Annotated in this window: 39 protein-coding genes and 7 pseudogenes (1 of these 46 running past the window's edge); 16 read left to right on the top strand and 30 right to left on the bottom strand. The window is 70.7% G+C overall.

The features are described 5' to 3' along the window. Window positions 1-832 carry the 3' portion of an erythromycin esterase family protein gene (locus tag ACWGN5_RS10765; RefSeq protein ID WP_453513372.1) on the top strand. Its footprint begins 329 nt before the window's first position, so only the last 832 of its 1161 coding nucleotides appear in the window; the start codon falls outside the window, past its left edge; the stop codon is at window positions 830-832. A gap of 109 nt (window positions 833-941) precedes the next feature. Here the strand turns inward: ACWGN5_RS10765 and ACWGN5_RS10760 are convergent, their stop codons facing one another. The 10 genes and pseudogenes from ACWGN5_RS10760 to ACWGN5_RS10715 all read right to left on the bottom strand — a co-directional run. After that, window positions 942-1382, bottom strand: coding sequence for an Lrp/AsnC family transcriptional regulator (locus ACWGN5_RS10760; RefSeq protein WP_453513370.1), 441 nt, complete (start codon window positions 1380-1382; stop codon window positions 942-944). A 126-nt stretch (window positions 1383-1508) separates the two neighbouring features. Next, the gene (locus tag ACWGN5_RS10755) at window positions 1509-4481 is read right to left on the bottom strand and encodes an aminotransferase (protein ID WP_453513369.1); all 2973 of its coding nucleotides are present in this window, start codon (window positions 4479-4481) and stop codon (window positions 1509-1511) included. Window positions 4482-4865: 384 nt separating this feature from the next. Further along, on the bottom strand, window positions 4866-5519 hold the full coding sequence (locus ACWGN5_RS10750) for a CoA transferase subunit B (protein ID WP_453513367.1): 654 nt from the start codon (window positions 5517-5519) through the stop codon (window positions 4866-4868). Further along, complete coding sequence (locus ACWGN5_RS10745; RefSeq protein ID WP_453513366.1) at window positions 5519-6295, bottom strand: CoA transferase subunit A; 777 nt, start codon at window positions 6293-6295, stop codon at window positions 5519-5521. The genes ACWGN5_RS10750 and ACWGN5_RS10745 overlap by 1 nt, the downstream gene beginning before the upstream one ends. Before the next feature lie 174 nt (window positions 6296-6469). Beyond that, entirely contained in the window at window positions 6470-7969 is a 1500-nt protein-coding gene (locus tag ACWGN5_RS10740; protein ID WP_453513364.1) for an extracellular catalytic domain type 1 short-chain-length polyhydroxyalkanoate depolymerase, read from the bottom strand. 321 nt (window positions 7970-8290) lie between these two features. After that, window positions 8291-10828 (bottom strand): class IV lanthionine synthetase LanL, encoded by a 2538-nt coding sequence (gene lanL, locus ACWGN5_RS10735; protein WP_453513361.1) that lies wholly within the window; start codon window positions 10826-10828, stop codon window positions 8291-8293. A 2-nt stretch (window positions 10829-10830) separates the two neighbouring features. Then, window positions 10831-11013 (bottom strand): SflA family class IV lanthipeptide, encoded by a 183-nt coding sequence (locus ACWGN5_RS10730; protein ID WP_453513360.1) that lies wholly within the window; start codon window positions 11011-11013, stop codon window positions 10831-10833. Window positions 11014-11577: 564 nt separating this feature from the next. Further along, complete coding sequence (locus ACWGN5_RS10725) at window positions 11578-11922, bottom strand: SCO0607 family lipoprotein (protein WP_453513358.1); 345 nt, start codon at window positions 11920-11922, stop codon at window positions 11578-11580. Between the two features lie 169 nt (window positions 11923-12091). Continuing rightward, the gene (locus tag ACWGN5_RS10720) at window positions 12092-12427 is read right to left on the bottom strand and encodes a hypothetical protein (protein ID WP_453513357.1); all 336 of its coding nucleotides are present in this window, start codon (window positions 12425-12427) and stop codon (window positions 12092-12094) included. Between the two features lie 392 nt (window positions 12428-12819). Beyond that, window positions 12820-12925 (bottom strand): annotated as a pseudogene (locus ACWGN5_RS10715) (AraC family transcriptional regulator); the annotation flags it as partial. Here ACWGN5_RS10715 and ACWGN5_RS10710 point away from each other — a divergent pair. After that, a pseudogene (locus tag ACWGN5_RS10710) lies at window positions 12925-13092 on the top strand (cupin domain-containing protein); the annotation flags it as partial. The pseudogenes ACWGN5_RS10715 and ACWGN5_RS10710 overlap by 1 nt on opposite strands. A 201-nt stretch (window positions 13093-13293) precedes the next feature. Here the strand turns inward: ACWGN5_RS10710 and ACWGN5_RS10705 are convergent. From ACWGN5_RS10705 to ACWGN5_RS10690, 4 genes are all read right to left on the bottom strand, one after another. Continuing rightward, window positions 13294-14400, bottom strand: a complete 1107-nt coding sequence (locus ACWGN5_RS10705) for a ricin-type beta-trefoil lectin domain protein (protein ID WP_453513355.1) — start codon at window positions 14398-14400, stop codon at window positions 13294-13296. A gap of 26 nt (window positions 14401-14426) precedes the next feature. After that, entirely contained in the window at window positions 14427-16073 is a 1647-nt protein-coding gene (locus tag ACWGN5_RS10700) for a glycoside hydrolase family 27 protein (RefSeq protein WP_453513352.1), read from the bottom strand. Window positions 16074-16169: 96 nt separating this feature from the next. Then, on the bottom strand, window positions 16170-17597 hold the full coding sequence (locus ACWGN5_RS10695; protein WP_453513350.1) for a non-reducing end alpha-L-arabinofuranosidase family hydrolase: 1428 nt from the start codon (window positions 17595-17597) through the stop codon (window positions 16170-16172). Between the two features lie 395 nt (window positions 17598-17992). Then, the gene (locus ACWGN5_RS10690) at window positions 17993-18391 is read right to left on the bottom strand and encodes a LysR substrate-binding domain-containing protein (RefSeq protein ID WP_453513347.1); all 399 of its coding nucleotides are present in this window, start codon (window positions 18389-18391) and stop codon (window positions 17993-17995) included. A gap of 150 nt (window positions 18392-18541) precedes the next feature. Between ACWGN5_RS10690 and ACWGN5_RS10685 the strand changes: the two are divergent. Both ACWGN5_RS10685 and ACWGN5_RS10680 read left to right on the top strand, forming a co-directional pair. Continuing rightward, window positions 18542-19732, top strand: a pseudogene (locus tag ACWGN5_RS10685) (acetoacetate--CoA ligase); the annotation flags it as partial. A 10-nt stretch (window positions 19733-19742) separates the two neighbouring features. Beyond that, window positions 19743-19943: a DoxX family protein gene (locus ACWGN5_RS10680; RefSeq protein ID WP_453513344.1), complete on the top strand. Its 201-nt coding sequence runs from the start codon at window positions 19743-19745 to the stop codon at window positions 19941-19943. A gap of 167 nt (window positions 19944-20110) precedes the next feature. Here the strand turns inward: ACWGN5_RS10680 and ACWGN5_RS10675 are convergent, their stop codons facing one another. Genes ACWGN5_RS10675 through ACWGN5_RS10665 form a run of 3 tightly spaced genes read right to left on the bottom strand, consistent with a single transcriptional unit; the run spans window position 20111 to window position 27481 of the window. Beyond that, window positions 20111-21232: a hypothetical protein gene (locus ACWGN5_RS10675; protein ID WP_453513343.1), complete on the bottom strand. Its 1122-nt coding sequence runs from the start codon at window positions 21230-21232 to the stop codon at window positions 20111-20113. Window positions 21233-21275: 43 nt separating this feature from the next. Continuing rightward, window positions 21276-21857 carry a hypothetical protein gene (locus ACWGN5_RS10670; protein WP_453513340.1) on the bottom strand — a complete coding sequence of 194 codons (582 nt, stop codon included), beginning with the start codon at window positions 21855-21857 and terminating at the stop codon, window positions 21276-21278. Then, window positions 21857-27481 carry a golvesin C-terminal-like domain-containing protein gene (locus ACWGN5_RS10665; protein ID WP_453513339.1) on the bottom strand — a complete coding sequence of 1875 codons (5625 nt, stop codon included), beginning with the start codon at window positions 27479-27481 and terminating at the stop codon, window positions 21857-21859. Before ACWGN5_RS10665 ends, ACWGN5_RS10670 begins: the two co-directional genes overlap by 1 nt. A 295-nt stretch (window positions 27482-27776) precedes the next feature. Here ACWGN5_RS10665 and dmpG point away from each other — a divergent pair. Beyond that, window positions 27777-28807: pseudogene (gene dmpG, locus ACWGN5_RS10660) on the top strand (4-hydroxy-2-oxovalerate aldolase). Between the two features lie 1126 nt (window positions 28808-29933). After that, the gene (locus ACWGN5_RS10655; protein ID WP_453513337.1) at window positions 29934-31733 is read left to right on the top strand and encodes an ATP-binding SpoIIE family protein phosphatase; all 1800 of its coding nucleotides are present in this window, start codon (window positions 29934-29936) and stop codon (window positions 31731-31733) included. Between the two features lie 117 nt (window positions 31734-31850). On the opposite strand, the gene ACWGN5_RS10650 is transcribed toward ACWGN5_RS10655, so the two are convergent. After that, the gene (locus tag ACWGN5_RS10650; protein ID WP_453513334.1) at window positions 31851-32192 is read right to left on the bottom strand and encodes a YkvA family protein; all 342 of its coding nucleotides are present in this window, start codon (window positions 32190-32192) and stop codon (window positions 31851-31853) included. Window positions 32193-32690: 498 nt separating this feature from the next. Here ACWGN5_RS10650 and ACWGN5_RS10645 point away from each other — a divergent pair, with 498 nt between their 5' ends. The 3 genes and pseudogenes from ACWGN5_RS10645 to ACWGN5_RS10635 all read left to right on the top strand — a co-directional run. Beyond that, a complete protein-coding gene (locus tag ACWGN5_RS10645) occupies window positions 32691-33923 on the top strand; it encodes a PP2C family protein-serine/threonine phosphatase (protein WP_453513332.1) in 1233 nt (410 codons plus the stop codon). A gap of 288 nt (window positions 33924-34211) precedes the next feature. Then, a pseudogene (locus ACWGN5_RS10640) lies at window positions 34212-34394 on the top strand (hypothetical protein); the annotation flags it as partial. A 92-nt stretch (window positions 34395-34486) separates the two neighbouring features. After that, a pseudogene (locus ACWGN5_RS10635) lies at window positions 34487-34663 on the top strand (IS481 family transposase); the annotation flags it as partial. A gap of 365 nt (window positions 34664-35028) precedes the next feature. Here ACWGN5_RS10635 and ACWGN5_RS10630 read toward each other — a convergent pair. The 5 genes from ACWGN5_RS10630 to ACWGN5_RS10610 all read right to left on the bottom strand — a co-directional run bounded on the left by ACWGN5_RS10630 (window position 35029) and on the right by ACWGN5_RS10610 (window position 39784). Then, window positions 35029-36213: a lanthionine synthetase C family protein gene (locus ACWGN5_RS10630; RefSeq protein ID WP_453513330.1), complete on the bottom strand. Its 1185-nt coding sequence runs from the start codon at window positions 36211-36213 to the stop codon at window positions 35029-35031. A 4-nt stretch (window positions 36214-36217) separates the two neighbouring features. Continuing rightward, window positions 36218-37789 carry a class III lanthionine synthetase LanKC N-terminal domain-containing protein gene (locus tag ACWGN5_RS10625; RefSeq protein WP_453513329.1) on the bottom strand — a complete coding sequence of 524 codons (1572 nt, stop codon included), beginning with the start codon at window positions 37787-37789 and terminating at the stop codon, window positions 36218-36220. 59 nt (window positions 37790-37848) lie between these two features. Next, complete coding sequence (locus ACWGN5_RS10620; RefSeq protein WP_453513326.1) at window positions 37849-38070, bottom strand: hypothetical protein; 222 nt, start codon at window positions 38068-38070, stop codon at window positions 37849-37851. Window positions 38071-38472: 402 nt separating this feature from the next. Beyond that, on the bottom strand, window positions 38473-39078 hold the full coding sequence (locus ACWGN5_RS10615; RefSeq protein WP_453513325.1) for a dihydrofolate reductase family protein: 606 nt from the start codon (window positions 39076-39078) through the stop codon (window positions 38473-38475). A 382-nt stretch (window positions 39079-39460) separates the two neighbouring features. Then, window positions 39461-39784, bottom strand: a complete 324-nt coding sequence (locus ACWGN5_RS10610) for a glutamate-cysteine ligase family protein (protein WP_453513324.1) — start codon at window positions 39782-39784, stop codon at window positions 39461-39463. Window positions 39785-40341: 557 nt separating this feature from the next. Here ACWGN5_RS10610 and ACWGN5_RS10605 point away from each other — a divergent pair. After that, complete coding sequence (locus ACWGN5_RS10605; RefSeq protein WP_453513322.1) at window positions 40342-41067, top strand: peptidylprolyl isomerase; 726 nt, start codon at window positions 40342-40344, stop codon at window positions 41065-41067. A 1049-nt stretch (window positions 41068-42116) separates the two neighbouring features. Here ACWGN5_RS10605 and ACWGN5_RS10600 read toward each other — a convergent pair. From ACWGN5_RS10600 to ACWGN5_RS10575, 6 genes and pseudogenes are all read right to left on the bottom strand, one after another. Beyond that, window positions 42117-43136, bottom strand: coding sequence for an MASE1 domain-containing protein (locus ACWGN5_RS10600; protein ID WP_453513320.1), 1020 nt, complete (start codon window positions 43134-43136; stop codon window positions 42117-42119). A gap of 116 nt (window positions 43137-43252) precedes the next feature. After that, on the bottom strand, window positions 43253-44095 hold the full coding sequence (locus tag ACWGN5_RS10595; RefSeq protein ID WP_453513318.1) for a PP2C family protein-serine/threonine phosphatase: 843 nt from the start codon (window positions 44093-44095) through the stop codon (window positions 43253-43255). A 1043-nt stretch (window positions 44096-45138) separates the two neighbouring features. After that, window positions 45139-45330, bottom strand: a pseudogene (locus ACWGN5_RS10590) (MFS transporter); the annotation flags it as partial. Window positions 45331-45334: 4 nt separating this feature from the next. Then, window positions 45335-46867, bottom strand: a complete 1533-nt coding sequence (locus tag ACWGN5_RS10585; RefSeq protein ID WP_453513316.1) for an acyl-CoA synthetase — start codon at window positions 46865-46867, stop codon at window positions 45335-45337. A 124-nt stretch (window positions 46868-46991) separates the two neighbouring features. Continuing rightward, window positions 46992-48605, bottom strand: a complete 1614-nt coding sequence (locus ACWGN5_RS10580; protein ID WP_453513314.1) for a sodium/solute symporter — start codon at window positions 48603-48605, stop codon at window positions 46992-46994. After that, complete coding sequence (locus ACWGN5_RS10575; RefSeq protein WP_453513312.1) at window positions 48602-48979, bottom strand: hypothetical protein; 378 nt, start codon at window positions 48977-48979, stop codon at window positions 48602-48604. Before ACWGN5_RS10575 ends, ACWGN5_RS10580 begins: the two co-directional genes overlap by 4 nt. Before the next feature lie 465 nt (window positions 48980-49444). Between ACWGN5_RS10575 and ACWGN5_RS10570 the strand changes: the two genes are divergently transcribed. The 5 genes from ACWGN5_RS10570 to ACWGN5_RS10550 are packed head-to-tail and all read left to right on the top strand — an operon-like array spanning window position 49445 to window position 54581. Further along, entirely contained in the window at window positions 49445-50293 is an 849-nt protein-coding gene (locus ACWGN5_RS10570; RefSeq protein ID WP_453513310.1) for an ABC transporter ATP-binding protein, read from the top strand. Beyond that, a complete protein-coding gene (locus ACWGN5_RS10565) occupies window positions 50290-51276 on the top strand; it encodes an ABC transporter ATP-binding protein (RefSeq protein ID WP_453513382.1) in 987 nt (328 codons plus the stop codon). Before ACWGN5_RS10570 ends, ACWGN5_RS10565 begins: the two co-directional genes overlap by 4 nt. Continuing rightward, complete coding sequence (locus ACWGN5_RS10560) at window positions 51273-52160, top strand: branched-chain amino acid ABC transporter permease (protein WP_453513307.1); 888 nt, start codon at window positions 51273-51275, stop codon at window positions 52158-52160. Before ACWGN5_RS10565 ends, ACWGN5_RS10560 begins: the two co-directional genes overlap by 4 nt. Before the next feature lie 34 nt (window positions 52161-52194). Continuing rightward, on the top strand, window positions 52195-53322 hold the full coding sequence (locus ACWGN5_RS10555) for a branched-chain amino acid ABC transporter permease (RefSeq protein WP_453513379.1): 1128 nt from the start codon (window positions 52195-52197) through the stop codon (window positions 53320-53322). Between the two features lie 5 nt (window positions 53323-53327). Then, entirely contained in the window at window positions 53328-54581 is a 1254-nt protein-coding gene (locus tag ACWGN5_RS10550; protein ID WP_453513377.1) for an ABC transporter substrate-binding protein, read from the top strand. A gap of 295 nt (window positions 54582-54876) precedes the next feature. Here ACWGN5_RS10550 and ACWGN5_RS10545 read toward each other — a convergent pair whose 3' ends face one another. After that, window positions 54877-55554, bottom strand: coding sequence for an esterase/lipase family protein (locus tag ACWGN5_RS10545; protein ID WP_453513305.1), 678 nt, complete (start codon window positions 55552-55554; stop codon window positions 54877-54879). Between the two features lie 650 nt (window positions 55555-56204). Between ACWGN5_RS10545 and ACWGN5_RS10540 the strand changes: the two genes are divergently transcribed. Next, window positions 56205-57407, top strand: coding sequence for a PucR family transcriptional regulator (locus ACWGN5_RS10540; protein WP_453513303.1), 1203 nt, complete (start codon window positions 56205-56207; stop codon window positions 57405-57407). The last annotated feature ends 264 nt before the right edge of the window (window positions 57408-57671 follow it).

Raw genomic sequence — 57671 nt, 5'->3', positions numbered from 1 at the left:
GAAGCTCGGCGACCCCCTCTTCGAGCGCGTGCTGTCGTCCGTACGCGAGACCCGGCCGGAGGCGCTGCCCCGGCTCACCGAGCTGTACAGCCGGCTGCGTCCCTTCGACGACGTGTTCTCCTACCTGCGCAAGCCGGTCGCCGAGCGCCGGGAGAACGCCGCACGCGCCCAGGAGGCGTTCGACCTGGTCGCCGGGCACCAGAGAACCGACGGCGACGACTACGCCTGGACCGTGCAGCACGCCCGGAACATCGCGCAGACCTTCGCCTTCGCCACCGTCGACCTCGCCGACCCGGCCTCGGTCACCGCCGCCGAGCGCCTGCGCGACCAGGCCATGGCCGACAACGTGCTGTGGTGGCAACGCCACACCGGCCACAAGATGCTGCTGTCGGCCCACAACGGCCACGTCGGATACCTGTCCACCCATCCGGACACCTACCCGCGGACCCAGGGTGCGGTACTGCGCGACCGCCTGGGCCGCGACTACACCGCGATCGGCTTCAGCTTCGCCGCCGGCTCCTTCCTCACCAAGGACACCTCCCTCGACGGGGACTGGAAGCCGGTCACCGTCCCCGCCGCGCGCCCCGGCATGAACGAGCACACCCTGGACCGCGTCCGGTACCGGGACTTCTACCTCGACCTGCGGACCGCACCCGCCCCGGCCCGCGCCTGGCTCGACCGCGCCCGCCCGGTCTACGACGCCGGCTCGACCTTCACCCCGAACCCCCTGCCCACCCTGGCCCTCGGCCGGGCCTACGACATCCTCATCCACCGACACCGGGTCCGCGCGGCCGACAAGCTCGAATCGCCACCGTACGAACCGGCCGGCTGAACACGCCGGACTCGACCTCGTCGGTGACTTCCTCGCCGGCGGAGCGCCGCGTTCTGTGGTGGGCATCGCCGAGGCGCGCTTCGGCCGCCGTCCTCAGGTCTCGGCGTTGTCAGTCGACGTGCCAGAGAAAGCGGTGGGTGTGAATCGCGAAGTAGGGGAAGCTCTCCACCGACGTGACGCCCTCGACGGCGCGTACGACGTCGTTGACGAAGTCGAGGAGGTCGCGGGGCTGGCCGCACACCACCTCGGCGAACAGGTCGAAGCTCCCCGCGGTCAGAACCGTGTACACGACTTCCTCGTGCCGGGACAGCTCGTCGGCGACCGCCCGGGGGTCGCCGTCGACGTGCACGCCCAGGAGGGCCATGGTCTGCTGCCCCTGGGTCATCGGATCGGTCACGCCGACGACCTGGACGGTCTTGCTGTCGATCAGCCGCTGCAGCCGGAGCCGCGCGGCCGAAGGCGAGAGCCCCACCTTCGGCCCGAGGTCGGAGTAGGGGATGCGGCCGTCGACCTGCAGCTCCCGCAGGATCGCCTGGTCGATCTCGTCCATGGAGCACCTCTCTTTGCATGAACGGCGAGCCGCACACTTGATTCGAGCACAATGACGCATTCACGCGCTCGAATCAAAGACGGGTGGCATGTGCGGCAGGGGCCCGGGACGCGCTGCTGGGCGGTGTCACCGCGTCCGGCCGTGGCCGAGCTGATCGAGGGCCACGTCGAGCATGTCGGCGAAGAAGTCCGCCGCGGCGCTGTCGATGCACAACGGGGGCTTGATCTTGAGGATGTTGAGGTGGTCTCCCGTGGGCTGGACGACCACGCCGAGGTCGAGCATGCGGTCGCAGAGCTCCGCCGTCTCCTCCACGGCGGGTTCCAGGGTGGTCCGGTCCCGGACGAGTTCGAGGCCGAGGTAGAGGCCCGAGCCGTGGACGGCGCCGACGATGCCGTAGCGGTCGGCCAGCGCTTCGAGCCGGCGCTTCAGATGACCGCCCACGCGCACCGCGTTGCCCTGGAGGTCCTCGTCGCGCAGGGTGTCCAGGACGGTGAGGCCCACGACGCTGGAGACCGGGCTGCCGCCGGTCGAGGAGAAGAAGTAGCCCTGGTCGCGGTACCGGTCGGCGACCGCCTTGGACGTGATGACGGCGCCGAGCGGGTGTCCGTTGCCCATGGCTTTCGCGACGCAGACGATGTCGGGGACGACCTGCTGCTGCTCGAAGCCCCAGAACCACTGGCCCAGGCGGCCGTACCCGACCTGGACCTCGTCGGCGACGGCCAGGCCGCCGTGACGTCGCACCGCCGCGTACACCTCGGCGAGATAGCCGTCGGGCAGGGCGACTCCTCCGGCGTTGCCGTAGAAGGTCTCGCCGATGAACGCCCCCGCCGGGCGGCCGGAGGCGGCCAGCTCGTCGATCACCGCGACGGCCTCGGGCCCGTAGCGGACGGCGTCCTTCCCACGGTGTCGGCCGCGATAGGAGTTGGGCGAGTCCACCGTGTGGACCCAGCTCGGACGGGTGGCCAGGGCGTTCGGGTTGTCCTGGAGCGAGGTGGACACCGCGTCGGAGGCGTACGTCCAGCCGTGGTACGCCTCGCGCAGGGCGACCACGTCGTGCAGCCCGGTCGCGCCCATGGCGAGCCGGAGACCCAGATCCACCGCCTCGGAACCGGAGTTGACGAGGAACACGGTGTCCAGGGGATCGGGGAGGAGGGCGGCGAGGCGTTCGGTGAACTCCACCACCGAGGCGTAGTGGAAGCGCGAGTTGGTGTTGAGCCTGCGCAGCTGCCGGGAGACCGCCTCCTCGACGCGGGGGTGGGCGTGGCCGAGCGGCGTGACGTTGTTGACGATGTCGAGGTACGAACGGCCGTCGGTGGACAGCAGGTGGTGGCGCCAACCGCGTTCCATACGGGGCGGGTTGGCGTAGTAGTGCCCCTGCACGGTCGCGAACACGGCGTCGCGCCGGCCGAGCAGGTCCTCCTCATGCGTATGGTCGGTGGCCGGGAGTCCCAGGAGCGGGGCGGGGTCGGCGGTCAGTGCGAGCCAGCCGGGGGCGTACTCGGGGCGGACCAGGGGAGGAACGGCCGGGCCGTCGGCGTCGCGCAGCGCGACGCGGAGCACGGCGCCGGCGGGGAGGGAAGCGAGGTCCTCACCGGCCCGGACCGAGGCACCGGACGAGACCGGGGGAGTGACCGTACGGGGGAAGGCCAGCGTCAGTACCCGTCGGCCGTACGCCATCTCCACCAGGCCCGGCGTCGCGGCGAGGACCCGCCCGGCGGCAGGGGCCTGCACCGGCGTGTCCCGGCCGAGCCGCAGGTCGATGCCGGTGGGCACCGTGGCCGCGGAGACGGCCGACAGCGCCGGCGTGCGCGTGAGTCTCGCACGGGCGTAGTGGGTGGCGGCCGCGACCGCCCCGCCGACCAGTGAGGCTGCCGTCAGCCGGTCCTCGGTGTCCGGTTCGAGCCAGGCGCCCCGGTCCAGGCTGTCCGCGTCGATGGACAGGTCACAGCGGACGATGACTCCGTCGGCCGCGAGGCCTCGCAAGAGGGGGAACTCGGGTACGTCGGCCCCCGCGGGTGCCTCGGCCAGTCCGATCGCGTCCCTGACGAGATGGGTCATCACGGGCAGCGGGACCTGGGTGGCCTGCTCGAACACGCGCCATTCGCGATCAAGCGCGGCGGTGACGTAGGCGTTGTCCGCGTCGACGGCGGCCTGGTGCCGGCCGCTGGCGACCAGACCGGCCGCGCGCAGTACCACCAGCGGCCACAACGCCTCCGCCTCCGCCGGAGAGAGCGGCCGCATCGCGTGGAAGGCGCGGACGGCGGGCAGCACGTGGTGCGGCTCGACCCCGTCGTGGTGGAGCACGGACGACAGACACACCGCCAGCTCGCCGATCGCCCAGCTCGTGGTCAGGTCACCGAAGTCGATGACGCCGTCGGGCACGGGCACGCGGGCATCGGGGCAGCGGATCAGGTTGTCGTCGGTGAGGTCCAGGTGCACGGCCTGCGACGGCAGTTCGGCGGCGACCTCCTGGACCCGGGCCCAGGCCTCGGCGGTCGCGGCCTGCACGGCGGCGCGCTCTTCGGGCCCGCCGATGTGCTCGGCGAGCCCGGCGATGACGCGGTCGGCGTGGCGCGGGTCCCACTGCAGGACGCGGTCGAGGCCCGGGTGCCGGAAATCGCGCAGGGCGGTGCTGACCTTCGCGGCGACCGTACCCATGGCCGCCACGGTGCTCGGGGACAGGTGCCGGGGTCCCGACAGCGCGCCACCGGGCAGGTAGCGCAGCAGCCGCGCCACGGCCGGCCCGCTCTTGGTGTCCACCGTCGTACGGCGGGGGGAGCCGTCGGGGCGGCGCAGGACGGTGGCGACGCGGAGTTCCGGGTGGGCCGACGCGATGAGGTCGGCCGCGGTGTCCTGAGCCTCGATCTCCAGGACGCCGAACGCGGGGTTGGCGATCTTCAGGATCGCCAGGGGCGTTCCGTCCTCGGCGTGGACCAGGAAGTTGGCGTCCTGCTGGCTGCCCAGCGCCTCCGCACGGGCCGTGACGCCGAGGAGCTCGGCGGCGACGCGTGCCGCCTCGGCCGGTGTCACGCGCGGTGCGGGAAGTGCGTCCTCGGCGAAGAAGTCGATCGTGCGGTGCGCGTCGTGCGGCAGTGGCATACGGGGTTCCTCGGCTGATCGGGGCGTCGTGGGTGGCGAGGCGACTTCTCGAACAGTGCCCCGTCCGACTGTTTCAAGCACCATGGCGCATCTTCGCGCGCGAATCAAGTGTCGCTACGCGTGAATCACGCGTCACGTCGGTCGTGGAGTCAGCGCGGCTGGGGGCCGGTGGGACGCGTCGGCGCCGGAAAGAGAACCGCCCCGACCGCGAGGCAGGGCAACCTCGGACAGGACGCGGTCGGGGCGGAGCGGGTGGGACCTGTGGGCGGTGGGCGGTGGGAGGCGGGGGAGGGCGGATCCCCGTGGGTGGGTGCCGGTGGTACGGCGTCGCGGCGAGTCCGCCGGTCCGGTGGCTGTCCAGGAACACCGGGCCGGCGGAAGACCTCAAGCCGCCGAGCTGATCGTCTGCGGTATGCGCAGCGGTGCCGCGGTGGCCGCGACGACGTCCTCGGCGGTGACGCCGGGTGCGAGTTCGACGAGCGCGAAGCCGTCCGGGGTGATGTCGACGACGGCGAGGTCGGTGATGACGCGGTGGACGACGGACCGGCCGGTGAGCGGGAGGGTGCAGGTGTCGACGAGTTTGGGGGTGCCGTCCTTGGCGGTGTGTTCCATGAGGACGATGACCCGCGCGGCGCCGTGGACGAGGTCCATCGCGCCGCCCATCCCCTTGACCATCTTGCCGGGGATCATCCAGTTGGCGAGGTCGCCGGAGGTCGAGACCTGCATCGCGCCGAGGATCGCTGTGTCGATGTGGCCGCCGCGGATCATCCCGAACGAGAGGGCGGAGTCGAAGAAGGAGGCGCCCGGCAGGGTGGTGACCGTCTCCTTGCCGGCGTTGATGAGGTCGGCGTCGAGTTCGTCCTCGGTCGGGTACGGGCCCACCCCGAGGATGCCGTTCTCGGACTGGAGGACGACCTCGACGCCGGGCGGGAGGTGGTTGGGGATGAGGGTGGGGAGTCCGATGCCGAGGTTCACGTAGGAGCCGTCGGTGAGCTCCAGGGCGGCGCGAGCCGCCATCTGGGCGCGGGTGAGGGTCATCAGGCCTGGTCCTCCTGTCGGACGGTGCGGCGTTCGATGCGTCGTTCGGCGGCGGGGTCGCCGGGGATGGTCCGGATGACGCGCTGGACGTAGATGCCGGGGAGGTGGATCTCGTCGGGGTCGAGTTCGCCGGGTTCGACGAGGTGGTCGACCTCGGCGATCGTGGTCCGTCCGGCCATGGCGGCCAAGGGGTTGAAATTGCGGGCGGAGGAGCGGAAGACGAGGTTGCCGTGACGGTCGCCGATGGTGGCACGGACGAGTGCGTAGTCGGTGGTGATGCCGTGCTCCAGCAGGTGCGGGCGGCCGTCGAAGTCCCTCGTCTCCTTGGCCGGTGAGGCCACGGCGACCGTGCCGTCGGCCGCGTACTTCCAGGGCAGTCCGCCTTCGCCGACCTGGGTGCCGGTTCCGGCGGGGGTGTAGAAGGCGGGAATGCCCGCGCCGCCGGCCCGGAGCCGTTCGGCGAGGGTTCCCTGCGGGACGAGTTCGACCTCGAGTTCTCCGGCGAGGTACTGGCGGGCGAACTCCTTGTTCTCGCCCACGTAGGAGCTCGTCATGCGGGAGATCTGTCCGGCGGCGAGGAGGAGTCCGAGGCCCCAGTCGTCGACGCCGCAGTTGTTGGAGACGATTCTGAGATCGCGTGTGTGGCGTTGCCACAGGGCGTCGATGAGTGTGCCGGGTATGCCGCACAGTCCGAAGCCGCCGACCGCGAGCGAGGCTCCGTCGGGGATGTCGGCCACCGCCTCGGCGGCGCCGGCGACTGTCTTGTCCAGACCCATACGGACCCTTTCTCTCGGGCCACCGGTTCCGCCTTCGCTGGCCGGAACCGGTGGCCGATACAACCGGATGGGCAGCGAGCCTAGGCAGGCCGCAGGGGCGCGACCATGGCTGTCGTCCACACATCAGCCCTGGTGGAGGTGGTGGTGACCACCTCCCCACGAGCCTTGCGAGCGTCAGGCCGCGCAGCCGGAATCCGCCACGACGTAGTAGCCGGGCGCGGTCTGCTTCAGGGTGTGTGTCGTGAACGTGTTCCACAGCCCCATGGCCTGACCCGAACCCGTGGCGTAGGCGTAGCCGCCGCTCTGGTAGGCGCGGCCGGCGGCCACGTGGTCGTAGTTGCTGGCCGTGTGGCAGGTGGGCGTGTAGCCGGTGGTCGTCGCGCTCACCGGGGTGGAGACGGCCCCCACCGTTCCGGCCGCGTCCACGGCGGCCACCGTGTACGTGTACGTGGAGCCGGTCGCCAGGCCCGTGTCGGTGTAGGAGGCCGACGCCGTGGTGCCCACCTTCGTACCGCCGCGGTAGACGTTGTAGGAGGCCGCGCCGGACACCGCGCCCCAGCTCAGCGTCACGGTCGTGTCGGTGGTCCCCGTGAGCGTCAGCCCCGTGGGCGCCGGCAGACCGCCCGGGGTCTGGCCACCGCCGTCACCCGCGCCGTCGAGGCCCCAGAAGAGGGCGGTGTGGTAGCTGGAGCAGATCGTGTCGAGGTAGTACGTGCCGGCGGTGCCGCACTGCTCCGGGCCGCTGCCGGGGTCGACCGCGAGGCCGTGGGCCATGCCGGAGATGGAGTACAGCTGGACGGCGGGCTTGCCCGAGGCGTCGTCGTACTCGGTCAGCGTGGTGCCCCCGCTGAGGCTCTTGGTGCGGGAGGGCGTCTGGCCGATGCCCCACACGTCCGTCCACTGGTCGAGGAGTTCCGTGGCGTTGGCCGGTTTGACGGTGGTGTCCGCGGTGCCCTGCCAGATCGCCACGCGCGGCCAGGAGGTGGTGCCGGCGGGCGCGGCCGACCGTACGAGATCACCCCACTGGGCGGGCGTCTTGTTCGGCGGGGAGTACATGCAGGTGTACGCCGCGCTGAGCGCGGTCGCGCAGTACGCGGGCAGTCCGGAGTCGATGGAGCCGCCGGCGAAGACGTCGGGGTAGGCGGCGAGCAGGTTCGCGGTCATGCCGGCGCCGGCGGACAGGCCGGTGATGTACACCCGCCGTGTGTCACTGCCGTACAGGGAGACGGCCTTGTCGACCATCTGCTTGATCGACAGCGCCTCGCCCTGGCCGCGCGTGCTGTCGCCCTTCTCGAACCAGTTGAAGCAGGAGTTGGAGTTGTTCGCGCTGGTGGTCTGTGGGAAGACGAGCGCGAAGTCGTAGGAGTCGGCGAACTTCGGCCAGCCGGAGTTCGCGTAGTAGTCGCTCGCGCTCTGCGTGCAGCCGTGCAGCGCGACGACGAGCGGTGCGCCGGCGGGCAGGCCGTCCGGTACGTACGTGTGCATGGTCAGGTTGCCGGGGTTGGAGCCGAAGCCCGTGACCTGGGTCAGGCCGGCGGCGGACGCCTGCGGGCCGACGGCCACCAGACTTCCGGTCAGGGCGAGGGCGCCCGCGGCGGCGGTCAGCCAGCGGCGGACGCCGCCGATGACGCGGCGGCCCTTCGGGGTGCGGAGCGGGGGATGCGACTGTCCCATGGCTGATGCCTTCCGGGTGGGGGGAAACAAGGAGGGGACACCGTGGCGACTGCGGCTCGCGCCTTCGGTGTGGCGTGAATCATGCGGCTTCGGCATCGGCACCGACATGGGCGGGACACCCAGGCTTCACACGGAGGCAGTGTGACGGGCGTCCATGGCCCGGCCCGCGAACGGACGAGTAGGGCAGGGGAGTTCGCGCACCAGGACTCCGTACGGTCGCGCGGCGGGATGGTGCCCGGATCCACCGGGTGTCCGCTGACGGTGGGCGCCGTATACATGTCCAAGGGCGGCGGGGGCGACCGCGCCGGCCGGTGGCAGCGGTCAGGCGACGAGGCCGAGCCGCGGGCCGCCCCGGTCGTGCAGTCGTCTGAAGAAGGCCAGCACGCCCGCGGAGCCGCCGGCCCAGGTGGCGCTCGACCGGGCGAGACCGGTGTCCGGAAACACGGGCCGGGACCAGGTGCCGCCGCTGCGGCTCAGGATGAGCAGGGCGACGGTCTCGGCCGCGTCCCAGAACTCCTCGGACGCGGACGCCTCTGCGACGTCCACCATCAGGTCGCCCACTCCGGCCAGTCCGCAGCACTGCGTGACCAGCGGCATCCGCGGTGCCAGTGCGGCGCAGGCGCGCGCGGCTTGCTGGGCGAGGTCGAGGTACCCGGGCTCCTCGAGGTGTTCGGCGGCCCGGACGAGTACGGTTCCGATGCCGGCCAGGCCCCGGCACCACGAGCCGTAGCGGCGTGTCGCCCCCGGCTCGGCGGCCGCTGCGATGATGTCCGGTGTCACGGCGGCCAGGCGTGCGGCGGCCTTCTCGGAGCGGCTGACCGCGTCAGGGTCCCCGGTCGCGTCGCTGTACTCGAGCAGGAAGCAGGTGATGCCTGCCTCGCCGTGCGCGATGCCCTCGTGGAGTGCGGCGCTGCCGGCCGTGTCCGGGCCCGTCGGGGTCAGTCGGGCGGTGCCCGACGCCAGCATCCGGTCGCAGTCGGCGGCGATGGCGAGGTGTCGGTCCGCGGTGTGTCGGTGACCGGACCGGAGGGCGTGGCGGGCGAGCAGCAGCCGGCCGAGGCCGATTCCGGCGGCGCCCGCGATCAGGTCCGCCTCCGGGGGCCCGCCGTCCGGTGCGTGCTCCGGCAGGACGGGGTACCCGGACCGCGGCGCCGCGTCCGTCCCCGTCCCGGCCTCCGCGAGGAAGAGTTCGACGCCGGTTCGCCCCGTGTAGAAGCCGGGTGGCAGGTTCCTGGACTGTTCCGCCGTCCACCGCGCCAACGCGGCGACGGCAGAACGCACGTGGGGCCGGTGCGCATGGTGGAGGAGTTCCAGTCCGATTCCCGAGCTGCCGCCGTAGACGTCGATCGAGGTCGGGACGTTCAGCTGTGCGGCCTGTACCGGGTCCACGATCGCCTGCGCTTCACCGACGCAGAACGAGGTCGTGTGCTCGATGATCTCCTCCAGCAGGTCGCTGTCGATCCGGGGGCGCGCGGGCCGGGGTGAGGTGACGGCCGTGCCGCTGCGCAGGCGGTCGGCGGCGGTGGTCCGTACGGCCGGGTCGAAGCTCAGGAGGCCGGTGATCGACGACCGGATCTCCCGGTGGGCGCGCCCGGGCAGCGCCGATGCCAGGCAGGCCAGGGTCCGGTCCCGGTTGACCCCGTGGTCGGTGTCGACGATCACCGGGTCCATGCCGGTGGCGGCGAAGAAGAAGGTCGCACCGAGGGCGTAGTAGTCGTCGGCGGGGGCGGCCGGTCCGGTCGCGCGCAGAACCGGCTCGCTGTATCCGGGGGTGGCTCCGCCCGGGCCGGCGCCGTCCCACTCGCTGATCCCGAAGTCGATCACGTGGCAGTGGCCCGGGCCCGAGTCGTCGAGCACGACGTTGTCGGGCTTGAGATCGCGGACGACCACGTCCCTGCCGTGGATCGCGTCCAGGACGCGCAGGAGCCGGGAGGCGAGGTCGGACAGGGCGCGCGCCGGCCGGGTGTCGTCGTCCCGGTAGGGGCCGTTCCGCAGAACCTCCCTGCGCAGGTCCCGGTCGCCGCAGCTGCTCATCACCAGGTATTCGTCCGACTGGTGAGCGAAGTAGTCCAGTGCGCGGGGCACGCCCGCGATGCCGTCGAGCGCGGTGAGGACCGTGCGCTCGTTGCGCAGCCGGTGGCGGGCGTCCGTACCGGACTCGTCCTCGCCCACGAAGGCCCTCGCCTGTTTGACCACCACCGGTCGTCCGAGAGTGCGGTCGAGCGCGCGGTAGACGTTGCCCCGGGGCGCACGCGCGATGCCGGCGGTGACCGTGTAGCGTCCGCCGCCGAAGCCGGCCGCGGACGGCTCGTCACCGTCTCCGGAGTCGCGTGCGAAGGGGTCCTCGGCCCAGGGCGGGCACCTGTAGCGGCCGACGGCCAGGCCGTCGAAGATGCGGCCGTCCGGTCCGGTCATGATGGATTCGAGCCGCCCGCTCCGGCCGGTCCGGTAGTCACCCGTGAAGGGGCCGTAGCGGTAGTAGACGGGGGCCTTCGGGTCGACCCGCCGATCGCTGACGACCCGAGGGCCCTCCCGGTCACGCAGTACGGCGGCGAGTTCGCGGCCGACCGCGACCACGGTGTCGGCCAGGGGGTAGACGGTGATCGCCTTGCCGACGGCTCCGGCGCTCACCACCCCGGAGTTGAGGCGGCGCAGCGTCTCGGGGTCGCGGGCGAACTTCGCATGGCAGACGTGTCGGGACAGCACCGGCAGGACGAGCCTGGTGACGGCGTCGAGGTCTCCGGGACGGGCCGATACGTGCAGTTTCCAGCCGTGTTCCATCACCGGCATCCGCGGATCGTTCAGATACGACCATGTGCCGTCGGACCAACCGCTGCGGCCGGTGATGGAAACGGCCACCGCTACGAGTTCAGGTCACAGGCGAAGCGCGTGGTGGCGGTCACCCAGGGGTCGGAGAGACACGCCGAGTATTCGCGGTCGCTGCGGTCGTCGTCCTCGAACACGATCGCCTCGTCGTCGATCTCCAGCGGACCCGCGTCGCGAAATCCGTCGGTTTCCAGAAGATCCGGCACGGCTAAGGGCATGTGACGCCTCCATGGTGTGTCGTGCGCTGAGGAGCAGGTAATGGCCGACGTGGGTCGGTGGACCCGCCGGGCCAGGGACTCGCTGAACCAAGGTAGGGAGGGGTGGACTCGCTGACAAGGGGTCAGGTGGGACTGCTCTAGAGAACTGCCGCCTCGGCGCCGACCCCGGCGAAGGCTGCAGAACTCACCCTCGCCCAGCCCCGGGCAGCCCTCAGACGCAGCGGACGCACCTGAGCCTTCGGCACCGGGACCGAACGGCTGATGGCCGGGGGTGGGCCCTTGGCGTCGGGGGCGCGCGAGACGAGAGCGAGGCACTGATGCTCGGGATCCAGCCCCATGTGTCGTCATCGGGCGGCACGAGTGAAGCGCCGTGTCCTGGAGCGTGAGCACTCGTGAGCGCAAGGCCGGCGTCTCCGTCCAGCGGGTCGACTGCGCCCTGACGACCGACAGCCTTGTGCCGACCTCGCTCCCTGGCGCGACCCGGGGTCCCGACCGGACGCCGTCTCCGCGTACAACGACGAATTCCCCAGGTCGGGAAGCCGGTCGGAGTTCGGGCTGTCCGTGTCAGCCCGCGTCCGGGGCGTCGATGATGTTGCCGTCCTTGTCGACCGTGTGCGTGTTCCAGTACACGTCCCACTTGTCGTCGACCTGCTGGGGCACCTTGCCCTCCGGGTAGCGCACGAATCCCGCGGGGGGCTCTTGCTTGTCCGGAACGCAGGCGGAGCCGGTATCGCCCACGGACATGACGGGGTACTCGCCGCTGCTACAGATGTCCTCCTTGTACTCGAGGCCGGCGCATCCGGTGAGGGCCACGAATGCGGCCGCGCTCGCGAGAGCGGCAGCGGCCAGACGCGACGTCTTGGGTCGGGCGGCGGTGGCGGCGCGGTTCGTCCTGCGGGGCACGTGCATGATCGTCTCCAGTCGTTCGGTCTGCCCCACTCTCGTCGCCGGGAAGCCGCCAAGCCCTGAGTACGTGTACTCATAGGCGCCCGCATGGATGCTCAACCTGCCGCAGCCGTCCGCAGGACCGGCGCGCGCGAGCTCTACCAGGTGCTCCGCGAGGCCCTCTTTCTACTGCTCAGTGGGCAGGGTTCACGAAGTGCAGGGCCTCACGGGCCAGTGCGTCCCAGCCGAGCTCGGAGTCGGGGTCCAGGCTGAACCACTCGCGCATGAGCCGACCGTGCCCCGGGTCGAAGCGCTCGCCGTGACCGGCGTCCACCAGCTCGTCGACCCGGGCCCGCGGGAGCTTCACCACCAGGCGGCCCTGCGCGAGCATCGCGAAGATCTTCCCGCCCACCTTGAGGGCAGCAGCGCCGAACTTCCCCTCCCGTCCAGGCTCGTCGCCAGGGACGGTTACCCCGTCCACCTCCGCGAACTGCGCGACCAGCTGCTCGTACCGCTTTTCGGGGGACACTGCCCGCCGTCGCTGCATCGGCTCCTCGACTCATGCCGGCCGGTGCGGGGTCTCCTGCCGACCTCGGTCATCACGGTGACAGTCAGCCTACTGTTGTGCCAGGTCAGACCGGTGCCGGACACACAAGGTCAGCATGGTGGTCCACCGTCCGGACGCAGAGGGGCTCCGGTGGGACGGTCAGCGAGACGGCACGGGGCTCCCGGACCGAGATCGCTTCAGCCCGACGGGTGCCGCTCCGGTGCTGCCCTCCTGGCGCGGCCGGAGCCGACCTTGTAGGTGCGGTGGGCCCGGGGCGTCCTTGACGTGCCAGACGGCGTGTTCCCGGCCCGCTCGGGATCGACGTCGTTGCAGTCGGGCGCGGGCCCATCGTGCCCCTGTGAGGCAATTGCCACGTGCGCCCGTCTGACGGCATCGAGTACGGCGGGGCACCGCGATGTCGGGGCGGTTGGGGACGAACAAGGTGTCCGCCGCGTCGGCCGTTTCCAGACCGGCGACTCCCGGTCCTCCTCACACAGAGGGCGGTCTTCACCGTCCCCCGAGGCGCGGAACACAAGCCGCACTCCCTGTCCGGCGCCGCAATCCTCATGGTCGAGCCCACCGGGACACTGACCGTGGGTGATCGCCACGACGAGGTCCCGGACCAGATGGACTCAACGACCGGACATCCCCCGACGCCTGAACCGACAAGCACGCGCGACGAATGGATGACCAGTGACCGCTTCGGCGAGATCAACGGCTGCGAAACCATAACGCGCGCGAACCTGCGGTCACCGTCCACCCACCGCGCTTCACCGCCCCACCGACGTTCTCCCGGGATCTGAGCCCAGAACGGGGTTCGGATCCCGGGAGCGGCGGTCATCCGGCGGTCATCCGGCGGTCAGTGGGGTCCACTTCTGGTTGGAGCCGCCGTGGCAGTCCCACAGCTGGAGCTGCGTGCCGTCGGCGGTGGAGGAGCCCGGGACGTCGAGGCAGCGGCCGGAGGCGGGGTTGCGGTAGCCGCCGTTGTAGGGCTGCCACATCTGGTTGGCGCCTCCGTGGCAGGCCCAGATCTGCACCTTGGTGCCGTTGGTGGTGCCCCAGCCGGCGGCGTCGAGGCACTTGCCCAGGGAGCGCAGGGTGCCGTCGGTGTAGGCGGACCAGATCTGGTTGGCGCCGCTGCCGCAGCTCCATGTCTGGACGGCGGTCCCGTCGGCGGTGCCGGCGCCGCTGACGTCCAGGCACTTGCCGGCGATGCCGGACTGTACGCGCGCGGGGGCGGGGGCGGGGTTCCTCAGCCAGCCGGCGCTGTCCGCGGCCTGGACGCCGCGGTGGAAGGCGTCGGCCATCTTCCGGTAGCCCGCGTCGTTGGGATGCAGGGGGTCGGCCAGGTCGGCCGTGGTCAGGCTGCTCATGTCGACGAACGCGACGTGTTTGCCCGCGGCCTGTGCGTCGCTGACGATGTGCCGCGTGGCCTGGTTGTACGTGCCCCGGAACCGCTCCTCAGAGCTGCTCGTGGACACGACCAGGGAGGCGACGAGGACGGTTGCGTCGGGGACGTCGGCGGTGATCTGGTTGACCAGCGACTTCAGCCGGGCGATGGCGGTGTCGACCTCGGAGGCCCCTTGGAGGTCGTTGGTGCCGATGTGGAGCGTCACTACGTTGGGCCGGTAGCGGGTCAGCGCGGCGTCGGCGAGTGCGGCGATCTGGTCGATGCGGTATCCGGAGTGGCCTTCGTTGTCGGGGTCGGACATCGAACCGGCCCGTCCCGTGCCCACGAAGTCCACCGGGTGGCCGTCCGCCGCGAGCCCGTCCCACAGCGGCGCCCGGTAGCCGTTGCCCGTACCGCTTCCCACGCCCCAGGTGATCGAGTCGCCCAACGGCATGACCCGCAAGGGCGTGTCGGAGGCGGCGGACGCGGGGGCCGCCCCTGCCGCTGTCACCGCGAGCGCGGCCGCGAGGAGCGCGACCAGGGGGCGGATCCAGGACCTTCTCATGGGGTTCCCTTTCTCGGGGTGGCGCGTCACGGGAGCGTGGTCCACTTCTGGTTGCTCTGGCCGTTGCAGGTCCAGAGGACGACGGGGGTTCCGTTGGCGGTGCCGGCCCCGTTCGCGTCGAGGCACAAACCGGCGTGGACGTTGCGCATCGACCCGTCGGCTTGCGTGGTCCATTTCTGGTTGTTCTGGCCGTTGCAGGGCCAGATGATGACCGGCGTGCCGTTGGTGGTGCCCTGGCCGGAGGCGTCCAGGCACTTGTCGCCGTAGACGCGGATCTCGCCTCCCGCCCACGTGGTCCAGAGTTGGTTGGCGGCGCTGTGGCAGTCCCAGATCAGCGCCTGCGTCCCAGCCGCGGTGGAGGCGCGGTCCACGTCCAGGCAGCGGCCTGATCCGGTACCGCGCAGGCGTGCGGTGGTGGCGGCGATCGGGCTGCCGCCGCTCACCCGGAAGACGGCGACGCCGTGCGCGGGGACGCTCGCCGATATCTGCCCGGACGTGCTCGACGTACCGCCGGTCCACAGGTCGGTCAGGGTGAACTGCCCGCCGGACAGGCCGACTTGCGTGGCCGTGGTGGTGACGGTCGCGGTGCTCCCGCCCCTGTTGAACAGGCCCACGGCGACCGAGCCGTCGGCCAGGGGCTTGGCGAACACCTCGGTGCTGCCGTCGTCGCGCACCCTGCGTCCGCCCGCGCCCAGCCGGTCCTGGTTCACCGCGAGGAGACGCGGGTTGCGCAGGATGGCGCTCACGTCGGCGGACATCGTACGGATGTCGTTGCCGGCCATGAGCGGGGCGCCCATCAGCGACCACAGGGCGAAGTGGGTGCGGGACTCGGTCAGTGACAGGCCGGGGCGGCCGACGACCAGCATGTCGGGGTCGTTCCAGTGTCCGGGGCCGGACTGCGCCGCCAGCGGCGCGGTGATGTCCAGGACGTTGCCCACGCCCATCGGGTAGCTGTTGGTGTTGTCGTTCTGCCAGATGTCGAGCAGGTCCTCGGTCGTCCGCCACAGGTCGGCGACCTCGCCCCAGTCGAACTTGTCGCCGGTGGGGGCGTGGAAGCTGTTGGGGTTGATGCTGTACACGATCGGCCGGCCGGTGGCGCGCAGGGCGTCGCGCATGAGGGTGAACCGATCGACCTGCTCGCCGAGCGTGCCACTGCCGGAACACCAGTCGTACTTGAGGTAGTCCACGCCCCATGAGGCGAACGTGGCGGCGTCCTGGGCCTCGTGCCCCTTGCTGCCGGTGGAGCCTGGGTACGTCCCCACGCCCTGCGCGCACGTGCGCTCGTTGGGCGCCTGGTAGATGCCGAACTTCAGGCCCTTGCCGTGGATGTAGTCCCCGAGCGCCTTCATGCCGCTGGGGAACGTGGTCGGGTTGGCCCGGAGGTTGCCCGCCGCGTCGCGCTGCGGGTCGAACCAGCAGTCGTCGACGACGACGTACTGGTAACCGGCGTCCTTCATACCCGAGGACACCATCGTGTCGGCGGCCTGGCGGACCTGCGCCTCGGTGATCCCGCATCCGAAGCTGTTCCAGCTGTTCCAGCCCATCGGTGGGGTGAGCGCCGGGCTGCCCGGCGCGGCCTCGGCGGTCGTGCGGGCGGAGGCGGTGACGCAGGCGGTGAGCGTCAGCGCGGTGGCCGCGAGGAGATGCCATAACCGTCGGTGCGGGGGAGCCATCAGGATTCCTTCCTGGCCCGCGCAGCGCAAGCCGCTGCGTGGGCCGGATCGGTGGGGGAGGAAGCGGGGCACTGTGCTGCTGACCAGGCGCGCGCGTCAGCGCTGCAGGGTGAGCAGGCCCGGCCGGTTCGGCAGTCGCTGGTAAGGGATGCCCTGCGGTGTGGCGGGGTCGTAGCCCTGGTAGAGGAACTGCAGGTTGCAGGGGTCGACGGTCATGGTCTGGTCGGGGTTGACGCGGACCAGGTCACCGTGGCTGATGTCGTTGGTCCAGGAGGCACCGCTGTTGGCCTTGCCTGCGAAGGGGTTGCTCTCGGTGCCGGCCTGGACGGTCCACGGGCCGTTCAGGCTTGAGGCGGTGAACGAGCGGAAGTAGCGGTGCTCATTCGCCCCGCGAGCCTCGACGATCATGAGGTACTGGTTCTGGCCCTGGAGCTTGTAGACCTCCGGCCCTTCGAACAGGTTCTTCGCCGTGTCGCTCATGACGGTCGTGTACGACGAGCCGAAGGTGCCCGGGAAGTTCCCGATCGGCATGGTCGACTTGTAGATCTTGCCGTTGTCATCGGCGAAGAACAGGTGCATGTTCCGGTCGTCGGCGATCAGGGTCGGGTCGATGGGGCCGGACTCGGGGAGGCTGCCGGTGAACAGCGGCTGCGGGGCGGACCAGCCGTTGGGATCGGTGGGATCGCTGGACGTGCGGTAGCTGAAGGGCCAGGCGGTACCCCACCCGTTCGAGGCCAGTACCCAGATGTTCTTGGGCGCGAAGTAGAACAGTTTGGGCGCCACCGCCGATCCCTGGTTCATCCCGGTCTGAGTGGCCGTCGCCATGTCCGACCAGTTCGTGAAGGGACGGAACGCCATCGTGCCCCACGACGAACCGTCGGAGGTGGTCGCGTAGACCAGGTTCTGGCCGTTGTACGGCACGGTGGTGAAGTCCTTCAGCGCGACCCACCCGTGCGCCGGCTGCGCCAGCGGACCTGTCGAGGTCCAGCGGTACGTCGACGGAAGAGCACACGTGTTGCCCGGCTCGGACAGGCCGGTCCACTTCTGGTTGTCGCCGCCGTTGCAGTCCCACAGCTGCACCGCGGTGCCGTTGGCCGTGCCGCCGCCCGACACGTCCAGGCACAGCCCGGACTCCACGGCGACGATCGTGCCGTCGGCGTTGACCCGCCACTGCTGGTTCGTACCGCCGTTGCAGCTCCAGATCACCGGCCGTGTCCCGGCCGTGGTGGCGTGGCCCGGAACATCCAGGCACTTGTCGCCGTACACGGTCAGCCGGTTGTCGTCCGTCGACGTCCACCGCTGGTTGGTTCCGCCGTGGCAGTCCCAGATCTGCAGGTTCGTGCCGTCGGCCTGGCCGGCGCCCGGCACATCGAGACACCGGCCGGAACCGACACCGCGTAAGGCGCCGCTGGTGGCGGCGTGGGCCGGGCCGGCGACGAGCATCGCCGCCAACGCGACCAGGGTCGCGAGCACGGCGGGGAGCGCCGGAGACCGGTGTCCGCGGTGGAGATGGCGTCTGAGCATGGTGACCTTCCGTTCGAAGCATCCGGCGGGCCCCGACGAGTCGGGGGGTCGATCACTGCAACGAGGGGCCTGATTGTTCGAAATCTCGAACGATGTGCGACAGTTCGACCAGAAAATAGATTTCGGGCTGAGGCTCCGTCAATGTTTCCGACGAGTTTCGTTCCGGCGCGCGCGACCCGAAGAGCGAAATAGCCTGGCCGTCACACACGTTGACCCGCATACGGAGTGGGTGCCGTTGACATGCGCGCCAACCGTGACCGGTAATTCGGCCTGTTCGGTATATCGGTTGTTCGAGGCGCGGGGGCGGTCCGGCCCCCGGGGTTCCGCCAGGCGTTCGCGGTGGTCGGCCACCGCCTGCGAACCGCTGCCTGGAGGCGCAGCGCGTGGCCGCACCGTCAGCCCCGCCGGACCGCCCCCAACTGGGCCCGGTGCAGGTCTGGGGCGGTGAATCGCTGCGCCACCGTGCGCAGGACGCGGGCCATCGCCTGGGCCGGTGGGGTGGCGGGGCGTGCCGCGGCGCGTGCGAGGAGGATGCGGCGGGTGGGGGCCGGGACGTCGGAGGCGAACGGCAGGAGGCGTACGTCACTGCGTCGGCTGGTGAGAGCCAGACGGGGTGCGAGCGCGATGCCGAGACCGGCGGCGACCATGGCCTGCGCCTCTTGGTAGTCGTGCGACGAGTAGGCGATGCGCGGTTCGAATCCCGCCTGGCGGCAGCTTCGGCGCAGGACGTCGGCGACGGGATGGTTGTCGGCGCGGATGATCCACTCCTGGTCGGCGAGATCGCCGAGGCGCACGGAGGGACGCGTGCGCAGGGGGAGTCGGCGGGGACGACCAGCACCGTGGGGTCGTCAAGGAGGTGGGTGACGGCAAGCGCCGGATCGTCGAGGCGGTTCCATTCGTAGTCCCAGAGCAGCCCCTGCTCCACCTCCCCGGCGTGCAGCATCGACCACCCGCTGTGGGTCGTGTTCTCCTCCGGCACCACCGGCCTGCCCAAGGGCATCGTCCACGGCCACGGCGGCGTCCTGCTCGAACACCTCAAGACCCTCGGCCTGCACTCCGACCTCGGCCCCGGCGACCGCCTGCTGTGGTACACCACCACCCACTGGATGATGTGGAACCTGGTCGCCTCCACGCTGCTCACCGGCGCCACCACGTGCACCTATGACGGCAGCCCGGCCCCCTTCGCCACGCTCGACGTCCTGTGGGAGCTGGCCGCGCGCCACCGGGTGACCGTCTTCGGCACCAGCCCCCAGTACCTGCTGGGCATGGCCAAGTACGGCATCGACCCCTCGGCGCACGACCTGTCCTCGATCCGCGTAGTCGGCTGCACCGGCTCCGCCCTGCCGGCCTCCGCCTACCCCTGGGTCCGCCACCACGTCGGCGACCACGTCCTGCTCGCCTCCGTCAGCGGCGGCACGGACGTCGTCTCCGGCTTCGCCGGCAGCGCCCCCACCACACCGGTCTGGGCAGGAGAGCTCTCAGCACCCCACCTCGGCGTGGCCCTGGCCGCGTACGACGCCGAGGGCGTCCCGATCGTGGACCAGGTCGGGGAGCTGGTCGTCACCCGCCCGATGCCGTCCATGCCGCTGTACTTCTGGAACGACCCCGACGGAACCCGCTACCGCGACGCCTACTTCTCCTCCCACCCCGGCGTGTGGCGGCACGGCGACTGGATCACCGTCACCGGACACGGCTCCGTGATCGTCCACGGCCGCTCCGACAGCACCTTGAACCGCAACGGCGTACGCCTGGGCAGCGCCGACATCCACGACGTCGTCGAACGCCTCCCCGAGATCACCGAGGCCCTCGTCATCGGCGCGGAAGAACCCGACGGCGGCTACTGGATGCCGCTGTTCGTGGTCCTCGCAGCCGACGCGACCCTGGACGATCCGCTCCGCGAGAAGATCAAGGAGGCGATCCGGACGGGTGCTTCACCCCGCCACGTCCCCGACGAGATCCTGGAAGTCCCCGGCATCCCGCACACCCGGACCGGCAAGAAGCTCGAAGTCCCCGTCAAGCGCCTCCTTCAGGGTGCCCCGGTCGAGCAGGTCGTCACCCCGGCAGCCGTGGACGCCCCCGACCTCATCGACTACTTCGCCCGCCTGGGCGCCGAACGCCGGGGCCGGTCGACATGACAGCCGCGCAGTGGCTGGAGCCGTCGGGCTCGTACTCGGACTGGCTTCCGGCCCCATCGGGGTGGCCGCCGCCATCGGGCCGGCACTGCTGATGACGGCGGCCGCAGTGGTCCACCTGCGCCACGGCGACCCGCCCGTGCGGACCCTGCCCGCCGCCGTCCTGGCCCTGACGGCGGTGGCGTACGCCGGGGTGGCGATCGGTACCGGCTGACGGCCCGCAGCGTGCGCCGTTTCGCGTGGGGCCCGTCGATGCCTGAGGACTCACGCGTGTGGGAACTTCGTCGGCCGCACCGACTGCGAGATCCGCAAGGCCCGCGAGGACTGGACGGCCGGCGACCGCTTCGGCAGCGCGAGGCGCCTGACGGGCGAAAGCTCAGCTCAGGCGCCTCTTTTCGGTTCGACGACCGAGAGGGTGGCCCGATCCGCCTCGGCGTCGTAAGAGACCATGGCCAGGACCGTGCCGTCCGCGGACCAGGACAGTCCGCGGTCGGCGAGCCGGTGGTCGCGGGGGACCCGGTAGTGGACCGCTCGTGCGCCGTTGACCAGAGGATGGAGGACGACCGAGGCGCCGTTGACCCGGGCGATGTGCGTGCCGCTCGCGAGGTAGGTGCCATCGGGGGAGGCGGCCACCGCTGTCGGTGCCTGCCCGGTGTGCCACACCCCCTTGCCGGACAGGTCTGCGGTCGCGAAGCCGTCGACGCGGTCCTGCGATCCGGCGGCCGTGTAGAGCGTCGTCCCTCCGGGGCTCACCGCGAGGTCCGTGAGGTTGCTGCCGCCCCGGTCCTCGCGGACGCCCGGGACGAGGGCGCCGTCCTTCATCTCGTAGACCCGGATGTTCACCGGGCTGATGTGGGGCTGGCTCGCGACGAGGGTCGCCGACGTCGCTGCCCCGGCCGTCGGCCGGCTCGTCGCGAGGAGCGGGGCCCGCTCGAATCTCTGCGGGTCCGTGGCGAGGTCCTCGGGCGGAACCTGCTGGTCGAGCGTCACCTTCGCGGGCTGTCGCGTGTCGTCCAGCCGGCCGATCGCGCCCGTCCAGGCGTCGCATCCGTAGCCGAACCAGACATCGGTACCGGTGCGGACGAGATGGGTCGGACAGGTGTGGGAACCGGTCGGGTGGCGCGCCTTCTCGGTGAGAGTGGCGGTGTCGAGGGCGACGATGGTGTCGGCGGCGGCGAGCGCCACGTAGAGCGTCGAGCCGTCCTCGCTCAGGACGAGGCCGGAGGCCCCGGGCAGGTGCTCCACGGTCTGCCGCAGCCGGCCGTCGTACCCGTAGACGTCGATCTCGGAGTCGGACGGGCCCGTGCTGACATAGACCTGCCGCTGTCCCTGGTCGACGGCGGCAGCGAAATGGGCTGTCCCGTGAATCGGTCCGCCGACGGCGGCCGGTACCCGGTCCGCCATCCCGCCCGCCCCGCTCGTCGCGCCGGCCGTATCCGTCGCGCCGGCCCCGGCCGCGATGATGCCGATCAGTAGGGCCGCTCGAACAGTTCGTCTTGTCATGCTCCGCCTCCTTCGTGTCAGTTGCCGCGTCACGGTGATCTCCTCACGGCAGTTCCGGCAGCAGTGCCAGCCACGCGCCGACCTCCTCACCGAGCGGTCCGGGCTTCATCCGCGGATGGAGGTCGGCGATCGGTCCGAGGAGGTTCTTCAGCCGTCGCAGCGCGCGGATCTCGGGCATCGAGCGCGCCCGCCAGTCCCGCGCCGAGGACCGCGCCTCGGACAGCGCCATCCCCGCCTCCTCCAGAAAGGTCCGGGCGGCGCGCTGGGGATCGAGGAGCCGGACGCCGGGCGTCAGGTCCCCGGGGCGCAGCCGCAGCAGCAGCGACGTGAGGTTCAGCCGGCGGACGAGGCATTCGTCGTGCGGAACCGCCCCCGATGCCTCGGCCCGGTCCAGGAGAAGGTCGACCGCGATCGCGTAGTCGCGGACGTCCGTTCCGTCGCGCGTCTCGGCGTGCGCGACCGCGCGCCGCGTGAGCGTCCAGATCAGGGCCAGCCAGTCGTTCGTGAGGGAGCTCGGCTCGTGCGGCGATCCGGCGACCGCGATCCGTTCCCCGGATCCGAGCCGCCCGGTCAGTTCCCAGGGTTCGAGATCGTTCAGTTCGCGCATGCCCAGAGCCATGGTCATCAGAATTCCACCCCGAACTTCCGGAACGCCTCTTTGCCGATCTCCAGGCTTTCGATCGACGGCTGGAAGTGACCGCTGTGGTTGGTGATGTCGAGTCCGAAGTACTGGCCGCGCGAACCGGCGATGCTCGCCTCTCCCGCCGCGCGCACCGGCGCCCCTCCGCTGAGGACCGTGTGCGAGATCTCCTGGCCCTGGGCGAACTTCGGCATGGCGACGAGGCGACCATCCTCCAGCACAGCCCATTTCAGCTGCTCGCCGCTCTGGACGAGCTCGTCGAAGCCTTGGGTCCCGGGGGAGACGGGGCGTACACCGAGGCGTTCGGCGGTGGCCAGCTCCTCGTCGAGATTCCCCATCCGGTTGGGGAACAGTTCGCTCCTGCCGCCCCCGCCGCCCGGGCTCCTCGAATCCGACAGCATGCGGTTGAGGTCGGAGCCGAACTCGGACCCGCCGTGCATCACCATGCCGAACCCGATGCCCGCGATACCGACACCGGCGGCCGCGCCGCCCGCACCGGCGGCGCACGACCCCGCCGTCACCGGCGCCCCGACGCCGGTGGCGAGCAGGGGCACGCTCAGGCCGCAGGCCGCCATGCCGCCCGCGATCAACAGGCCGCCACCCACCACGGCGGCGCCGCCCAGCAGGCCCTCCCCGACGTCGGTGGCGAGTTCCAGGGTGTCCAGGGCGATCTCGCCGACGTCCGCCAGGAAGTCGAAGAAGTCGTGTCCGTCGATCTCCACGTTGCTGACGGGGTTGCCGCCCGCGAGGGCGTAGCGGTTCGCCGTCCACGGATCGGTGGTCAGGCGGAGGTCGGACAGGGCTCCGTTGTACATGTCCCGGGAGAGGAACTGGTTCAGCTCCGGACGGTAGTCGCGGAAGCCCATGTCGTACGTCCCGGTGCGCGCGTCCCACCGTTTGGCGTTGTACCGGTGGGCGTTGTACGGCTCCTTGTCGGGTCGTGTCGGGTCCGGGCGGTCGACGCCCGTGAAGGACTTCTCGTCGTTCTGCCCGTAGGCCGTGTAACCGTAGGTGGCCTTCGTGTCGCCGGATTCGTCGGTGAGTGTCTCGACGTCACCGCGCGGTCCGTAGCCGAAGTACGTCGTCTCCTGCTCGGTGCCGCCCTCGGTCCTCGGCTTCGTCTGGGAGAGGCGCTCGCCGCCCGGCCCGTACTCGTAGCGGGTGCGCTTGGTGCCGTCGACCTCCTCCGACAACAGCCGGTCGGTCAGCCCGACGTAGTGGGAGACGGTCGTCTTCCCCCTCGCCTTGGTGGTGACGCGCCGGTCCAGTGGGTCGTAGGTGTACTCCGTCCGGGACGTCTGCAGGCCGACGCCGGTGGGAGCGTAGTGCCGGACCAGCCGGTCGAAGCCGTCGTACGTGTACTTCTCGGTCTCGTGACCGGCCTGCGTCACCCGGCTCAGGCGGCCGAACGGGTCGTAGTGGTACGAGGCCGTGGCGCCGTCCGCGCTCGCCGAGACCAGCCGGTCGCGGTCGTAGCGGAAGGTGGTGGTTCGGCGGTCGATCGTCCGGTGCACCACGTTGCCGCGGGCGTCGTGGCGGTACTCCTCGGTGCGTTCCCCGTCGTCCCCGGTCTTGACGACCTTCTCGATCCGGCTGCGCGGGTCGTAGTCGAACGTCGAGGTGACGTCGCGGTACGCGCCGTGGTCGTCGGCGTCCATGGTGCGTGCGGCGTCGCGGCGGCGATGGCCGTCGGGGGTGTACTCGAGCTCGTGGCGTGCGACGAGCGCGCCGCCGGACTTTTCCTCCTCGATCAGCCGGGGGAGGCCGTCGAGGTGGTACGTGTGCCGCAGCACGTTGCCGTTGTCCTTGACCTGCCGGCCCAGCCGCCCGAGGAGGTCCCAGGCGAAGGTTGTCGTGGTGGTGCTGCCCCCGCCGGGCTCGGGCGTGGTGACGGCGGTGCGGAGCAGGCCTCGTTCGTCATACGCGAACGTCGACTCCTCCGCGTCGTACGTCCGCCGGGTCGGGTTGCCGTTGGGGTCGTAGCGGTACGTGGTGGTGTGGCGAGGCTCCGAATCGCTTGGGGAGGCGTACTCGCCGACGGTCGTGGGGCGGCCCAGTTCGTCGTGGGCGACGGCGTACTTCACGATCCCCGGTCCGGGCCCGGAGTCGTGCATGGCGACGAGGTTGCCGTCCGGGTCGTAGTCGTAGCGGAACGCCTTCCGGTCCTTCTCGACACCGGGGTTGTCACGGACGAGCCGGACGGCGTCGGCCAGCACGGCGTCGTCGGGTGCGTCCGCGAGGGTGACGCGCCGGAGCTTCCCCTCGTCGAAGGCCCAGCGGCCCAGCGATGCCCAGGTCCCCGCAGCCTGCTTCTGGTCCACCGTCACCGTGGCCGTGCCGCCCTGGTGTTCGACGGTGTACGTGGCGCGTGCCGCCGTCGCGCCGACGGGCACATGGGCGAACACCTCGTACGAACCGGCGGTCGGGATGAGGGCGTTCCAGACGAAGGCGGCGTGGCCCGCGCCCGGCTCGTGGCGTACGAAGCGGTTGCCCCAGCCCCCGGTGGCCTGCGGGTCCCAGCCCCCGGTGGCGGTCGTGCGGCCGAGATCGGCGTCGTCGACGAGGACCGTGTCCGACCCGACCGGCGCGCCCTGATCCCGACGGCTCAGGATGCGTCCGTCGGCCGCGTACTGCCAGTGCATCTCCCGGAAGGAGCCGCCGTCCCCGGTGAGCCTGCGGCTCGTCTGGTGGCCCACCGGGTCGTAGTCGTACTCCGTCCGGACCTGCCACGGGTCGGTGCTCGTCCGGACCCAGCCGTTGTCGAAGTGGGTGAAGACGGTCTCCTCGAGGGACGGGCCGCCCTGCGGCGCTGGTGCGCCCGTCCGGACGAGACGGCCGACCGGGTCGTACGCGTAGGTCAGGACGTCCGGGCGGTCGACCCGGGGGTGCGACGGGTCGTAGGGCAGGCGACGCTCCGCCAGACGGCCGAGGGCATCGAACACCGAGACCTCGGCGAGGCTCTCTTTGTCCTCCGCGACGGCCCGGGGCGAGTAGACCTTCGTACGGTTGCCGGCTTCGTCGTAGACGTAGCGGGTCGTGCGGTGCTCGACGGAGCCGTCGGCTGCGCGCCGGTGCGGCACCTTGACCTCGACGGGGGCGCCGAGGGCGTCGAGCGTTGCGACGGTCTCGTTGCCGAGCGCGTCGATGGTGCGTACGACGTGGCCGTCCCGGTCATGGACCTGCCGCCAGGTGGCCCCTGCCGCGTCGGTGACGGCGACGACCCGGCGGGCGAGGTCGTAGGAGGTGCGGGTGGTCGGCGCGTGCGGCTCCTCCAGGGTGTTGGTGCGCGGGTCCCACTGGGCGACGGTGTTGCCGACGCTGTCGTAACGGAAGGTGGTCCGGCCCCCCAGCGCGTCGCGCTGCTCGACGACCTGGTGGAGTTCGTCGTAGGTGATGCGGGTGGTGAAGTCGTCGGGGCCGGGGGTGAGGGCACCCTTCGGCGAGGTGCTGCGGACCAGGTTGCCGACCGGGTCGTACGCGTAGGTGGTGAGCCTTTCGGGATCCTCCGTCCGGTCCTTGGGCTCCCGCGCGGAGACCATGAGGTCCCCGGAGTCGTACTCCAGGGTGGTGACGGCGCCGCTCGCCGAGGTGGAACGGAGCACGTTGTCGTTGCGGTCGTAGACGGGGGGAGGGGTTACTGCGTAACGGCCGGCTTCCCGGTCGACGGGCTGCCGGGTCTCCAGCGGGCGGCCGCGGACGTCGTAGCCGTAGGTGTTCGTGCTCCCGGCCGCGTCCGTGACGGAGAGGACGTTGCCGACCGCGTCGTACCGGAACGATGTGGTGTGGCCGAGGGCGTCGATGATGCGCCGCGGCGAGCCCGTCGGGTCGTGGTCGGCGAACCTGGTGCTGCTGCGGCGTGCGTCCACGCTCTCCAGCAGCCGGCCCGCCGCGTCGTACACGTTGCGCGCGGTGCAGCGGTCCGGTTTCCCGCCCTCCGCGTTGCAGCGCGGGTCGGTAATCCGGACGAGGTTGCCCGCGGCGTCGTGGCCGAACGTCCAGCGCCGGCCCTCCGGAGTCACCTTCTCGACCAGGTCGGCGACATGGCCGCCGAGCGCGGTGCGGTAGCTGAGGCCGGTCGAGGACTTGTCGCCGGCGTTGGCGACGGGATCGGTGATGGTCAGCGGGTAGCCGGTGGCGTGGTCGTACGTCCACGTCGTGCGTGCGCCGTTGGGCTCGCGCTGTTCGACGACGTTGTGGTCGGTGTCCCAGCCGAGCCGAGTGATGCCGCCCTTGGCGTCGCGGGCGCGCAACGGTCGTCCGAATCCGTCCACGGTGTAGGCGGTCGGGTGCCCGGCGGCGTCGGTGACGGTCATGGTTCCGGCAGTGCTCGCCGGGGAGACAGCCCGGCCGTCCTGTTTCGTGGCCTCCCAGGCGAATCGGGACGTGCTGCCGCGTCGGTCGGCGACGCCGCGCACTCGGGCGGGGGCGGCGGACGGTTGCGTGTAGGCGAGCTCCGTGGGATGGCCGAGCGGGTCCGACACCTGCCGCAGGAGGGGCCCGGCGCCGTCTCGATGGGTGAGGTAGGCGAGGGTCAGGGAGCGTTCCGCGCCGGTGCCCGCGGCGTCGGTGACGCGGGCCAGGCGCCCCTGCGCGTCGTAGAGGAACTCGACGCGGCGGCCGGAGACGTCGACGACCGCGCGGAGGCGGCCGACGTGCGGACTCCCATCCGCCACACGGCCCGTGCGTACAGAACGCGCCCCCGCGGGGAGAAAGTCGTACGCGTCGCCGGCCCGAAGGTGATCGAGTGTCAGCACCACGCGTCCGGAGGCGTCCCGGACCTGGTGCAGCGTGCGGTCCCGACCGGTGCCGTACGCGAACCGAAGGGTGTTGCCGTTGCGGTCGACGATCGCGGTGGGCCGTCCGTCCACGGCGTAGAAGAACTGGGTGCGGTCGGGGCGGGTGAACGACCAGGCCCGGGCCCGGTCCTTGCTGCCGGTGGGCTGGAGGTGGAGGTGGACGCCCGGCGGGTGCGCGTAGTCCCAGACGGCCGGATCTTTGCTGCCGTGGCGGTCGAGCCGGAATACGTGTCCGGTACCGTCGCCGTCGACGAGCCGGACCGTCGAGGGCAGAGCCGCCGCGGCGCGTTCGGCCCGTCCGAAGGCCAGCGGAGTGCCGAGCCGGCTCAGACCGGCGGCCGCGACCGACCAACCGGGTCCGGCCGCTGTGCTGCCCCGGGCGTCGAGGCTGTTGTACGTCACCCGGAGGAACGCCGCCGGTCCGAGAGACGGATGGGCGAAGACGTTCCAGCCGAGCACGGCGTTTCCGGTCGCCGCCTCGACCATGAGGGCGGCGCCCGCTCCGACCGGTACCTGGGTGTACTGACGGAACTTCTCCAGGCCGAGCGCGTCCGACGCGCCGGAGCGCGGGGACGGGCCCACGCCGGCGGGCGTTCGCGCAGGCGGGTGGTACGCGGCCTCGCGGTGCGGAACGGGAACGTCGGAGGGAACGAGCCGTCCCCGGTGCTGGCCCGGCTCGGGCTGCCAGCGCTTCGACCACGTCGACCGCATCGGAGAGGCGGAAGCACCGGCGTGGCCGACGCCAGCCTCCGCGACGGGCGCGAGCAGGCTCAGCACGAACGCGACGACGCAGGCGATCCGGAACCGGGACATGGGTGCGCGCTCCTTCGACATACGGACTGGGGTTCGTATGGACGGCAGGAGTGATCACAGTAGGTGATGGATTGTTGCGCTGAGTGACGGCACGCTGAAGGGCTTCCGAGGGGCGGAGGCCGTTCTCTCCCGATGAGAGCGCCTCCTGTCACCCGTCCGATGGTCGTCGCGCCCCCTGTTGACGGCGGGTAGGCCGCGCGAAGCCACCCCTTGGGAGTGACGGACAGCGTATGGTCCGGATCTTGGTGAGGGGCGCGGCGGTGTAGGGGTGCCGACCGGCGCTTGTGCATGGAGGATGGTCCCGTCCCCTCGGACGCCTGGCCGAACCGCTCGGCCACCTCCGGCGCCCCTGCCGCACGCCGTACGCCACCGCTACACCGTCGACCAGGCCCGCACCATCGCCACCGCGCTGGACGCCGCCGGGGCCGCCATCGAGATCGCCCACGGCGACGGCCTGGCCGGCTCCAGCATCACCTACGGCGTCGGCGCCCACACCGACTGGGAGTGGATCGAAGCCGTCTGCGACAGCGTCCACCACGCGCGGTGCCCACCACGCTGCTCCTGCCCGGCATCGGCACCCTGCACGACCTGCGGCAGGCCCGCGCCCTCGGCATCCGCTCCGTCCGCGTCGCCACCCACTGCACCGAGGCCGACATCTCCGCCCAGCACATCGCGGCCGCCCGCGACCTGGGCATGGACGTGGCCGGGTTCCTGATGATGTCCCACATGGCCGAACCCGCCGAACTGGCCCGCCAGGCCCAGCTGATGGAGTCCTACGGAGCCGGATGCGTCTACGTCACCGACTCCGGCGGCCGCCTGGCCATGGACGGCGTCCGTGATCGCGTCCGCGCCTACCGCGACGTCCTCGAACCGGACACCGGGATCGGCATGCACGCCCACCACAACCTCGGCCTGGGCGTCGCCAACTCCGTCGTCGCCGTGGAGAACGGCGTCACCCGCGTCGACGCCTCCCTCGCCGGCCAGGGCGCCGGAGCCGGGAACTGCCCGCTGGAGGCGCTCATGGCAGTCGCCGACCTGATGGGCTGGGAGCACGGCTGCGACCTGTTCCCCCTGATGGACGCCGCCGACGACGTCGTACGCCCCCTGCAGGACCGCGAGGTCCACGTCGACCGCGAGACCCTCACCCTCGGCTACGCGGGCGTGTACTCCAGCTTCCTGCGCCACGCAGAGGCCGCCGCCCGCCGGCACGGCCTCGACACCCGCGCGATCCTCGTCGAGGTCGGCCGGCGCAAGATGGTCGGCGGCCAGGAGGACATGATCACGGACATCGCCCTCGACCTCGCGGCGGCCGGCTCCGCCGGCTGACCGGGAGAGACCGGCGCCGATCACCTGTGGCCGTTCGGTGGAGTCGGCGTCACCGATGCCAGGGACGGACTCGGCAGGACGCCTGTCTTGCGTTGAGCTGGAGAGCGGCGATGTCGGAACCCGACCGAGCTGTTCCTCAGCCGCCGGAGAGCCTGTTCAAGGTCGTTCCTGACTGCCCCGGAAGCCTCTGAAAGCCTGGAGTGCCAGGGTGATGCCATCGTTGGTTTGTACCCTGCAGTCCTTGACAGGCTCGCCGGTCTCGCACGCGACCTGCTCGACCGCACCGGTCCACAGGTCCTGCACCGGTGCTGCGGCCTCGCCAGCGAGGATGGCGACAGCGAACCATGCAGCGACACGGTCCTGGAAGTCAAAGCCTCCAGCTCCGGCACTACCACCCGCGTCCGAGCGTGCTGACGAGTTCTCGTTAACGGGCCACTCCTCGATCTGTTCCCCCGGAGTGTCGACTCTGGCTTCGCCGCCAGGCGATCTACCCAGTGCCGGAGTCGAAGGCCGGCAGATCGATGGACCCAACCGTGGGCAAGTGATCTGAGTCAGAGGTTCGCCGCCTACTGCCGACGAATCTCTGACTCAGATCACCAGCAGCTGGGCGGTGCAGCCGGATTCGCCGCGATCGTGTCGGCGTGCGCGACCGCCGCGGTCCCCGGCGAACTCGCCCCCGGTACGAGCGCCGCCTTCCTGGCCCCCGGGACTCACGACCGGTCGCGGCGCATACGGCCATCGCGATCTCGGCCACCTCGCCGAGATCCTCCTGGCCCGCCCTGCCGGAGGTGCTCAGAAGAACCCGAGCTGCTTCTGCGAGTAGCTGACCAGCAGATTCTTGGTGTGATGGTGGTACGTGAACCGCGCGCCACGTGACCAGGGGAAGAGCAGTCAGGCGGGCCCGGGCCAGGTGCTCGGTCCGGGACCGGCCCGGATCTCGGTCACCGTGAGCCGAAGCCCGAGGACCGGAGGCTACTGTCCAGCGGCTGCGCCTCCACACGGTCGCTGCCTTCCCCTTCTCCTCGCCGTCCCGGACAAGCTCTCGCCCCGGAGCCAGCCGATCGGCCGGAAAAAGGTGCATGCTGGGCACGAGCAACGATCGAGTTCCTGCCTGGAGGTCGAAAGAGTGAACGGCGGCGAGGGGAGACGACGCGTGCCCGGCCGCGCCTCGGCCGGTAAGAGCGCTCCGGCGCACGGCCCGGCCGGTGCCCGCAGGCGGCTCGCCCGGAGCGGCGGCGAGGTCCCCCTCGACCGGCTCACCACACGCGGTCGGCTCGCCTGGTTGAACTCCGCCGGTTCCAGGATCGGCACCACCCTCGACCTGGAACGCACTGCCCAGGAGCTGGCCGAGTTCACCGTGCCACGCTTCGCCGACGGCGCCGCTGTCGACATCCTGGAGAGCGTCCTGCGGGGCGAGGAGGGCGCACGGTGGACGGGTGCGGGCGCCCCGATCATGCGGGCCACCGCGCTGTGCGCCGTCGAGGAGCTGGCGTCCCTCGAGCCGACCCCGGTAGGCGAGACCACTGCTCGCGCCGAGGAGGCGCACGAGACGCTGCTCCACCGCTACTGCCTGCGACAGGGCAGGCCGGTGCTGGTGAGCCGCATGAGGAGAGACGACTTCCTCAAGGTCGCACCGACGGAGAGCGCCGCGGCGAAGATGCGAGCCGCCGGAGTGCACAGCTACCTCGCCGTCCCGCTGATCGCCCGCGGGCTACTGCTCGGCAGCGCGGACTTCGTCCGCGGCCCCGGAGCACCACCGTTCTCCTCCACCGACCTCGCACTGGCGGAACAACTGGCCTCCCAGGCCGCTGTTTACATTGACAACGCCCGGCTGTACGGACGCGAGCGTGAGCACGTCGTCTCGTTGCAACGCGCTTTGCTGCCGCGCGTGACCCCAGTGACGCCCGGGCTGCGCGTACAGGCGGAGTACGCGCCCTCGACGGCCCACCACGGCGTGGGCGGGGACTGGTACGACGTCATGGCCCTGCCCGGCGGACGTACGGCCCTCATGGTGGGCGACGTCATGGGCCACGGGTTGCCCGCGGCCGCCACCATGGGGCGTCTGCGGACGGTGGCGCGCACGCTGATGACCCTGGACATGGCCCCGGAGCGCGTTCTCGCCCGGCTGGACCTCGCCACCCGTGACCTGGAGGACGAGCAGGTCGCCACCTTCCTCTGCGCCGTGTTCGACCCGGCCGACTCCACGTACACGCTGGCCAGTGCCGGACACCTGCCGCCGCTGCTCCTCGACGGACAGGGCTCCGCCGAGTTCGTGGACGTACCGGTCGGCGCTCCGCTCGGTGCGGGAGTCATCCCGTACGACCCGATCCGTCTGAAAGTACCGAGTGGCGGCAAGCTGGTCATGTACACGGACGGTTTCGTCAAGTCCCGCCACACGGACATCGACCACCAGCTGGACTGTCTGCGCTCTGCGGCGCGCGGCCTGGCCCCCGAGGTACTCGAAGGCGGCGGCTTGATCGGGTGCGCTCCTGCCGACGCCGCCCGCTTCGACGAGGCCGTGCTCCTCGTCGCGACGGCCGTCTCGGAAGGCCCGGCCGATGTGCGCGAGTGGCAGTTGCCGCAAGAAGGGCGAGCGGCGTCTGTGGCCCGGAGTCTGGTCACGGACCAGCTTGCCGCATGGGATCTGACCGAGCTCGGCGACGTCTTCGAACTCGTCGTCTCCGAACTCGTCGGCAACGCCCTGCGCTACGGCAACGGCCCAGGCAGACTCCGGCTGCTGCGTGGCGACCGCCTCGTCGTGGAGGTCTCGGACACAGGCCCCGACCTGCCCCAGATCCAGCACGCGGATCTCAGCGACGAGGGCGGCCGAGGCCTCCAGCTCATCAACATGCTGTGCCGCCGATGGGGCTCCTGCCGCACCGTGAACGGCAAGGTGGTCTGGGCGGAACAGAATCTTCCCTCCTGAGTACGGACACCGGGGCCGGCGCGACGAGAGCGACGCCGCTCGTCGGCCACCGGATGCAGCAGCCGCACCGGGTGGCGCACCGCACGATCTGGCGCAGACCTCCACGGGAATCGACCCTCACTGAGGCGGCCGCAGCCTCGCCGGACCGCTGCTCACGTCCTTCGAACCCTCCGGCAGCCCGTCGGGTCCCACCCCGTTGCCGGCGGCAGCCGCGTGCAACACCCGCAGGGCGACCAGGAGCACGCCGATGTCGTCCAAGTAGACCGGGTCCGGGATCAGGTCGATCGGTGAGACCGTGTAGACCACCGACGCCCAGAAAAGGGCCTTGGACTGCAACGGGACACCGGCGTCCAGCAGCAACCTCCGAGTCCGGAAGACGCGGATGAGCAGAACGACCGTGAATCCCGCCACCACGAGCACGAGAACGACGGCCACGATGAGCCAGAGGGGGCTGTCCATACTGCTCTCCTGCCCGGTGACGTCCAGGCCGCGCCGGTCGTCCGCGGCGGTTACAAGGCTACGACGCAGGCCCCGCCGGCCGGTCTCATCGGCCACGGCGGCCGATCTCGGCCGCTGCCGAAGCCGCCCGGTGTCCGGGTCGCAACAGGAGCGTCACGGACGGTGCCATCGAGCCGGGAGCACCCGACTCGAGCGGCAGGACCGGCCAACGTACCTATCTGGCGAATGACCAGGTCAAGAGCACTCTCTGTCCTCTCGCAGAACCCGAGCTTCTTCGGGTAGCACGAGACGAGGAGGCTCCTGGTCCAGTCGAGTGTCGCCGCAGCCGGAGACCGTGCAGGCGGACGCCCGTGACGGCGGGAGGCGAAGACAGGTCGGGGCAACCGCGGATTCCTGATGCACAGCCGGGCTGCGGCTGGATGCTCAGCTGGACGAGATCGGGAAAAGCTGCGGCAACTGGCCACGGCCAAGGACCGGCTGCAGGGCCTGTTGGACGCGGTGCTGGCCTTGAGCAGGGAGGACGATCTGCCGGCGGTGCTGCACCGCGTCGTCGCCACCGCCATGGACCTGACTGGTGCCCGCTACGGGGCGCTGGGCGTCCTGGACGAGTCCGGTCAGGAGCTGGAGCAGTTCATCACCGTCGGCCTGTCCGATTCCGAGCGCGCCGACCTGGCCAGGACCGACTTGCCGCACGGGCGCGGGGTTCTCGGGCACCTGATCCGCAACCCACAGCCGCTGCGGGTCGACGACATCGCCTCGCACCCCGCATCCGTCGGCTTCCCGCCCGGCCACCCGCCGATGCGCACGCTGCTGGGGGTCGCCATCAGCGTGCGGGGCACGATCTACGGCGACCTGTACCTGTCCGAGCGCGGTGACGGGCGACCCTTCGACCACGAGGACGAGGACGTCATCGTCACCCTGGCCGGCGCCGCCGGCATCGCGATCGAGAACATCCGCCTGCTCGAGCAGGTCCGTGGCAGCGCCGAGCACTTTCAACGCCTGCTGCTGCCCACCCTGCCCGACCTGCATCCCTTCACCGGCGCCGCCGCCTACCGCCCCGCCACCGCCCCCGGCCATCTCGGCGGCGACTGGTACGACGCCATCTGGCTGCCCGACAACGCCTGCGCTGTGGTCATCGGCGACGTCGTCGGCCACGACCTGCACGCGGCCGCCGCCATGGCACAGGTCCGCAGCATGCTCCGTGCCCTGCTCTACGACCGGCTCAGGCCGCCCAGCGCCATCCTCCACCAGCTCGACCGCACCCTGCACGCCATCACCGACCTGCCCGTCACCACCGCCTGTCTCGCGCGCATCGAACCCGCGCAGAACGGCTGGATGCTGCAACCCGCGCAGAACGGCTGGATGCTGCACTGGAGCACTGCCGGCCACCTTCCCCCACTCCTGATCACCCCGGACGGGAAGGCGCGGTACCTCCACGCCGAGCCCGGCCTGCCGCTGGCCGTGAGCATGGAACTGCATCGCCCCGACCACACCCATGCCTTGCCGCCAGGAGCCACCGTGGTCTTCTACACCGACGGACCCACCGAGCACCGAGCACGCACTGTCGACGACGACCTGGACCGACTCGCCGAACTCGCCATCGCCTACATCGGCCTGCCCCTGCAGGACTTCGTCGACGCTCTCGCCGACCACCACCCCAGCGACGGCCACGACGACATGGCGATCCTCGCCCTCCGCGCCCCACCGCATTCGGAAGGCACGGGCGTCTGAACGCCGCGGACAGCCCATCACCTTCCGGGGCCTCGCCCAGACCGCTGATGTCTCGCTCGACTTCCTCAACCGGCGCACCGAGATCCGCCGGCGCGTCGAGCAGCCGAGGTCCCAGCAGCGAAACCGCCCGCCACGACCGGCCAGGCAGCCGCCCGACGACTCGCCCAGCGGTCTCGTGCGCACCCTCACCGCCCAGCTTGCTGAACTCAAGCGGCGGCCCCGTGACTAGGTGTACTGATCACGAGCGTTGTCAACGCTGCCTGGTCTTGATCATGGCGAAGACCTCCGGTGTGGTGGAGGTGTCTAGCCTCACCGCACACGGAGGTCTTCGCGTCCCACCGTCATGCCCGGCTGACCATTCACGGCAGGCGGTTGCTGGTCGAACGTGTCCTGTCCGGCCGACCGGTCGCGCACGTGGCCGCGGAGATGGGCATATCCCGTCCCCCGGCTCATAAACGGGTCCGCCGCCGGCGGGCCGAGGGCGACGCGGGCCCGCACGATCGTTCCAGCCGGCCTCACCCACTCCCGCACCGGTTTCCCGTCGCCCTCGAGGCTCGGGTCTGCCCGGCGAGCTGGTCCACGTCGACATCAAGAAGCTCGGCAACATCCCCGCCGGCGGCGGCCGGCGAGCCGTCGGCAGGACCGTCGGCGACCGCAGTCGTCAGGCCACCACGACCGAGCGCAAGAGCCGCATGCCGGTGATCGGCTACAGCTACATCCACTCGGCCGTCGACGATCACTGGGATCCCTGGCTGGCCGCGACCTGATGACCTACGGCGAGACTGATCGGGCCGAGTTCCGCATCACAGCCCCCGGCGCGGTCGCCGCGGCGATGCCGGCTCGGACGAGTGGGCCGTGGTGGCTCAGCGCATCGCCGTGTAAACGGACGGCTGCCTGCCAGTCTCGTCGGACAAGCCCACAACATCGACCGCGAAGTCGTGGGACACCTCGACCCGTGGTTCAGGACCGAGCCCACCGCGGGTTCTGGCCGGCCGGGGCACGCGGCCCGACAGCGGTCGGGTCAGGGAGGAGTCTCCCATCCTGCTCACCGAGGCGTGCCGCGGTCGCGGGGATTCGGCGGGGCCTTCGGGCAGCCGCCGAGCCCTCACAGATCCACGAAGGCACGTTCGCCGGGGGCGACCAGCCGGGACAGGAACATGCCGATGCCCGCCGAGCCGGTCGCGTAGTCGTGGGCGATTCGGTTCAGCCAACGGCCAGGGAACGCGATCCCGCCCTCCTCCTCGACCCGGAACCACAGGACGGTCCTGGCGATGGCACAGGCCCTGTCCCGATACTCCTCATCGCCGGTGCAGCGATACATGTCCAGCATGAACTCGCCGATCCCCGCGAGGCCTTCGAACAGACCGGGCGCGTAGGAATACGTGACGAAGGTGTCGTCAGCCACCCGCCGGGCGAGCTCGCCGTACCGCTCGTCGCCGAGCAGCCGGTGGAACCGGACCAGCACACTGCCGACCCCCGCGCCTCCGTGGATCCAGTACGGGTACACCACGGGGTCGCCCTCGACCCGCTGCCACTGCAGGCCGAGGCCGCTCTCGCTCGCACGGCCCAGGTCGAACTCCAGACCCCGTACGGCGTACGAACGGAAGCGCTCGTCGCCCGTCGCCAGGTACAGGTGGAGGAGGAAGAGGGCGATGCCGCTCGCCCCGTAGCCGTACCCGTAATGGACGAGACCGTCGAGAGAGGACCGCCACGAGCAGGTGTCGCCCTCGTGCTCGGCCGTTCCGAGGAGGTGCTCGCCCGCCTGCACGGCACGGTCGAGATGGAGCTGCTGCCCGGTCCGCGCGTGGAAGCGCAGCGAGGCGAGCCCCCATCCGGCGACGCCGAGGAACACACTCGGATCGTCGTACAGCAGGGAAGAGGAGCGCAGCAGGGTCATCACGGCCTCGCCCCGCTCCTCCCAGCCCAGGTCGTGGAAGGCCCATGCGATGCCGGCCAAGCCGACGTACAACCCTGGCGGATAGGTGTCGTTGTCCAGCGGCCGCCCCAGCATCCAGGCGGCCACCTCGGGCGGCAGCCCGGCCGCCGGCGCCGCCCGGCCGAGCATTCTCGAACCGAGCAGCAGCGCGGGCCCGCAGGCGCCGTAGGCCACGCTCAGGGGGTTGGTCGCGAAGACCATGTAGTCGGCGGGCCAGAGGCGATCGCTGCGCCGCTCGTCGAAGGTACGGAGCAGCAGGTCGGCGATCCCGTCGACGGTGCGCCGGACCTCCGCGTCAGGACGGGCCGGGACACCGTCCCCGGACCCACGCCTTTCCGTCACCAGAGGCGTCATGGCGTCATCCGTCCTTCCAGTCGGCCAGGACTCTCTTCGCCTCGTCGACCCGGGCGGCGGCCAGGCACGACACGACGGACCTCACCTGCGTGGGGACGCCGAGGGCGACGAGCTCGTCGAGGAAGAGGTCCTTCGCCCCGGGGTTGAGGCCGAAGAACGCGGTGGCGGGCACGACGGTGCTGTAGAGCAGCATGGCCGCGGCGTACCAGTCGTCGCAGGGGAGGAGCCGGCTGCGCGAGGAGCGGTCCGGGTGAAGGAAGCCGGGCGTGCCCCAGCGGGTCCCGTAGGACAGCATCACCGCCTCGTCGTCCTCGTGGACAGCGCTCTCGAAGTCGATGAACCGCATCCGAAGCGTGTCGGCGTCGATCAGGACGTTGTTCGGCGAGAGGTCGCCGAGGACCACACCGCGGGCGTGCACCTCTTCGATCATGGGGATCAGGCGGCCGGCGACCTCCTGGAACAGGGGCACGAACCGGTCCACTCTTCCCTCCCGTCGGATGTACGGGGCGAGGATGACCTCGTCGCGCGCCCAGAAGTCGTGGAACGCGACACCCTCCAGCCGTTCCTCCACCAGGAACGTGTGCTCCCATTCCCGGAACAGGTCCACCGCCCGGGGGACGGAATCCAAGCCCTCCAGTCGGCGCAGTACCTCGTACTCGTGGCGCAGCATGTCGACCGCGTCGACCGTGCGGTCTCCGCTCGTCCAGCAGTTGGTGAGCCGCCGGGCCTCCTTCACGACGACCGGATCCCCGGTGAGCCGGTCGGTGCCGTGATAGACGCCACCGACGTTGGAGAAGGCGAGGGCGCCCTCGACGAGATAGCGATCGTGGAGGAGTGTGCCGTCGGAGTCGACGTCGGACTCCGTGCCGGACCCCGCTGCCTCGGACGCCGGTCGCTCAGCCGGCTCCTCGGCGAAGGGGTCGCGGACCCAGGGCGGCAGCCGGAAGAGGGGCAGCCGTTCGTCGGCCACGTACGAGCCGTCAGGCGCCACCAGAAACGTGCTCTGCGTGCCGTCGATGTTGAGTCGCCGTGGTGGCCGGAAGCCCCCGTAACGATAGAAGAGCACCCTGCTGTCCCGGTAGCGCCGGTCGGAGAGGATGTACGGCCCCTCGACGGCTTCGTCGGCCGTGCACTGGTACAGGGTCTCGATCAGCTCGGCGAAGACGTGCTCGTCGGGCGGGTACAGCGTCATGAACTTGCCGGAGAAACCGCGTTGCTGTGTCTTCGAGTTGAGTACGGCCAGCATCACCGGGTCGGCGGCGGCCTTGAATTCGACGCGGTACGACACGCACACAGGGACCACGAGTTCGAACAGGCGGACGGCGTGCTCGGGGGCGGAGGAGACATGGATCTTGAAGCCCTGGGTGGGCGGCGGAGCCGACCGCCCCGTGGATCCCGGCGCCCTCCGCGCGTGCAGCCAGACGTCCCCACGCTCCAGAACCCAGGCGTCCGGCAGCAGCCGGCGGAGCACGTCGCGGTACTCGGGGGTGATGGCCCTGCGGGACAGCGGCTCGTAATGCCGGGGGTCGGCGAGGCCGAAGAGGTGGTGGGCAGCCAGGGCCGCCTGGCGGTCCACGGGTACTCATCCGCCGGGGCCCCGCGAGGGGCCCCGGCCGGCTTGCGATCCTTCCGCGGTCACATCTGCACCGTTCCGCCGCCAGGGCTGCATGCCACGCTGTACGTGCTGCAGCCGATCGACTGCGTGCTGTGGAAACCGGCGACGGCGGGGGTGGCAGCACCCCCTTCTGGCTGCATCCCCTGCAGCCTCAACACACGGTCGACGTCGGCGGAGGCCCGTTCAAGGCTCGCCTTGACCTCGTTCAGCGAGGCGGACCTCGCCTTGCCCTGCTTGGCCATGAGTTCCTCCTGTCTCCTGACGGACGTGCTGCCAGGAAACGGCCGGCCATCGTGCGCTGCCAGCCCGCAAGGTCTCCACCGTCCTTTCCTGACGGCTTCTGCACCGGGCCCGACCTGCGAGGACTCCGCTGTGCGGCCCCCCAGCGGACCTGGGCCGAACGGGTTATCGGTCCGGGCTCTTCGCCACTCGAGGGAGACCCCACGGGAGCCGTTCGCACCAAGGACGAGGGACGCTGAGCCGCGCCAGGGAGCTCGGCTTGGGGGTCCGGAAGAACCCAGCCCCTTTCGGCACGTCGGGTGATCACGTGCACGGAGAGACGACGCGGCGCCCTCTTCCGCAGTCTCTGCTGCAGTGCGTGTGTCCGCCAGTGGTCGTCGGCGGAGAAACCGCAGCAACCACCGTCAGTAGCTGTCGTAGCTCGGTTGGCCGGTCGGCCGGTAGACACCGACCACGGTGCCGCCCTTCGTCGTCGAGACGCTGACCGGCTCCAGCGCCGTGGGGATCGCGCCATCGGCGAACAGCCGCTTGCCTGTGCCGATGATCACCGGGTGGATGGTCAGCCTGTACTCGTCGACCAGGCCGTGCCGCATGAGGGTCTGGGCGAGGTCGCCGCTGCCGACAACGTTGATGTTGCCGCCGTCGGACGCCTTCAGCGCCCGTACGGCATCGACGGTGTCGCCCTCCAGGAGTGCGGAGTTCTGCCACTGGACGGACGTCAGGGTCCGGGACGCCACGTACTTGTGCATGCTGTTCATCCGCTCGGTGAACGGGTTTTCAGGATCGGCCGTCGGCCAGTACGACGCGAAGATCTCGTACGTCTTGCGCCCGAGCAACATCGCGTCGGAGCGCTCGTACCAATCGGCGATCGCCGCGCCGACCTCGTCGTCGTCCACCGGCTTCTGCCAGCCGCCGTGCTGGAAGCCGCTCTCCGGGTCCTCGTCCGGACCGCCCGGTGCCTGCATGACGCCGTCGAGCGTCAGGAACGTGCAGACGATGATCTTGCGCATGGTGTGCTCCCTTCGTCTACGGGTAGACCGCACAACCGCCGGAAACTCATCGCGCCACTTCCCCGGCACAGCACAACGGGGTCGCACCGCGACATCGGATCCGGTATCCGTGCGACATCGACCGTGACATTCGGGCACGACATCCGAGACCCTGCAACTCGTGGGTACGCCCTCGCGGCGTCGTGCGCCGTCACTGTGACCTGGACGTTCCTCGTGGATCCCGCGCCCCGTCGCCCGCCGGCCCGGAACAGCGCCTCGATCAGCACCACGGCCTCGACGCGGGGGCACGCGTCGCAGATGCGCAGTTCGAGCGTGCGCAGGTGGGCGGAGGGGCGGGCGTCGTAGGAGAGCGTTCCACAGTCGCCGATGACGCCGGTGGCGATCAGTTCGTCGACCGCGGTCCGCAGGTGGGCCGGCGCTGCCAGATCATGCTGCGCCGGCTCGCGTGACCCGTGTCGGCTCCGAGCCGGTACGGAGAGCTCGCGGACAGCGCCGGAAGAGGCGGAAGCCCGGGGTTGATCACGCAGAGCGCCCGTACGGCGCTGTCCCGGTCGGGGACGTCCACCTGCATCTGGGCGCCGCAGATCAGCTGCTCGTCGGAGAATGACCGGTATGTCTCGCTCATGGCGTGGTACCGGGGGTCATCGGTCGTCGGTACGGATCCGAGTCGTGCGAGGGGAGCCACCCCCGCAAGGCCCAGAGCCATCCCCGGTCCGGGTGCACGCCACGGGCCTCCAGCCGCGCTCCGTCCGACAGAAGTGTCGGCGACGCCATGGTCGGGGGCGAGCCCTTCGTGATCCAGGGCGGAGCCGCGGCCACGTACTGCGAGAAGCAGATCTCGTCGCCCTGCCCCGGGATCCAGGCCGCTGGGCACCAGGGCATGGAGGGGCGTGGCAACTCTGACAGCACCCGCGTCGGGTTCACCCTCCTCACCTTCCCCACGGCTGGGGAGGCCGGTAAGGCTGCATGGAAGATCAAGGAGATGCCTCCCGCGCTGTTGTGCGTTCGTGACCGGCTCCTGGCAGGTTCAGCCGGCCCCCGGCGAACGGGATGACCCACAGCTGGGCATGGCTCGCGGCGTGTTCCTGCATTGCCGTCGGTTCGGTACGGACCCCAGCGGTCCCAGGCAAGGCCAAGGACGTGTCGCCTGAATGATGGGGCTCTGGTCACGCTGATCGGCCGGAAATCCCACTCCCGCAGGCCACACCACGCCCTAGACTGCGACCGCTCCAAGACCTGGAGATCATCGGGAGGGCGTGCAAGATGAGACGAGCACTGATCAGTGCATTCGCGGCCGCGGCGTTAGTGGTGTCCGGGGGAAGTGTCGCCACCGCTTCCGACAGCGCTCCGCCGCGCACCACGCACGGTCCTTGCCAGTACAGCCAGACCCCGGACGAGCCGCCGGCGCGCCGTGTCCCGCTGCCGCCCGACCCACGGCGCACCCCTGATCGTGGCGCGGTCGACCTGGCTGTTCCGACCAGTCAGGGCCCGCTACCGCTGCGCTTGGACCGGGCCAAGGCGCCGTGCACGGTCCAGAGTTTCCTGCACCTGACACGGCACGGTTTCTACGACCGTACGGTGTGCCACCGCCTGACGGCGTACCCGACGCTGAAGGTCCTGCAGTGCGGCGACCCGACCGGCACCGGTGAGGGCGGGCCCGGGTACAAGTACAAGGACGAACTGCCGGTGGACCTGCCGCCCGCAGCCACCGACCCCACGGGCACGCGACGGCTCTACGGACGCGGCCTGCTGGCGATGGCCAACGCCGGCCCGAACACGAACGGCTCACAGTTCTTCGTCGTCTACGGCGACTCCGCACTGCGACCGAACTACACGGTGTTCGGCACGGTCGGCCCCGCCGGTCTGGCGACACTCGACAAGGTCGCCGCAGGAGGCATAGAGCCGACCGCGGAGAACCCGGCACCGGTCGACGGCACACCCGCACTGCGGACCGAGCTGCTCCACGTCCGGCTGTCCTGCCGGCACTGACGTACCGCGATGTCGCCGCGTCCACGACGAACATGCCTGGCGGCGTGCGGGGTCGGCCTGCGGCGACACTCGAAGGCCCAGTGAGTCCCCTGGCTCCTCCGTGGTCCGCAAAGGGCCACACCTGCGTTTCCTTTGTCCCGCGTATCGGTTGTAGGCCGCGAACACCGTGGACGGCGGACAGGTCCGGTCCCCCCGCATCGGAGCCGGAGCGGCCACCAGGCGGGCGCCGAGGTCGCGGCGAGCGGCCTCGGTGTCCGGGTGGGCGTCGTCGAAGCCCGTCCAGTTGACATCACGATCGGCGTCCTCGGACATCGCCAGGTTCAGCGGCTCGTCCGGACGGCCCGGCCACTCGTCCGTCTCGTCCAGCACCGTCTCCAGGAGGGCAGGAGTTCTTCGTGTGCTGGTGGTACACGGGCCCGGATCTTGGTCGGTCTCGTCCCTGGCCCCGAAGAGCGACCGCCATGCGGGAGCAGTTCGCACCGAAAGCCGATGGACGCTGAGCCCCGCCCCCCCTGATGCCCAAGATGAACCGTGAGTTGTGATCCCTGCACCCCCGCTCGCCCGGGGGACCACTCGTCCCAGGGTCCGGCTGGGCAGAATGAGGGACCTGCACACCCGTCGGCCTTGCGGGTGAGCAGGTAGATGCAGGACGTGCGGGCCGGGCGGGACGCCGGGCGTCCGACGTGAACGACGCCGTGCTGACGGCTCTCGTCGCCGCGGGGGCCGCAATCGGCGGCGGATCGCTGACGGGGGTGTTCGCCCTCGCTGCCGCCAAAAGGCAGGCAGCGGCCGCGTGGGCGGCGGGGGAGCGGCAGGCCGCTGCCGCCTGGGAGGCCGGCCGACAACAGACGGCTGCCGCCTGGGACGCGGGTCAGCTCCAGGCCACGGCCCAGCTCGACGTGTCCCGCCGGACGCTCACGGAACAGGCTGCCGGCTCAGGACCGTGCATCTCCAACGCCATCGCGCACCAGCTGGTGAGCGCCGGACAGTTCCCATGCCTTGCAGTCGTTGTACGGCTCCTGATCCCCGCGCCGGCTCCGGCGCGGGGATCACGGATTCCGGTGCCCGCCAGGTGGGGCTTCCCGGCTCTCGGCGGTGCCGGTCGGACCCGGCGAGGGCTCGCCCGCCGCGAGGTGCTCCAGGACCTCCGCCAGTTCCTGGCAGGCGCGGCGCACCGACCGGCGGGTCGCACGCTGCTCGGTGATGACGGAGGCGAGAAGCAGGGCGGTCAGGGCGGCGGAACCGTTGAACGCCTGGAGCTTGACCATGATCTCGACGTCCGTCAGGTGGAGGAACGCGCCCCGCCCCGAGGTCGCCTCGAAGGTGGCGAGCACGGAGGCGAAGAGCGCGCACAGCATGCTTCCGGCGAGCTGGAAGCGGAGCGCTGCCCAGATCAACAGGGGGAAGACGAGGAAGAGCATGCTCATCGGGCTGAGCACGGCCATGGGCATGAGGACCAGGGTCGTCAGCCCCAGAAAGGCCGCCTCCTTCCAGCGCCGTACCCGGAACCGTCCGGCCGGCCCCGCGAGGACGAGCAGGAGTGGGGCGACGAGCAGCACCCCCATCGTGTCGCCCACCCACCAGGCCAGCCAGACGGGCCAGAACTCGCTCTTGTCCAGGGAGCCCTTCGCCACCTGCAGTCCGACCCCCGCGGTCGCGCTGATCAGCATGGCGCCGAACCCGCCGAGGAAGACCAGGGAGAGTCCGTCCCGCAGCCGCGCCATGTCGCGCCGGAAGCCGGCCCGTCTCAGCAGCAGGAAGGCGCAGAGCGGCGCGACGGTGTTGCTGACCACGGTGACCACTGTGGTGGGTCCCGGAGTGGTGAGGGAGGCGATGACGAGGAAGGAGCCGAGGGCGATCCCAGGCCAGACCCGCGCGCCGAGCAGCAGCAGGGCGGCGACGGCGACGCCGGTGGGCGGCCAGATGGGGGTGGCCACCACGCCTTCGACGACGAGGCGGCCCATCAGGCCGAGTCGTCCGGCCGCGTAGTAGCAAACCGCCACGGCCAGCGACATCAGAGCCGCCTCCGTAGAGGGCTGGAACTGCCGAGTATCCAACACGTCAGCCATCAGACACCGGCCGGGCCGCCACGACCGGGCATGGCCCCTGCGTGTCGGGCGCCGCCGTGCGGCACGGGCCCGGGCCGGTCCGAGGACCGACCCGGTCCGAGGAGAGCTCCCTCCCCTCACTCCCTGGCTGCCGGCCGGGCCGGACCGCCGTCATGGCCGACGACCAGGACGGCCGCGTCGTCCTCGTGCCCCACCGTGGCCGCCAGCTTCATGACGGCGGTGGCGAGCGCGTCGACGTCCAGCCCGGCGACGGCGGTGATCCCGGCGAGCCTCGTCACCCGGTCCAGACCCTCGTCGACGTGGAGCGAGGGCCCCTCGACCACCCCGTCGGTCAGGAGGACGAAGACACCGTCGGCGGTGAGCCGGTGGCGCGTGGCCGGGTAGTCGACGCCGCGGAGCACACCGAGCGGAGGCCCGCCCTCGCTGTCGTCGATGCCGGAGCGGCCGTCGGTGGTGGCCCAGATGTAGGGGATGTGACCGGCCCGGGCGCACTCCAGGGTGCCGGCAGCGGGGTCGAGCCGCAGGAAGGTGCAGGTGGCGAAGAGGTCGGCGCCCAGAGAGATGAGCAGGTCGTTGGTGCGACCGAGCAGCTCTCCCGGGTCTCCGGTGACGGAGGCCAGCGCGCGCAGTGCCACGCGGACCTGTCCCATGAAGGCGGCGGCCTCGATGTTGTGTCCCTGCACGTCACCGATGGACATGCCGATCTGCCCGCCGGGCAGGGAGAAAGCGTCGTACCAGTCACCGCCGACGTTGAGTCCGTGGTTGGCGGGCTCATAGCGGACGGCCAGCCGGGCGCCCGGAAAACTGGGCAGGTCCGAGGGCAGCATGCCGCGCTGCAGGGCCACGGCGAGCTCGACACGGGAACGCTGCGTCTTGGCCAACTCCCGCGCCCTGGCGGTCAGCGACCCGAGCCGGACCAGAAGGTCCTCGCTGGTGTCGGCCGGCCGTCTGCGGAACATCGATCACTCCGACGTCACGACAATCCTCGCATCACTTCGTCCCGGTCTCCAGCACGCGGGACCACAGGGGACCACCTCGGTACGAACAGGTCCTTCCCACTCTGCCCGGACGGGACAGCGTCCGCATCTCATTGGCGAACCGCGGCGGATCCGAGCGGGGCCACCCCACACCGCCGTAATCGAGCAGCGGTTCGGAGTCGACTGGTACTGGTCGCAGGCGGCGGCCGTTCCGACCGCTGCCTACGGCCTGGGCAACCTCGTCGGCCCGGTGACGGTCATGGTTTCCCCGCTCACCGGCGACCCCGACCGCCTCATGCGCCGCCTGGCCCTGTGCGTAGGCGTCGGCCTCGGAACGGTCGCGATGAGTCACAGCTTCGCGCTGTCTGTGTCCGCGTTCGCGTTCACCGGCATCCTGAACGCACTGTTCTTCGCCTCCACTCTCGCCGCCCGCACCGAGTACGCGCCTGCCTCTCCTTCTCGGCATCGCCGGGACGACAGCAGCCGTCCTGGCAGCGACGACGGAGAAGCGGACTGGCGTGCGGGTGAGGAGGATGAGCCGGTGAGGGGGGGCGATGCTTGTCTGAGGTACCGACCCGCACCGCGCCCCCGTCCCACCCTGAAGTTGGCAAGCCGGAACGGACTTGGCCGATTGAGGGCTTCCGCGGCAGCGCGGGTTCGGACCTGTTCCGCCGCCGGGACAGCCGGCGCGGTGCGGGAGGGCATCACGTGCCGTCCATTTCAGTGCCGCCCCGTGCCTGCGATCTCGGCCACCTCGTGCAGCCTCACCTGACGCGCCTCCCGCGAAGAGGCTCAGAAGAACCCAAGCTTCTTCGGCGAGTAGCTGACCAGCAGATTCTTCGTGTGCTGGTGGTACACGCCTCGCGTGGCCGTTGACCAGCGGAAACGGCCACGATTCTGCCAAGCTGCAGGCGGCTGGTCCGGGTATGGCCCGGATCTTGGTCGGCACGGAGTGGGCCTCCTGACCGATGGCCCGTGGCGGCGGCGAGCTGGCTCACCGATCGTGACCGTCGGCGACGAGCCCGTCCGGTGCGGGCCACCGTACGCTGCCCGAACTGGTCGGCGAGCCGGTCGCCGATGCGGGGCCGATGAACTGAGCCCCGACCAGGGCGATGTAATCGGCAGGCGGCCACGGATACCGATACGTGCGGGGAGCTGGAGAGGTAGAGCGTCGCCCAGGGGTTGGCCGTGTCCTGGACGAGTCTGCCGGCGGTGGCCCACTCATTGAGCCTCGGCGTTCGTCAGCGCACTGCGGAGGTCGCGCTTGAGGATCTTTCCTGCGGCCGAGACGGGCAGGGCGTCGACGAACTCGACCGTGCGTGGGGTCTTGTAGCCGGCGATCAGGTTCCTGGCGTGGGCGCGGATCTCCTCCTCCGTGGCGGACGTACCGGGCTTGAGGGCGACGACGGCGTGAACGCGCTCGCCCCACAGGTCGTCAGGGATGCCGATGACGGCGCAGGCCGCAACAGAGGGATGGGCTGAGATGGCGTTCTCGACCTCGGCGGAGTAGACGTTCTCGCCACCTGTCACGATCATGTCCTTGATCCGGTCGACCACATGGACGTAGCCGTCGGAGTCGAGGAAGCCCGCGTCCCCCGTGTGCATCCAACCGTTTCGCAACACCGCCGCGGTCTCCTCGGCCCGGTTCCAGTAGCCGAGCATCACATGCTCACCGCGGGTGGTGATCTCGCCGACGGATCCCGTCGGTACCTCCTGGCCGTCGGAGTCGACGATCCGCACGTCGGTGTGCGGGATCGGCCGACCCGCCGCGCGCAGCAGGTCTCCGCCACGGACGTGTTCGTCGCCCCCGAGGATGGTGAGCACCCCGGTCTCGGTCATGCCGTACCCCTGTGTGAACGCGGCCCTGGGGAAGACCTCCATCGCGCGCCGCAGCAGCGCCTCGCTGATCGCGGAGCCGCCGTAGGCGAGCGACTCGATGCTCGTGAGGTCCCGGGTGCCGGCGGAAGCGTGGTCGCACAGCATCTGGATCATGACCGGGACGAGGCCGGTACTGGTCACCCGGTGCTGTTCCACGGCTGCGAAGAATGCTTCAGGGCTGAAGGCCGGACAGATGATGTGCGTGCCGCCCATGATGTTCTGGCCGTTCCAGTTCGCGATGGCGGCGATGTGGAACAGAGGAGCGATGACGAGGTTCACGCCGCCCGGCTTGGCCGCCTGGCCGGCGAGCTGGGCGCCGAAGGTGGAGGCCATCAGCCCGCGGTGGCTGATCGCGACCCCCTTGGGGAGACCCGTGGTGCCGCCGGTGTAGAGAAGTGCGGCCAGGCTGTCGCCGCCGCGACGCAGGTCCTCGACGGGGGAGGCGCCGGCGACCAGTTCCTCGTAGTCCACGAGGCCCTCGGGGGCGGAGCCGTCGCCGCAGTACACCACGGTGCGCAGCTGCGGACAGCGCCTGCGCAGATCGGATACGAGCGGCAGGAAGGCGTCGTCCACGACCAGCAGGCGTGCTCCGGCGTCGTCGAGTGCGTAAGCGATCTCTGCCACGCTCCACCGGATGTTGACCGGATTGACCGCGGCTCCCGCCCACCAGACGGCGAAGAACGTCTCGTGGTAGCGGTCGGAGTTGAGGGCCAGGAGGGTGACGCGATCGCCCTCCGCCAGGCCGAGCCGGCGCAGGCCGCCCGCGAGCCGCGCCACCCGGTCGGCAACCTCCCGCGCGGAGCGGACCCGCTCTCCGCAGACGGTCATCGTCCGCTCGGGGGCCTGCTGGACGGCGTGATGCAGTGACTGGGTCATGTACATGGTGGACTCCAGGGGGTGTTGGCGGTTCAGGTGGGCCGGGCGTGGCTGATGGCGTTGTCCGACTGCGGCGGAAGGCTCGGGTCACCGCCACTGCGAAGTACGGGCCTCGGGGCTGTGGTCAGTCGTGCTCGGCACCGGTCCGGACACGGTGGTCGAGTCGGCCGCTGCTCGAACGCGTGACCCGCCCACGGCCGAGAACGCTGCCCGCCCAGCCCAGTGCGAAGCCGAGGGGGACGGTGATCAGGCCCGGATATTCCAGGGGATACCCATGGAAGTCGTGGGCGGGGAACAGCGCACCCGGACTGCCCGAGACAGTGGGGCCGAAGAGCGTGAGGACCACGCAGCCGAGCAGACCGCCGTACACGCTCCAGAGCAGTCCGGTCCGGGTGAAGCGCCCCCAGAACAGGCTGTACACCAGCGCCGGCAGGATCGCCGAGGCGGCGACCGAGATGCCGAAGGCCGCGAGGAACTGGATGTGCCAGTGGAACAGCGCGAGTGCCAGCAGTATGCCGCAGCCGCCCACCAGCACCACCGACCAGCGCACGGCACGCAGCGTCTGCCTCTCGGACAGCGTGCCCTGGCGGACCACGTGGGCGTACAGGTCGTGACCGAGGGCTGCCGACGCGCTGAGCGTCAGACCGGAGACCACGGCGAGGGTGGTGACGAACACCGCGCACGCGACGGCGGTGAACACGATGCTCCCGACGGAGGTGCCGGGCCCGCCGGCAAGAGCGCCGGCCAGCATGAGCAGGGCGGTGCTGCCCCGGGGATCGGCGTCGGCGATGGCCGGGGCGCCGACGGTCGCTGCCGCACCGAGCCCGAGCACGACGATGGCTGCGGCGAGCAGTGCGGTGGCGCCGACGGTCCAGACCACGGCGCGGCGGGCTACCGCGCCGCTGCGGGATGTGCTGAGGCGGGCCACGACGTGCGGTACGACGGCCGTGCCGAGTACCAGGGTGAGGTGCAGCCCGATGTAGTTCAGCTGTCCCGTGATGCCGGAGCCGTGGATGCCGCCCTGTGCGTAGTAGGTCTCCGGACGACCGCTGTTCTGCGCCGCGGTGTCGATCAAGGCGTTGACATCCCAGTGGAAAGTCCTCAGCACGACCAGACAGACGGTCAGGAGGACGACGAACACCAGCACGGCCTTGAGCATCTGGATCAGGCTGGTGCCGCGCATTCCGCCGATGAAGACGAACAGCACCATCAGAGTTCCGACGAGGACCAGACAGATCTGCGCGGCGCCCTCCCCGCTCAGGCCGGCCAGATGGGCGGTGACGACGCCGATACTGATGAGCTGCGCCACCAGATACGGCAGGCACACGACGAGGGTCGCCACCGAACCGGCGATCCTGGCCGCCCGCCCGGGGGTGCGTGAATCGAAGATGCCGCCGATCGTGAACCGGCCCAGTTCGCGCACTGGTTGGGCGATCAGCAGGAGCACGAGGAGGGACAGGACCAGATCCAACGCGACCGACATGCCGTCGAAGCCGGTGAGCGCGACAAGTCCCGTGATGCCGAGGACACCGATGGCCGAGGCGTACTCACCGGCCAGAGCGAGTGTGCTGGTCCGGGTGGAGAACGAGCGGCCAGCCGTGAAGAAGTCGCGGACCTCGTCGCGGCTGCTCTCCGCGTACAGGCAGAGCATGAGCACGACTGCCACGACGACGAGGAACGACGTCAGAGGGGTGATCATGCCCCCGCCGGAGGCTCCGTTCACCGACAGCGTGTTCACCGGTGGTGCTCCTGGTGCTGGTGCCCGATGGCTGGTCGGCGCAGGCCGTCGGCCGTGGGCTCGCACTCGGCAGCGCTGTCGCACTCCGCAGCGCTGTCGCGCTCGAAACGGAAAGCAGTGCAGAGCAGGAGCACGAGTGGCGCTGCGAGTAGCAGCATGCCGAGATTGAGCGGGCCCACGAGGCGCACGGCCAGATCGTCGCCGAACGCGAGACTGAGGATCACGACGGTCGCCAGTCCCGCCGCGTTGGGGAGGGCGAGTCGTCGGCGTGCGGTGCGGGCCGGTGCCGTCAGCCAGCCGGCGTGCGGAGTGGCGCCGGCGCCTGCCGAGTCGTACGGCAACGAGCCCCGGTCCGAGGGTTCGAAAGTGCTCAAGGATGAGTCCGCTGTGTGAGAGAGGGCGAACGGAGGTCCGTGCCCTGTCAGATGCCGGGCCGGTGCCCGGAACACAACAGCACCTGACGCACGGGTGTCGAGGGAATGGCTCGTTCCAGGCGGGACGCACAGTCGGATGGGCACTCGTCTGTGCACGGTGCACCGTGCTCGGGGGTCGACGCCCGCTCCTGTCCGCGGTAGCCGGGCGGCCGCCGCGAGGAGACCGGCCCTCGCAGGGGCGGGCCGCCGGAGCGCGATGCCCGGCCCTCGCCCCCCGACGAGCGGCACGGTGCACAGTCCGTAGTCGGCCCGGCTATGCAATCCGCCAGGAAGGGCCGTCACCTCTCGTCGTACGGCTCGCGCTCTGGTCCCTTGGAGCTCCTCCTGACGACGGGTTCTCTCACCCGCGATGTCCGGCCGACGCCGTGAGCAGGAGGTCTGCGCGATCCACGAGGAGCAAGCTCTATGACGTCACCACCCCTGTCTCCCGACGGTCTTGAGGTCAGCGGTCTGCGGGTGACCTATGGCCGTTCGATCCACGCCTTGCGCGGGGTCTCGTTGCGTGTCCCCGCGGGCGGGGTGGCGACGGTCCTCGGGGCCAACGGGGCCGGCAAGTCCACACTGCTGCGTGCGATTTCCGGCACCCTGCACCTGCACGGTGGCTCCGTCGACGCGGGCACCGTCTCGTTCGCGGGCCAGGACATGACAAGGCGCGACGCCTCGCGACTCGTCGCCGCCGGAATCGTCCAGGTTCCCGAAGGACGTCGGGTGTTCTCCGGTCTGAGCGTCGAGGACAACCTCAGGGCAGGGCGGCTCGGTGCCCGCGGGGCGGGTGCCGCCGCGAGCCGAGCCGCACGCGACCGGGTGCACGAGTTGTTTCCGGTGCTCGCCGACCGCCGTCGGCAGGCTGCGGGACTGTTGTCGGGAGGCGAGCAGCAGATGCTAGCCATGGGCCGAGCCCTCATGGCCGATCCGAAGCTGCTGCTGCTGGACGAGCCCTCCCTCGGGCTGGCACCGCGCATGGTGAAGCGGATCGGACAGGTGGTGTCCGAGATCCACAGGCAGGGTGTCGGAGTGCTTCTGGTGGAGCAGAACGCTGCTCTGGCCCTCGAACTCTCGGACCGCGCCTACGTACTGGACGTCGGCGAGGTGCGGCTGGAAGGCTCCTCGGAGGAGCTGGCCGCCACCGACGCGGTGCGCAGGCTGTACCTTGGCGAAGCGACGAGCGGGTCGTCCGACAACGGCGCGACCGCCCCGTCGGACGGTACGCCGATGGCGCCGGCCCGCTCCACGTTGGCGCGGTGGTCCGCATGAGGCCGGCCCGCCGCACCCGGGCCGCGGCGCGAACCTTCGACAGCAGTCCCGTACCGGAGCTGACCGTCGAAGGGCTGACCGTCCGGTTCGCCGGGCTGACCGCACTGGACGGTGTCGGCTTCACCGTCGCCCCGGGCAGCATCCATGCGCTCATCGGCCCCAACGGGGCCGGCAAGTCCACCTGCTTCAACGTGCTCTCCGGTGTCTACCGGGCGGCTGACGGCAGCGTCCGGCTCGGCGGCGAGGAGGTGACCGGACTCCCGGCACACCGGATCGCCGCTCGGGGCGTTGCCCGGACCTTTCAGAACATCGTGCTCACCCGCGGCACCGTCGCCGAGAACCTGATGCTGGGCCGCCATACGCTCACGCGCGCCGGCTTCGCCGCCTCAGCCCTCCGGCTCCCCTGGGCCACGCGCGAGCAGCGCCTCCACACCGAACGCGCCCGGGAGATAGCGGAGTTCACCGGACTCGGCGGTGTCTTCCAGACTCCTGTCGCGTCGTTGCCCTACGGCGACCGAAAGCGGGTCGAGCTGGCCCGCGCCCTGTGCATGGAACCGAGAGTGCTCCTGCTGGACGAACCCGTAGCCGGTATGAACACCGCCGAACGGGTCGCGATGGCGGAGACCATCCACGAGATCCGTCAGGCCCTGGAGCTCTCGATAGTGATCGTCGAGCACGACATGGGCATCGTGATGCGCCTCGCGGACGAGGTCACCGTGCTCGACTTCGGCCGCCGCATCGGCGGCGGTACCCCGGCGGAGGTGCAGCGCGACCCCGCGGTGATCCGCGCCTATCTGGGCGCGGGTGACGACGACGGCGACGACGCGTCCGCCATCCCGGACGCAGGCGCGCGCGAGGGCGACGAGAGCGCAGGCGTCGACGAGAACACCGGCCCACCGGACGAGACGGAAGCCCCCAGCACAGGCCGGCGAAGCGCTGGCGCCACGGACGGCAGCGCCGCGAACCAGGAGGAATCGAAATGACCACGCTGGCCGAAACCGTGTTCAACGGGCTGGCCCTCGGATCGGTGTACGCCCTGGTCACCCTGGGCTTCGTCGTGATCTTCCGCGCATCGGGGGCGATGAACTTCGCCCACGGTTCGCTGCTTCTGTTCGGTGGCTATCTCGTCGCGCGCCTGCACACGCCGCTCGGATTCGCCGGCGCGATGGCGGTCGCGCTCGCGTGCACGGCGGGCGTGGCCGTCCTCCAGGCTCTCCTGCTGCGCGGCACCCGAACCTCCGCACCGGCCACCCTGGCCATTCTCACCATCGGTGTGGACGTCCTGCTCTCGACCGAGCTGAGTCGTCGGATCGGCTCCGACGTCCTGGACCTCGGCGACCCATGGGGAGCAGAGGTGACCAAGGTCCTGGGGGTCACCGTGCCGGACGCCCGAATCGCCTCACTCGCGGTCGCCGTCGTGCTGATCGGCGCCTTTCTGCTGGCCTTCCGGTACACCTCCTGGGGGCTGTCGATGCGGGCATCCACCGCGGACCGGGAAGCCGCGGCGCTCATGGGCATCCGCCCGGGCCGCCTCCAGATATCGGCGTGGTGCCTGGCCGGAGCGCTCGCCGTGGTGGCCGCTCTCTTCCTCGTCGCCTTCCCCACCCCGGGACTGGACCGGGCCACGGGCCACGTGGCGCTGAAGGCGTTCCCCGCCGCGATCCTCGGCGGCATGGACTCCGTCGGGGGAGCCCTGGCCGGCAGCCTCCTCATCGGCCTCACCGAGGCATTCGCGAGCGGCTATCAGAGCGAGCTGAGTTTCCTCGGTGAGGGTCTGTCCGGCGTCGCACCGTACGCCGTGCTCGTACTGGTGCTGCTGATCCGCCCCCACGGCCTGTTCGGTTCCAAGGAGCTCACCCGTGTCTGACATCTCAACGGCCCGACCGTGGCAGCGCACCCGGGTGCTGTACCCGTCAAGCCGGGGCATCGCCGCCGCCACCGGCGGCCTCGTCCTGCTGGCACTCCCGCTCTATGTGGACGGCTTCTGGCTTCAGGCCGGGCTGTTCGCCATGGCGGCGGTCGTCGGCGCGCTCGGCATCAACCTGCTGACCGGCGTGGCCGGCCAGCTCTCCATGGGCCACGCCTTCTTCCTCTCGGTGGGTGCCTACGGCTACACCTGGGCCGCCGGCGACTCCGGCCGTTCGGGCGCGGTGGAGGTGTCCGGCCTCGGACTGCCGCCCCTGGCGGCGTTCGTGCTGGCGGTGCTGCTCGCCGGCCTGGCTGGTGGCATCCTCAGCCCGGTTTCCGGCCGGGTCCGCGGGATCTACCTCGGCGTGGCGACCCTGGCTCTCGTCTTCCTCGGGCAGCACCTGCTGCAGAACGCGACCTCCGTCACGGGCGGCTTCAACGGGCGCTCGGTGGAGCCGATGTCCATCCTCGGCTTCGCCTTCACCGACGGTGCCGCGGACGGACTGACGGTACTGGGTGTCCCCTTCGGGGCCCTGGAGCGGCTCTGGTACTTCGGCCTGGTCCTTGTGGCCGTGGCCTGGCTGACGGCCCGCAATCTGCTGCGCAGCCGCCCCGGGCGGGCACTCGGTGCCCTGCGTGACAGCCCCACCGCCGCCGCCGTGATGGGTGTGGCCGGGTCCCGTTACCGGGCCGCGGCGTTCGCGGTCTCCTCGATGTACGCAGGGGCGGCGGGCGCACTCGTCGCACTGGTGGTGAGCCGGGTGGTGCCCGACTACTTCAGCCTCATGCTCTCCATCGACTACCTCGCCATGATCGTCATCGGTGGCCTCGGATCGGTGGGGGGAGCCGTCGTGGGGGCGGTGTTCGTCACGCTCCTGCCGCAATTGCTCACCCGGTACGCGGACACCCTTCCGCTGGTCGTCGGCCCCGGGTCCGTCGAGCCGGGACTCGCCCCGTCCGACGCGGCCCGCTACCTCTACGGCACCGCCATCGTGTTCGTCCTGATCTTCGCTCCGGGAGGGCTGGCCGCGCTGGCCGGCTCCCGCGGCGGACGGCGCTGGCGGAATCTCGTCCGCCGACGCAGCACAGTTGCTGACCATGACAAGGAGCAGACCCCGTGAATTCGATGAGAAGCCTCGTGGCCGCGACAGCCGTAGCACTTCTGGCCACTTCGCTGGCCGGATGCAGCACCAAGGGTGGCGGCGCCGCCCCGGACAGCGCCGGCTCCGGCGGTGTGAAGACCGGCCCGGGCGTCACCGCCGACACGATCAGCCTCGGCATTCTGACCGACACCTCAGGTCCTTTCGCCCCGCTCGGCAAGACCATTCTTCAGGCCCAGCAGCTGTACGTGGACCAGGTGAACGCGGAGGGCGGTGTCTGTGACCGCAAGCTCAGGCTCGTCGTCCGCGACCACGGGTACGACGTGCAGAAGGCGGTCGCCCAGTACACCGAGATCCAGCCCCAGGTCGCCGGGATGCCCGGACTCGTCGGGTCGTCGGTCATCGCGGCCCTCATGGACCGGGTGGACGGTGACAACCTCATGACCATCGCCGTGGGCTACTCCTCCACCCTGCTGGGCCATCGCAGTCTGCAAACCGTCGGCACGACCTACGACGTCGACATGGTCAACGGTCTCGACCATCTCGTGCAGAGCGCCGGACTCAAGCCCGGAGACAAGGTCGGTCACATCTACACCGAGGGTGAGTACGGCGAGAACGCCCTGGAGGGCGCGGAGTTCTCCGCGTCGAAGCACGGTCTGACCCTGGTGGCCCAGAAGGTGAAGCCGACGGATCAGGACATGACGGCGCAGGTGACCTCCCTGCGCAAGGCGGGTGTCAAGGCCGTGCTGTCGAGTGTCGGCCCGAAGCAGACCGCCTCGGTGGTCGGCGTCGCCGCGGCGCAGGGCATGAAGGTGCCGTTCCTCTCCAGTGGTCCGGGCTATGTGCCGCAGCTGCTCGACAGCCCGGTCGCCCCGGCGTTGCTGAAGATGCTCAAGGTCGCTTCCCCGGCGCCGGCGGTGGGCAGTGAGAATCCCGTGCTGAAGAAGCTGGTCACCGACTACCAGGTCAAGTACCCGGGGCAGTCCGTGGACCAGGGGGTGCAGGCCGGCCGCAATGCCATGGCTGTTGCGGTCGAGGATCTGAAGCAGGCATGCGCGGCCGGCGATCTCAGCAGGGCGGGCATCGTGGGCGCCCACCGCAAGTTGAAGGGGTTCGATCTCGGGGTGGGCGAGAAGCTCGACTTCAGTGACCCGGCGCGGCCCAGTGGCACCGAGAGCTACATTCTCCAGCCCAAGAAGGGAGTCCCGGGCGGGCTGGTGAATGTCGAGGAGGCCGTCAAGGCGCCGAGCGTCGACGAGTATCTCGCCACCCTCGGCTGACACGGGCCGGCCCGGCCCTGCAGCGAACGGAACGACCCATCACGGCCGTCGAGGCGCCTTCTCCGGGAATGCGGGGAGGCGCGTCGGCGGCCTTCGCGCTTACGGGAAGGGTAAGCCGCGCCTTGCCAGAGGTGTGGCCTGCTCGGTGATGGTCGCGACGCGATGGGCCGGAGGACCGGCGCACGCGCGAGAAGCCGTATCGCGACGTATCCGTCGCGATACGGCTCTCGGGCCGGGAAGTTCAGGTGTGTCTCTCAGGCAGGTGGCGACACGCCGCGATGCCGGGCGTCGTCGCTCAGGCGACGACCTGCTGTGCGCGCACGGCCACGGCGTCCTGGAAGAGCAGGGTCACGTGTCCGACGCAGCCGGCGTGCCAGTTGTCGGCTCCGGCGAGCTGCGCATGGCTGTTGGGGGTGATGACCTCGTCGCAGCTGGACCAGATCGTGTTGTAGGTGACGTTGCCGGGGGTGACATCGCCGGAGTTGAGCTGGTCGAGGAACGTGCTGCCCGGGTAAGCCTCCCGGCAGGACGCGTGGTGCAGGCACCCGCCGGCCCAGTAGGTGCCGTAGTTGGGGCCCGCGATGGCGACCCAGTCGTCGACGTAGGAGGTGCCGCCGAGGAACTTCAGGTACCAGCGGGTGTTCAGGGCGCCGAGGGAGTGGGCCACGATGTCGACCTTGGCGGCACCGGTCCGGGCCCGCAGGGCGCTGACCTCGTCGGCGATCTCCTGGGCCGTGATGGCGCTGGACTGCCAGGAGTTGTAGGAGATGGCGTGGAGCCGGTCGGGTGACCATCCGGCCGCGACGAAGTCGCCGATCATGTCGTCGTAGAAGGACGCGTTCTCGTCGAGGCCGTGGACGAACAGGACCGGGTCGCGGTCTGCGGCCTGAGCGGGGGGCGCTGTCGGGCCCAGGAGCGCGAAAGCGGCGGCCATCGAGGCGCCGACGGTGGTGAGGGTACGTGCAAGGCGCATGACTGCTCCTCAGTCGGGGTGTGTGGTTCTCGCGGTGTTCTGTTGCCTCGCGCCCGATAGGGCGCTCTCCCACGGCGAAAGGTCATGGCGGCGCTAGGGGCCGTCGGACCGGACGGGTGCGATCGCACCTGCTTCACGGGGCCGCGGTGGCAGTGCTCAATGTGGGGTGCTTGGAGGTGCGGGTCCAGACGTTGTACCGTTCCGGCCTTGCGAGGGCCGAAAGACTGTCGAGGCGCACACCCGGGTGCGGGTCGCGATGTCCAGTCGACCACTGGCAACCGGACCAGGTCGCCGTCTGGGGCTGAAGCGGATCGGCATGTTGCCAATCGGTTACCGGTCCGGCTCTGGTGTTTCTGCCGGCACTACGCGAAGAATGCGGGGGAAATTCCCTTTCACCGCTGCGTCGAGGGTCTGGCACGGACACGGTCCCTGCGTACGCGGTTCCGGTCTTTCGGCACCCGGACGGTGCACGGCCGCTCACGCTCCATGGAGACAGTCAGATGTCATATCCCCGTTCCGCTGCAGGGGCTGAAGGACGGCCCGGGCACTCTGGTCCTCCTGCCGTCCCCGGTCTCCACGACGCGCCTACCTCGCTCGAGCCGCGGTCGTCGGACTCTTCCATGGTCGATCTCACGACACCGGACTATCCCGTGCCCACATCTGCGACGCCGGAGAGCACCGAGCTGCTGCACTATGCGGCCGGGCTGGTGCACCGCCGGAGTTCCGTGCTCGCCGAACTGGCGCTGAGCCGGCTGCTCTCCCAGAGCATGTACTACACGGATCCGGTGCTCGCGCCACCCATGCTGCGCGAGGCGGTGCATACGGGCATGGAGATCGCGGTCGGTGCCATGGCGTCGCCGGCGCGGTTCACCGACTCAGGGGAGTACGCCTGGCATCTGGGCGGGGTGCGCGCAGGGCACGGTTTCCCCGTCGAGGGCCTGGTGCACGCGTTCCGCATCGCGAACACCACGGCCTGGGAGCAGTTGGTCGATGCCGTGAGCCGCGAGGTGCCGGAGAGTGCACAACTGCTGCTGCATGCTGCCCCCATGGTCTGGGGGTACTGCCATCGCGACACCCTGATCGTCACCGAGGCCCACCGTCAGACCACAGAGGGGCGGCCCGGGGACGAGTCCCGCCTCGTCAAACCCCTGCTCGACTTCCTGCTGCGGGGCAGTTCGGATCAGCTCGCGGTCTCGGGAGCGGCCGTACTGCTGGATCTCCCGATGGAGGGCCGGTACGCGGTGGCGCGCGTCCGCGGCGGCGTACCGTCCGGGCGGGAGCTGACCGTCCTCGATGACGCGGCCACCGGCATGCGGGTTCTTCGCTGCCCGACACCGGACGGCTGGGTTGTCCTTGCCTCGCTGGCGGAGCGGTCCCTGGACGACCTGTTCGCGCTGCTGCCCCTGCCGCGGGGCGCGCGCTGTGGAATCAGCCCGGTCGTCACGGGGCTGAGCGAGCTGGGGCGGGCCCGGCACTTCGCCGATCTGGCCCTGGGCACCTGCACCGGTGAGGGGGAGACGGCGCGCTTCGACCGGAGGATGCCCGAGGGCATCATGGTGTCACGGCCGGATCTGGCCGCGGAGCTCGTGGAGCAGGTGCTCGGCCCGGTCCGCGGGCTGGGCGAGCCGGACAAGTCGGTGCTGCTGGAGACCCTCGCCGTCTGGCTGGACTGCGGTGGGTCCGTGGTCCGTGTCGGGAAGCAGCTGTTCTGTCACCGCAACACCATCCAGAACCGCCTGCGCCGACTCGAACAGCTCACGGGCAGGCAGTTCAGCCGGCCCAGGGACGTCGTCGAGCTGGCGTTGGCGCTGGACGCCTACCGCATCCAGCAGGCGGCTGCGCGGGAGGGCTGACCCGGCACGCTGAGCCGCCCTGGGATCCCTCGGCCGGGGCGGGGCCCGCACCGCACCCGGGCCCGGCCGACAGCGGCCTGCCACAGGCGGCACCTGCTCTTCCTCCGACGAATCCGCTTCGTCTGTACCCGTACGACTCGGCCGACGCGCCGGACGGGCGGGTCTTCTCCATGCCCGACGGTCGGGGGGGCGCCCCCCCCCAAACCACCACCGAGGGGGCCCCCCCCCCCGCCAGCCCCCGCCCCGGCGGCCCCCCCCGCCGGG

It is taken from the genome of Streptomyces sp. NPDC055815 (assembly GCF_053616475.1).
This window is presented reverse-complemented; position numbering and strand designations above follow the sequence as displayed.

Bases quoted from the DNA above. Each gene is read 5' to 3' on its own strand.
- ACWGN5_RS10695 (WP_453513350.1), bottom strand. From the start codon at position 17,597: ATGCTCAGACGCCATCTCCACCGCGGACACCGGTCTCCGGCGCTCCCC.
- ACWGN5_RS10585 (WP_453513316.1), bottom strand. From the start codon at position 46,867: ATGACCCAGTCACTGCATCACGCCGTCCAGCAGGCCCCCGAGCGGACG.
- ACWGN5_RS10650 (WP_453513334.1), bottom strand. From the start codon at position 32,192: ATGGACAGCCCCCTCTGGCTCATCGTGGCCGTCGTTCTCGTGCTCGTG.
- ACWGN5_RS10610 (WP_453513324.1), bottom strand. From the start codon at position 39,784: ATGGCTCTGGGCCTTGCGGGGGTGGCTCCCCTCGCACGACTCGGATCC.
- ACWGN5_RS10665 (WP_453513339.1), bottom strand. From the start codon at position 27,481: ATGTCCCGGTTCCGGATCGCCTGCGTCGTCGCGTTCGTGCTGAGCCTG.
- ACWGN5_RS10620 (WP_453513326.1), bottom strand. From the start codon at position 38,070: ATGGCCAAGCAGGGCAAGGCGAGGTCCGCCTCGCTGAACGAGGTCAAG.
- ACWGN5_RS10700 (WP_453513352.1), bottom strand. From the start codon at position 16,073: ATGGCTCCCCCGCACCGACGGTTATGGCATCTCCTCGCGGCCACCGCG.
- ACWGN5_RS10705 (WP_453513355.1), bottom strand. From the start codon at position 14,400: ATGAGAAGGTCCTGGATCCGCCCCCTGGTCGCGCTCCTCGCGGCCGCG.
- ACWGN5_RS10740 (WP_453513364.1), bottom strand. From the start codon at position 7,969: ATGGGACAGTCGCATCCCCCGCTCCGCACCCCGAAGGGCCGCCGCGTC.
- ACWGN5_RS10560 (WP_453513307.1), top strand. From the start codon at position 51,273: ATGACCACGCTGGCCGAAACCGTGTTCAACGGGCTGGCCCTCGGATCG.
- ACWGN5_RS10595 (WP_453513318.1), bottom strand. From the start codon at position 44,095: ATGTTCCGCAGACGGCCGGCCGACACCAGCGAGGACCTTCTGGTCCGG.
- ACWGN5_RS10730 (WP_453513360.1), bottom strand. From the start codon at position 11,013: ATGCCCTTAGCCGTGCCGGATCTTCTGGAAACCGACGGATTTCGCGAC.
- ACWGN5_RS10760 (WP_453513370.1), bottom strand. From the start codon at position 1,382: ATGGACGAGATCGACCAGGCGATCCTGCGGGAGCTGCAGGTCGACGGC.
- ACWGN5_RS10600 (WP_453513320.1), bottom strand. From the start codon at position 43,136: ATGGCTGACGTGTTGGATACTCGGCAGTTCCAGCCCTCTACGGAGGCG.
- ACWGN5_RS10670 (WP_453513340.1), bottom strand. From the start codon at position 21,857: ATGACCATGGCTCTGGGCATGCGCGAACTGAACGATCTCGAACCCTGG.
- ACWGN5_RS10550 (WP_453513377.1), top strand. From the start codon at position 53,328: ATGAGAAGCCTCGTGGCCGCGACAGCCGTAGCACTTCTGGCCACTTCG.
- ACWGN5_RS10565 (WP_453513382.1), top strand. From the start codon at position 50,290: ATGAGGCCGGCCCGCCGCACCCGGGCCGCGGCGCGAACCTTCGACAGC.
- ACWGN5_RS10675 (WP_453513343.1), bottom strand. From the start codon at position 21,232: ATGACAAGACGAACTGTTCGAGCGGCCCTACTGATCGGCATCATCGCG.
- ACWGN5_RS10615 (WP_453513325.1), bottom strand. From the start codon at position 39,078: ATGCGCAAGATCATCGTCTGCACGTTCCTGACGCTCGACGGCGTCATG.
- ACWGN5_RS10750 (WP_453513367.1), bottom strand. From the start codon at position 5,519: ATGACCCTCACCCGCGCCCAGATGGCGGCTCGCGCCGCCCTGGAGCTC.
- ACWGN5_RS10545 (WP_453513305.1), bottom strand. From the start codon at position 55,554: ATGCGCCTTGCACGTACCCTCACCACCGTCGGCGCCTCGATGGCCGCC.
- ACWGN5_RS10725 (WP_453513358.1), bottom strand. From the start codon at position 11,922: ATGCACGTGCCCCGCAGGACGAACCGCGCCGCCACCGCCGCCCGACCC.
- ACWGN5_RS10745 (WP_453513366.1), bottom strand. From the start codon at position 6,295: ATGGGTCTGGACAAGACAGTCGCCGGCGCCGCCGAGGCGGTGGCCGAC.
- ACWGN5_RS10755 (WP_453513369.1), bottom strand. From the start codon at position 4,481: ATGCCACTGCCGCACGACGCGCACCGCACGATCGACTTCTTCGCCGAG.
- ACWGN5_RS10630 (WP_453513330.1), bottom strand. From the start codon at position 36,213: ATGACGCCTCTGGTGACGGAAAGGCGTGGGTCCGGGGACGGTGTCCCG.
- ACWGN5_RS10570 (WP_453513310.1), top strand. From the start codon at position 49,445: ATGACGTCACCACCCCTGTCTCCCGACGGTCTTGAGGTCAGCGGTCTG.
- ACWGN5_RS10605 (WP_453513322.1), top strand. From the start codon at position 40,342: ATGAGACGAGCACTGATCAGTGCATTCGCGGCCGCGGCGTTAGTGGTG.